Raw genomic sequence first — 45,086 nt, 5'->3', positions numbered from 1 at the left:
AACCGGCGCGCAAGCCCGAGCCGGAAATATTGGAACGCAAGACGCCGAACGCGCCGAAGGACGCGCCCGGCAAGCAGCACCAGCCGAGCGCGCGAGTGGAGCCGCCCACGCAGGAGATGAAGAACAAGCCGGTTCTGCCCGGCGTGACAATCGAGGGCGACCGCGGTCCCTTGCTTGCCCGGGAAGTGCCTGGCGGCGGCGGCCCGACCGGAACCGGCAAGGGGGGCGGCGGTGGCGGCGGCGGCGCATTCCACAAGCGTCTCGGCCCAGTCGATCTCTCGGCAAGCCTCACAGCCGGCCTTCGCGCGGTCAAGAAGAACCTCATTGCGGTGATGATCTTCACGATCGCGACCAACGTGCTGGTGCTTGCGATACCTGTCTACCTCTTCCAGATTTCGGATCGCGTGCTGACGAGCCGCTCGGTCGACACCCTGGTGATGCTGACGATCGTGATCGTCGGCGCAGTCATCCTGCAGTCGGTTTTTGACGCCATCCGGCGCTTCATCCTCATGCGCACAGCGGTCGAGGTCGCCGCCCAACTGGGCGGACCAATCCTCAGCGCAGCCGCCAGGGCTTCACTGCACAGCAACGGGCGCGAATATCAGACGCTGGGGGATCTTCAGCAGCTGCGTACGTTTCTGGTGTCCGGCACGTTGCTGTCTCTTCTCGATGCGCCGATGGCCCCGTTGTTCATGCTGGCGATATTCCTGATCCACCCCGACCTCGGCTTCATTGTCGTGGCGACGGCGCTGCTGCTGCTGGCCATCACGCTCGCCAACCAGCGCGCAACCGCCAAGCCGTTCGGCGAGGCCAACACAAGCCAAACCAAAGCCAACCTCCACGTCGATTCGATGTCGCGCAACTCGCAGATCATCAACGCGCTGGCGATGATCCCCGAAGCCGTGTGGATCTGGGGCAAGGATACCGGCAACTCGCTCAAATGGCAGGTCATAGCCCAGGACCGAAACATAGCCTTTGCTTCCCTTTCCAAGGGCGTCCGGCTGCTGACCCAAGTCATAATGCTCGGCTGGGGCGCCTATCTGGCCATCGAAGGCTCGGTCACGGGCGGCATGGTCATCGCCGCGTCGATCGTTGCCGGTCGCGCACTTGGCCCGATCGAGGGTGCGATTGAAGGGTGGAACCAGGTTGTGCAGTCACGCGCGGCCTTTGGCCGCATCAGTGCGCTGCTGAAGGAATCCCCGCTGAACTTCGAACGCCTGAAGCTGCCGCGTCCGGAAGGGCGCCTCGATGTCGAGCGGCTGCTGTTCGTGCCGCAAGGAACCAAACGTGTCGTGCTCAATGGCATCGGCTTTGGCCTGGAGGCCGGAGACTCGCTGGCGATCATCGGCAATTCGGGCGCCGGAAAAACGACCCTGGGCAAAATGCTCGTCGGCTCGATCCTTCCAACTTCGGGAAGCGTGCGGCTCGACCTGATGGACCTGCGGAACTGGGATCAGCGGCAATTTGGTGAAAGCATCGGCTACCTTCCCCAGGACGTGCAGCTTTTCCCGGGGTCGATCAAGGCGAACATCGCCAGAATGCGCGAAGACGTCGACGATGGCGCAATTTACGAAGCCGCCAAGCTGGCCGACGTTCACGAACTGATCGCCTCGCTCCCGCATGGCTACGAGACCTTTGTCGCCGCCGATGGCGCGCCGCTTTCTGGCGGGCAGAAGCAGCGTATCGCTCTGGCGCGCGCCTTTTTCGGCAGCCCGAAATTGGTGGTCCTCGACGAGCCGAATTCGAACCTCGACACCGCTGGCGAGTTGGCTTTGTCGCGCGCTCTACAGCAAGCCAAAGAGCAAAAGATCACGATGGTGACGATCACGCAGCGGCCTGCTTTGCTGCAGACCGTGGATAAGATCCTGGTGCTCGTCAACGGCACCGTGGCTCTTTTCGGGATGCGTCAGGACGTGCTCCAGGCTTTGGCGGCGCGCGGCATGAGCCTCGATGGCGGCCATTTTGCCAATATTCAGGTCAAATGAGAGAGAGCGGCCGTGAAGGAAATAGCCAAGATCGAAGACGTTCAATGGTATGGCGCCGTTCCGCGTTCCATTTGGAAGCAGACGACCGCTGGATTGCTGCTGATGGCCGTCACCTTCGGCGGATTTGGCACCTGGGCATTCACGGCACCGCTCGCAGCCGCGATCGTCGCGCAAGGAAGCTTCGTGGCCACTGGGCAGAACAAGATCATCCAGCACCTCGAAGGGGGTATCATCAAGCAGCTTCTGGTTAGCGAAGGCGACCATGTCGTAACCAATCAGCCTTTGGTGCTGCTCGACGAAACGGCCGCGCGGGCAAAGGAACGGCAGTTGTTCTTCCGCCAGGCGCGCCTTGAAGCGATCGTGGCGCGCTTGACCGCCGAGGTGCACGGGGCGGAGACTATACAGTTCCCGGCCACAATAACCGAAAATCGCGACGACCCGGAAATTGCTTCGATCGTGCATAGCCAGCGTCTCAACTTCGAGGGCTCGCGCACCAAAATGAGCAGCGAGATCCGATTGCTCGACCAGAACATCGGCGCCCTGAAGTTCCGGGCGGGCGGTTATGAGCAGTTGCTGAAAGCGGTCACGATACAGCTCGGTCTACTACGCGAGGAGTATACCGGCAAGAAGACCCTGCTCGACCAAGGATTGATCCGCGCGACCGAGATCAAGGCGATTCAGCGCGCCATAGCAGATGCCGAAGGGCAGATGGGGCGGCTCTCAGCCGAGATATCCGAGACCGGCGCCCAGGTCATCAAGCACGAACAGGAGATGCGGCAGACAGAAAACGCCTACCGCCAGGCGGCGCTCGACGAACTCGAGGGCGTTGAAACCGAACTGGACAGCATCCGCGAACAGTCCCGCGAGGCGCAAAACGTGCTGCGCCGAGCGACGATCAATGCGCCGGTTTCGGGCACTGTCGTGCGGTTATTCTACCACACCTCCGGCGGAGTGATCGAGAGCGGCAAGAGCATCATGGAGATCTTGCCGGCGAATGTGCCGCTTATCATAGAAGCGCAGGTGCCTCGCACCGAGATCGACAATGTGAAGGTCGGACAAAAGGCGACGGTACGGCTGGTCGCGCTCAACGCGCGCACGACGCCGGTTCTGAACGGTGAAGTCTACTACGTCTCGGCCGACTCGCTCCCCGACGCCTCCGGCCCGACCGAAAAGGAGGTTTATCTGGCGCGCGTCAACCTGCCAGTCAGTGAACTGGCTCGCGTGCCTGGATTTGTTCCGACGCCAGGCATGCCCGCCGAAATTCTCATCCAGACGGCGGAGCGGACCTTTTTCAGCTACCTGTCCAAGCCGATCAAGGACAGCATGGCCAGGGCATTTAATGAGCGCTGATCGTAGAGGCGGGGGGTAATATGCAGATCGACGTCTTGACACGCCCGGAAGAACTGAACGGGCTTCGCAACAACTGGGACGACCTCTACGCCAGGGATCCCGACGCGCATTTCTTCGTCTCGTGGGACTTTCTTTCCCACTATCTTCGACGCTTCGACGGTGAATGGTTCATTTTGGCGGCGCGCAAGGGGCCGCCGGGCACTCCCTATGTCGCGCTTCTGCCACTCCGGCTGCGCACCAGCATGAGGAAAAAAACCGGCGAAATCTACCATGAAGTGTATATGGGGGGAAACCTTGCAGCCGATTATACCGGCATCCTCTGCGCGCCGGAATACGCCTACCGGGCAATCGCGGTTTTCGCGAAGCATCTGAAGACGATGCATTGGGCCAGCCTGCATCTGGAAAACCTGCGGATGTCGGAGCGCAGGACAGGCTGGCTGATGGAGCAGCTTTCCGACAATCGGCTGACGATGCGTCGGATGCGGCGCGTCAACCAGGTTGACAATGTTGACAACTGCATATGCCCGGCGATCGACCTCCCGTCCTCATGGGAAGATTATCTTCTGCACAATCTCAGCGCCAACACCCGCCAGAAGATGCGGAGATTTCTCCGGAAGCTGGAGAACTCTGACGAGTTTCGCATAACGCATGCCGACGCCTCTACCATCGAGCGCGATATCGACATCCTGCTCGAGTTCTGGCGCATCAAGTGGACGCCGCGGAAGGGGAATCTGGTTTCCGGGCTGGTCAAGAGCAACCGACTGCTGTTCAGGCAAGCTTTCGAACGGGGCACGCTGTTCCTGCCTGTGCTTTGGCACGGCGACCGGCCCTTGAGCGCTTTCGCGATCTTCCTCGATCCGGTCAAGAAGAGCATGCTGTTCCACATGGTCGGCCGCGACGAGACGGCCGACATGCTGCCGTCGGGACTGGTCCTGCACGGTTATTGCATCCGCCGCGCGATCGAGAACGGTTTCCGGACATACGATTTCCTGCGCGGCAACGAACCTTACAAATATTCCTTCGGCACCCACGACACCGTCATCAACTGCACTCTTGTGCGAACCAAAACCGGCCGGAATCTTGGCGACCGGCTGGACAGGCGATCCTTGGTCGGCGCGTTGCAGGAGGCGGCCGGCCTCCACAAGAAGGGTTGGATCATCCAGGCTGAGAACGTCTATCGCCAGATCCTGAACACCGAGCCGAACCATGATCAGGCTCTGTACGGACTCGGTCACGTTCTGGGTGCGAAGGGCGATCACCGTCAGGCTGCGGAATGCTTCGGCGCGCTTGCAGCGATGTCGCCGCAAGCTGTAAACGCCTGGCTTTGTCTGGGCATTGCGCAGCAGTCGCTAAACGACCACTCCGCAGCCATCGAGTCGTTTGGGCGAGCCACGGACCTCAATCCAGGCCTCATCCTGGCGCGTTATGCCCTGGGCCGCAGCCATCTCGCCCTGCAGCGAACGGATGAGGCGGCCCAGGCTTTCACGCTGGTCCTAGAGAATGAATCGCCCGCGCCCGCGGAAACCGCCCTGCGCGCCAAAGCCCGGCGGCAATTGCAGCAGTTGAGGACAGCCAAGGCGCCCTACATTCTAAAGAAACCTGAGCGCGAGAAGCCCGTCATCCAGCCGTCATTGCCGCTGGGGCTGACCACTCTGCTCACGGTTGCGCGGCCGGCAGCCGCGAGCCGCTCCCCCTCTTCCGTTGCTTGACGAGGGCGTCGTTGCCTGCCTGCCGCTGCAAGTCGCTCAAACGACTCGTGCTGCCTCGTCATGAAACCGATTGAGGCCAGCGCTGTAGCGCAGCGCGGCCAACGTCGGTAAGCGCATAGACGCCGCGCTCGGCCCTGGCGAACCAGCCATAGACATTGTGAAGCAGGATATTGGCGGCGCGTGGCGAAATGGTTTTCAGATCGCGCGGGCGTTTTGGGCCGTCGACCATGGCAGCGGCGCAGGCCAGCGCGTCCTGCCGGTAAGCGGTCATGACCGGCGTACGCGAGCCGCCGCCGACTACAGGGTCGCCGCGCCGGCGCCGATGCTCGTCCACCAGGCGCGACCGTCGCCTCGGGTCTCGCCGGGGCGGCAAGGCGGCCGGACTGAGCAGCAATTCGACGTTGCCGGCGGAGCCAACCCCGAGAAGGCCGAAGCCGAGCCGCCGGCACAGCGCACGGAACCGGCGATCGTGCTCGCGGCCCTTGCCTCGACTTGACATCCTCGCCGCGAGCCAGACCTCATCGCATGACGCAGCACGGTCAACACCTTGAAGAATGAGTTCGAGGTTGAACTGCAGCTTCAATTCGCAGATGACGAGCACGGGCGGCTCGCCGTCACGCAGTCCAACGACGTCGCAGCCGCCAACCTCGCCTTTGACAGTGAAGTCCAGACTCTCAAGAAACCGCTTCACCGGCATGTAAAGAGACGTTTCCTGCATGCCGCAGGCATAGCCGATTCGTGGCTGGTTGGCACAGCATCACCGACAGGCGTTGCCACCGAGGGCAAGCTATGCATCAAGCAATTTGCTGGGACTTGCCCGCTCGGCGTCAAGCCCTCAGCCCCCTCGCCTCGCCTCCGCGCTTGCGCGGAACCATCATATCCCTGGTCAGCAGGCGGCTCACCCGGCAGAATGCCATGAACGCCCGGCAAGCCTCCTCGGTCTCGATCAGGTCGACGGTGGCGCCGAAGCAGGCGTTGAACGCAGCCTGATAGACTGGGCCCTGGCGGCGAACCGGCCAGCCTTGCAGGAAATCCAGCGCCTGTTCGACGCTGTATATTTCCTCGACTGGCAGGCCAGCCGCGGTCGTGATGCGCACCGGCACCTCGAATTGCAATCTGTCCATTCCTGTCTCGCCAGAACGCGGTCCCGCGGCAACGCCGCTCGTCGCAAAAAGTTGCTTTGACCGGCTTTCCGCTCAGGCCCACATCTTGTTCAGAAATATGTCGTCAGTGCGGACGAACGGCCCGGCATGGGGCCGGACACGCACAAGATGAAGCCGCAAAGCGTGAATATCGCCGGCTTGAGCCCAATCGCCGGCAGTTCGTCCTTGAACCTGGCGCCGTCCGGTGCCAAATCTGAGGGACTTTTCTCGCGGGCTCAACAGAGGCCCTTTCACCCGGCAAGACGGACACAATGGTCACCTATCTCGAAGCCGCCACGGCACCGCTCAGAAACACCGGCCAGATCCGCCTCTATGGCGAAGAAGGCTTTGCCGGCATGCGCAAGGCCTGCGATCTCACCGCGCGCTGCCTCGACGAACTGGTGTCGATCGTCGCGCCGGGCGTCACCACCGAAACCATCGACCGCTTCGTCTTCGAGTTTGGCATGGATCACGGCGCATTGCCGGCGACGCTCAACTATCGCGGCTACACCAAGTCGTCCTGCACCTCGATCAACCACGTCGTCTGCCATGGCATCCCCGACAGCAAGCCGTTGAAGGACGGCGACATCGTCAACATCGATGTCACTTACATCCTCGATGGCTGGCATGGCGATTCCTCGCGCATGTATCCGGTGGGCACGATCAAGCGCGCCGCCGAGCGCCTGCTCGAGGTCACGCATGAATGCCTGATGCGCGGCATCGCCGCGATCAGGCCCGGCGCCCGCACCGGCGCCATCGGCGCCGCCATCCAGACCTATGCCGAAGCCGAGCGCTGCTCGGTGGTGCGCGATTTCTGCGGCCACGGCGTCGGCCAGCTCTTTCACGATGCGCCGAACATCCTGCACTATGGCAGCGCCAGCGAGGGCGTCGAGATGCGGCCGGGCATGATCTTCACCGTCGAACCGATGATCAATCTCGGGCGGCCGCACGTAAAAGTGCTGTCGGATGGCTGGACGGCGGTGACACGCGACCGCTCGCTGTCGGCGCAGTACGAGCACACGATCGGCGTCACCGAGACCGGATGCGAGATTTTCACGCTGTCGCCAAAAAACCTCGACCGCCCCGGCCTGCCAGCATAGTGTTTGCGCGAGGGCCGGATCTTTCCGGTCAAGAAAATGCGGGCGGCCTATGGGAAAGACCAGCGACGATGACGAACGGATCTTCTTTCCCGAAACACCGATAAAACCGCTCGCGAAAGCCAATTCGGTCGATAAGTCGCCCGAAAAGCCGCACTATCTCGGCCATCGCGACCGCTTGCGCCAACGGTTTGCGGCCGGTTCCGACGCCCTCCCCGACTACGAATTGCTGGAGCTCTTGCTGTTTCGCCTGATCCCCCGCGCCGACACCAAGCCCGTCGCCAAGGCATTGCTGGCACGCTTCGGCACGCTGGCCGAGGTGCTTGGCGCGCCGGTCGCGCGGCTTGAGGAGGTCAGCGGTATCGGTCCGGCAGTGGCACTCGATCTGAAGATCGTTGCCGCGGCCGCCCAACGCGCGGCACGCAGCGAGATAAAAGGCCGCGAGGTCCTGTCGTCCTGGACGCAGGTTCTCGGATACTGCCGGTCGGTCATGGCTTTCGAGGAGCGCGAGCAGTTCCGCATTCTGTTTCTCGACAAGAAGAACGCGCTGATCGCCGACGAGGTGCAGCAGGTCGGCACCGTCGACCACACGCCGGTCTATCCGCGCGAAGTGGTCAAGCGCGCGCTCGAACTCTCCGCCACCGCGATCATTCTGGCGCACAACCATCCGTCAGGCGACCCGACGCCGTCGCGCGCCGACATCGAGATGACCAAGCTGGTCATCGAGACGGCCAAACCGCTCGGCATCGCCGTCCACGATCACATCATCATCGGCAAGAAGGGTCATGCCAGCATGAAGGGCCTGCTGCTGATCTGACGCCCTGTTTGGACAAGCATCGGCCCCAAAAGCGCCCTGTCTCGTGTCATGACACGCCAGGCAGCGACGGGCGTGCCGCGACAGCGCGACCTCCGACCGCGACGGCGAGCGCGACGACAATCAGTATTGCCGCGACCGCAAACGTGATCCGCATACCGGTGGCGACGGCGTCGGGCCGCGCCGTTGCGATGTCGATAGCCTCTGACGCGAATGCGAACACGGCGCCCATGACGGATGCGCCGGTGATGAGCCCGAGATTGCGCGACAAATTGAGCAAGCCGGAAATGACGCCCCGCTGGTCCGGGCGGATATCCGACATGACAGCGGTGTTGTTTGCCGTTTGAAACAGCGCATAGCCAGATGTGATGACGGCGATCGGGGCGATGTAGCCAGGGATGCCCGATATTGCCGGCATCACGGATAGAATGAAGCAACCGGCGGCTATCGCGATAAGCCCAATGACGGTCATGCGCCCAGCGCCAAAACAGTCGGCTATGCGACCAGCCGGCACACCTGTCAGCGCGGCGACAAGCGGACCGACCGACATGACGATGCCAACAACAGCGGCGTCGAGCCCGAGCGCACGAGACAGATAGAACGGCCCGACCACCAGTGTCGCCATCATCACCGTCGCCACGAGCGCGCTCGTGGCGAGGCTCGCGCTCAACGTCGTATTGCCGAAAGCGGCCAATCGGATCAAAGGCGACGCCACTCTCGCCTCGACAAGCACAAACAAACCGGCCGCGAAGACTGCAGCCACGAATAGAGCCAGGTTGAGCTGACCAAAACTGCCACGCCCGATCGTCATCGCGAGCGCATAGGCGCCAAGCGTCAGGGCAAGCAGCAGCGTGCCGACAACGTCGAAGCCGGCCCGATCTGTCTTCGGCTCCCGGCGATCAGCCGGCAGATAGCGGTAGGCGAGACAAAATGCCAGCAAGCCCAGTGGCACGTTGACGAGGAAGATCGCCCGCCAACCGGCTCCGGCAATCAGCAGACCGCCGAGCGAGGGACCGAGAGCGGTGCCGATCGCCGACATCGTTCCGAGCAGCCCCATCGCGCTGCCGGTCCTTGCCTTCGGCACCGTCTCACCGACAAAAGCCATGGTCAGGGTCATCATGATGGCCGCCGCCAAGCCCTGGGCCGCCCGGGCTGCAATCAGCAGCCAGAGCGTCGGCGCGACGCCACACAGGACCGAGGCCACCGTAAACAGGAACAGCCCGGCCAGCAACAGCCGCCGGCGACCGGTGATGTCACCTAGTCGCCCGACGCTGACGATCAGGGTGGTGATGGCGAGGAGGTAAGCCAGCACGATCCACTGGACCTCCTGGAACGAGGCGTCGAACGCCTGCGTCAACGTCGGCAAGGCGACATTGGCGATGCTGATGCCGAGCGAGGACAGCAACATCGATAGCGAAAGGCCGGCGAGCGCCCACCGAACCGCAGGTGCCCGTTCTGGATTTTCGGCGACTGCCCGTCCTGCATCGATTGGCTTCAACATGAACTCCGTTTTCTGGCGCGACTCCCGAAACGGAGCTGGCAGACAGGTAGTCCTTTGCTTGAGATGGCGGAAGGCGCATCATTTGCACGTAATCATTGCGTTTGACGCCATGTCAGATCGTGCCGGCCATGCTAAGATCATCATATGTCGCATCCCGACCTCAATCTGCTTGTCACGCTTGACGTGTTGTTGACGGAAGGCAGCGTGGCGCGCGCCGCCAGAAGGCTGCGGCTGAGCCCGTCGGCGATGAGCCGGGCGCTGGCGCGATTACGAGAGACGACGGGCGATCCGCTGCTGGTCAGGGCCGGACGCGGCCTCGTTCCGACGCCTCGGGCCCTCGAGCTCCGCGAGCGCGTCGGTTGGCTTGTGCAGGACGCCGAAGCCGTTTTGCGCCCTGTTGAGATGCTCGACCTGAAACGGCTTGTGCGGACCTTCACGCTCAGAAACCAGGACGGCTTTGTCGAGAATTTCGGGCCGGATCTCATTGCGCGCGTCGGCGAACAGGCACCGGGCGTGCGGCTGCGTTTTGTGCTGAAGCCGGACAAGGACAGCACGCCTCTGCGCGACGGCAGCGTAGACCTGGAGACCGGCGTTGTCGGAAAGGCCACGGGACCGGAGATTCGCGCGCAAGCGCTGTTCCGTGATCGTTTCGTTGGCGTCGTGCGAATGGGACATCCATTGTGCGAGGTGATGATGACCCCTGCCCGCTACGCAGCCGGACGGCACATCCTCATCTCCCGTCGCGGGCTCGACAGGGGACCGATCGACGATGCCCTTGCGCCGTTAGGGTTGAAACGGGAGGTCGTGACGGTCGTCGGCGGCTTTTCGGAAGCTCTGGCTCTGGCGCGTGCCTCAGACCTGATCGCCAGCGTTCCCGAACGCTATACGGGAAACCTGCGCGATGGAATGTTCTGTTTCCCTCTGCCGGTTCCCCTGCCGGAAATCTCGGTCTCACTTTTGTGGCACCCGCGGCTGGATGCCGATCAGGCGCACCGCTGGCTGCGCGGCTGCGTTCGAGACGTTTGCGCCGGAATAACCCGCTGGATCTCTTAAAGCGCAGCGGTCAAGGCGAGCGTTGCTGATCCGATCGCGGCAACTCGGCGTTGCAGCTGCGGCGATTCCGGCCGACCGCCTCGCTGAACCCGGTTAGGTCGAAATCGGCCTTGCCTCGCCCCGACAGCAGCCCGAACCGTCAGGACAGCAGGAGCCGGTCTGCTCAAAAACCAATCGCCTGATCCCGTCGGCACCATCCCGAACCAGCCTCAGCCCACGCGAGGGGGCGGCCTTTCACGATCCGGCAGAACGCCGTGTTGTTCGGTGGGCCAGCAGGTTTTTTCTTCGCCGCAGCCGTCTTCTTCTTGGGTTCTTCCACATCATCGCCATTGCGTTTTCGGCTGACGGGAAGACCGCACTAGAATTTCGACCGGAAATCGAGCTATGATGCATTTGGCATTTCCTGGGACGGCTTCGCGCCCTTGGAATGCCGGGAGGAACGGGATATGGCCATAGCGCTTGTACTCGTTTTGGTAGTTGTGGGCTCAGTGTTGTTCCACTTCCTGAGCCCATGGTGGTGGACGCCGATTGCCTCTAACTGGGACTATATCGACAACACCATCATCATCACCTTCTGGATCACCGGCGTCGTCTTCGCCGCCGTCGTCCTATTCATGGCTTATTGCGTCTTCCGCTTCCGTCATCGGGAAGGCAATCAGGCGGCATACGAACCCGAGAACAAGCGGCTCGAATGGTGGCTGACGATCGTCACCGCAATCGGCGTCACCGCCATGCTGGTTCCCGGCCTGTTCGTCTGGAACCAGTTCGTCAGCGTCCCAAGCGACGCAACAGTGGTCGAAGTCGTCGGCCAGCAATGGCAATGGAGTTTTCGCTTGCCCGGCAAGGACGGCAAGCTCGGCACGTCCGACACCCGCAACGTCAGCCCTGAAAATCCCCTCGGCGTGAACGCCAGTGACGCCAACGGCCAGGACGATGTCGTCGTCGAAGCCGCCGATCTGCATCTGCCGGTCGGCAAGCCGGTCAAGATGCTGCTCCGCTCGATCGACGTGCTGCACGATTTCTACGTGCCGGAATTCCGCGCCAAGATGGACATGATCCCCGGCTCGGTCACCTATTTCTGGTTCACCCCGACCAAGACCGGAACTTTCCAGGTCCTGTGTGCCGAACTTTGTGGCCAGGGGCACCCGTTGATGAATGGCGTGGTCATGGTCGACACGCCGGAAGACTATCTGGCGTGGCTCGGCGAACAGCAGACTTTTGCGCAATTGTCGGCCCCCCAGCAGGTGGGCTCGGCAGATTAGACGCCGGCAAAGACGGCGATTTGGATTGAAATTGCGGCAGGGCTCGAAACTGTCGAACCTGGCCGAAAAGGACACGGAGGTGTTCCTATATGGTCGATGTCACACCTGCAGATGCGGTACCGCCAGCCGAAGTCGCGGAGATGGAACTCTATCATCCGCACAGTTGGTGGACGAAATACGTCTTTTCGCAGGACGCCAAGGTCATCGCCATCCAGTATTCGGCGACGGCGACGGCAATCGGCATGGTGGCGCTGGTGCTGTCTTGGATGATGCGGCTGCAGCTCGGCTTCCCCGGCACGTTCGACTTCATCACCCCGGAAGCCTACTATCAGTTCATCACCATGCACGGCATGATCATGGTGATCTACCTGCTCACGGCGCTCTTCCTGGGCGGCTTCGGCAACTACCTGATCCCGCTGATGGTCGGCGCGCGCGACATGGTCTTTCCCTATGTCAACATGCTGAGCTACTGGATCTACCTGCTCGCCGTGCTGGTTTTGGTCTCGAGCTTCTTTGCGCCCGGCGGACCGACCGGCGCCGGCTGGACGCTCTACCCGCCGCAGGCGATCATGACCGGCACACCAGGCGGCCAGGACTGGGGCATCATCCTGATGCTCGTCTCGCTGATCCTGTTCATCATCGGCTTCACCATGGGCGGCTTGAACTACGTCGTGACGGTGCTGCAGGCCCGCACGCGCGGCATGACGCTGATGCGCCTGCCGCTGACCGTCTGGGGTATCTTCACCGCGACAGTCATGGCGCTGCTCGCCTTCCCGGCGCTGTTTGTCGCCTGCGTGATGATGCTGTTCGACCGTGCGCTCGGCACCAGCTTCTTCATGCCGGCCATCGTCGAGATGGGCGAACAACTGCAGCACGGCGGCGGCAGCCCGATCCTGTTCCAGCATCTGTTCTGGTTCTTCGGCCACCCCGAGGTCTACATCGTGGCGCTGCCGGCCTTCGGCATCGTGTCCGACCTGATCAGCACCCATGCGCGCAAGAACATCTTCGGCTACCGGATGATGGTCTGGGCCATCGTCGGCATCGGCGCGCTGAGCTTCGTGGTCTGGGCGCACCACATGTATGTCAGCGGCATGCATCCCTATTTCGGCTTCTTCTTCGCCACCACGACACTGATCATTGCCGTCCCGACCGCGATCAAGGTCTACAATTGGGTGCTGACACTGTGGCGCGGCGACATCCACCTCACCGTGCCGATGCTTTTTGCGCTGGCCTTCATCGTCACCTTCGTCAATGGCGGGCTGACCGGACTGTTTCTCGGCAACGTCGTCGTCGACGTTCCGCTGTCGGACACGATGTTCGTCGTTGCCCATTTCCATATGGTCATGGGCGTCGCCCCGATCCTGGTGATCTTCGGGGCGATCTATCACTGGTACCCGAAGGTCACTGGCCGGATGCTGAACGAGGCCATGGGCCAGTTCCATTTCTGGGTCACCTTCCTCGGTGCCTATCTGATTTTCTTTCCCATGCACTACATCGGCCTGATGGGCGTGCCGCGCCGCTACCACGAACTGACCAACACGGCGGTGATGACCGAGTCGGCCCACGATCTGAACGCGTTCATCAGCATCATGGCGTTCCTCGTCGGCTTTGCCCAAATCGTGTTCCTGTTCAATCTGATCTGGAGCATCCGCCACGGCCGCGAGGCCGGCGGCAATCCGTGGCGCGCCACGACGCTCGAATGGCAGACGTCGGAAACACCGCCCCCCCATGGCAATTTCGGCAAGGAACTGCCGATCGTCTATCGCTGGGCCTATGACTACAGCGTTCCGGGCGCCAAGGAGGATTTTATCCCGCAAAACGTGCCGGGCTCCTTCGGATCCTCCAGGGAGCCGGCATGAGCGTCATTCTGGTCTTCCTCCTCGTCATCGTCGGCTTTGCCGGATGGTGGCTTTCCCATCAGCGGCTGATGGCCAAGCCATGGCTCGAGCAAGGTGTGATCGGGGATATTATCGGCCCGGAAGGATCAGCGCTGCCGACCGCCAAGATCGGCCTCGGCGTCTTCCTTGCCGTCGTCGGCTGCCTGTTTGCGCTTTTCACCAGCGCCTACTTCATGCGCATGGCGCTGTCGGACTGGCAGGCGCTGCCGCTGCCGCGCGTGCTCTGGTTCAACACCGGCGTGCTGGTCCTGAGCAGCATCGCGCTTCAATGCGCCTCGGTCGCTGCGCGCCGGGGCGAGATCGACGCGGTCAGACTCGGCCTCGTCACGGCTGGGCTCACCGCGCTTGCCTTCCTGGTTGGACAGCTTGTGGCTTGGCGGGAACTGACCGCCGACGGCTACTTGCTAACCGCCAATCCGGCCAACAGTTTTTTCTACCTGATAACCGGGATGCATGGGCTGCACATACTGGGCGGGCTGGTGGGCCTGGGCAGAACAACTGCCGGCGCCTGGAACGGAGCACGGCCGGAGCGGCTTCGCCTCAGTGTCGAACTGTGCGCCATGTACTGGCATTTCCTGCTTTTCGTCTGGCTCGCCATTTTTGCACTTCTGGCCGGCTGGGCCGCGACTTTTATCGAGATTTGCCGACAGCTGCTGACCTAGGAGGGCCGGACGGATGGCAGACACGACAGTGACGCATACCGGCCAAGCACAGGCGCGGCCAGCTGGTTTGCAAGGCGTCGCCGCCGATTGGTCCTCGGATCAGCGCGCGTTCAAGAACGTGTCCTGGGGCAAGGCCATGATGTGGATCTTCCTGCTCAGTGACACCTTCGTCTTCGGCTGCTTCCTGCTCTCCTACATGACCGCGCGCATGTCCACCCGAGTGCCGTGGCCCAATCCGAGCGAGGTCTTTGCCCTTCATATCGGCGGCTCGAATATTCCACTGATCCTTATCGCGATCATGACCTTCGTGCTGATCTCGAGCAGCGGAACGATGGCCATGGCGGTGAATTTCGGCTACCGCCACGACCGCCGCAAGACGGCGATCCTGATGCTTCTGACCGCAGCACTCGGCGCGACCTTCGTCGGCATGCAGGCCTTCGAATGGACCAAGCTGATCTCCGAGGGGGTACGGCCCTGGGGCAATCCGTGGGGTGCGGCGCAGTTCGGGTCATCCTTCTTCATGATCACCGGCTTTCACGGCACCCATGTGACGTTCGGGGTGATCTTCCTGATCATCGTGGCGCGAAAGGTCTGGCGCGGAGATTACGAAACCGGGCGGCCCGGGTTCTTCACCAGTCGCAGGGGCAGCTACGAGCACGTCGAGATCATGGGGCTCTACTGGCATTTCGTCGACCTGGTCTGGGTGTTCATTTTCGCATTCTTCTATCTTTGGTGAGAGGCAGACATGGCTTTGGTGAGAGGCAGATATGGCTGAAGCAACCGCAAACGGTCTGGGGCAACATACGCTGCACGGAACCCAAGCGCATGATGCGGCAGCAGCAGCAGGCATCGCCCCTGCGGAGGTTCATCAGGAGCACCCGATCAAGCTCTATCTGGTGGTCTGGGTATGGCTGTTCATCCTCAGCGCCTGCTCCTATCTGGTCGATTATGTCGGCCTCCAGGGCTATCTCAGATGGTCGCTGATCCTGATCTTCATGATGCTCAAGGCCGGGCTGATCGTCGCGGTCTTCATGCACATGGCTTGGGAGCGGCTGGCGCTGACCTATGCGATCATATTGCCGCCGATCCTGGTGCTGGTGTTCGTGGCAATGATGGTCTTCGAATCGGAGTACACGCTTATCACCCGGACGCTGTTTTTTGGGACCGAGCCCTGACGCGCAATCCGGGTCGGGCAGCATTTCCCGTCGAGGACCGGAGGGGCTGTTCACGGCCCGCTCCGCCTTGCCTTGAAACGGTCGACTGCTGGCCCATTTTTGTCACCACCGGAAAACGACAGAAGGAGAACGATTTTCGTCGTTTCTCCGTCGCGAACTCCAGGAAGGGAGGCTCAAGATGACGATCGCAAACAGATTGAAGGACTTTATCGACGAGAAAGGAATTTCCTACGATACCGTCGAGCACCACCGCACGTCGACAAGCAGGCAGTCCGCCTTAGCGGCGCATGTGCCCGGCAGCATAATGGCCAAATCGGTGGTGGTTCACCACGACGGTGGCTATGCGCTGGCCGTGGTGCCCAGTACGCACAGGATCGAGCTCGGCACATTGCAGGACGTCATGCACCAGCGTATCGGGCTCGCCTCCGAGGACGAGGTGGTTTCGCTCTTCGAGGATTGCGACACCGGCGCCATCCCGCCGATCGGCGCGGCCTACGATGTGCCGGTGATTGTCGATGAAAGCCTCGGCAATGCCGGCGATATATATTTCGAGGGTGGCGACCACAGGACGCTCGTGCATGTCAGCGGCAAGGATTTCCGCAACCTGACCAGCGACGCACAGCAAGCCCGCTTTAGCTACCCGGCTTACTAAACGCTCTTGCCAACCTGCCGCAGCGGCCTCTCGCTGGTGCGGCAGGGCAGAATTCTTTCTTTCAGTCCGCCGGTCTGGTGGAGGCCGGCGATTCCACGACTTTCCGATAGACGTGCCAGGTGGCGTGACCGAGGATCGGCAGCACCACCGCCAGCCCGGCGAACACCGGCAGCGAGCCTATGATCAGGGCGACGGCGACGATCAGGCCCCAGACAGCCATCACGATCGGGTTCGCCAGGACCACCCGCACCGAGGTATGGATAGCTTCGTAGGCGCCGACGTCGCGGTCGAGCAACAACGGGAACGCGACGACCGTGGTGCACAACACGACCGCGGCGAAGACGAAGCCGATCGCGTGGCCAACGATAATCAGCGTCCAGCCGCGTCCGGTGGCGAATATTTCACTGATGAAGCTGGACAGTGATTCCGGCGGAGCCGAACCGAACACCTGCTGATAAAATATCTGCGCGGTCAACAGCCAGGCGATGAAGATCGCAAGCAGCATGATCCCGACCGCCGCGATGGCCGGCAGCGCTGGAGAGTTCCTGACCTCGAAAGCGTGGCTCCATGAGGCGTCGAGCCCGGCCTCTCTCCGCCGGCTGATTTCATATAGGCCGAGCGCCGCGAATGGACCGATCAGCGCAAAACCAGATACTAGCGGAAACAACAGCGGCAACGCGTTGTTGCCCGACGTCCAGACAGCGAGCACGACGCCGACAAGCGGATAAATCAGGCAGAGGAAAACGATGTGCGACGGTTTGACCATGAAATCATCGACGCCACGCTTGAGCGCGTCGAAAAGGTCGGAAACGCCTATCTTTCGAATTCTGGTGTGCTCCAGCGTCTCGCTGGCGCCTGCAATCACGTGAAAACTTGCCATGACCATTTCCTCCAGACCAGGTCCGGTAAAGGTCGCGATTTCACGGTGCTGTCGTTCAGCGTGACTGGCCACGCAAAACCGCGACCTGCACCATGATCAACATACGCTCTTGCATGGCATTTGTCGCCGCCCTTTGTCTGCGGGGACGGCTCCGGTGATCCCGCTAGCTCTAACGGCCTTTCTTCGCTAGTCTCAAAGCTGGGTTGAAGGGTGAAGGTCATGGATGGAAAGACCGTTCTTATACTCGGCCTTGGCATAGTTATTCTGCTGGTGCTGGGATTCTGCGCAGTGCCAACGTGAGGTTTGGGCAGGTTCGGGCGCACCTCGTTCAGCAATCGCCGATTTTCAACCCGGCAAACAATCCGAGAACATCAGGATTCAATGCAGCCACGAGGCAGGTCATGCCGTCAATTTCCGGCTGAGATGACGACACGCATTGCAACGGTATCGGCAAGCAGCACGGCAAAGATCGCGAAAAGATAGAATATCGAATAGGCAAATAGCGCCTTTGCGCGTTTCATCTCCCACCCTTCAGCCCACCTTTTGTCGACCAGAAGCTTCCAGGCATGCCAGATGAAACCCGCGCCCAATGCGGTCGAAACAATCCCGTACAATCCGCTCGCGAATCCGAAAGCCCAAGGGAGCACGCCGATTGGTGCCAGGATCAGCGAATAGACGAAGATTTGCTTTCTGGTCGAAGCCTGGCCGGCCACATTCGGCATCATGGGAATGCCGGCCGCGGCATAGTCGCCGATCTTGAACAGCGCGAGCGCCCAGAAATGCGGCGGCGTCCAGAGGAAAATGATCAGAAACAGGACGAGACTTTCAACCCCGACGGCGCCGGTGGCGGCCGCCCACCCGATGACCGGAGGAAGCGCACCCGCGGCGCCGCCTATGACGATGTTCTGCGGCGTCGAGCGTTTCAGCCACATCGTGTAGATGACGACGTAGAAGAAGATGGTGAAGGCCAGCAGCGATGCGGCGAGCCACCCCACCAGCACGCCGAGCGTCATGATCGCAAGTACGGAAAGCACCAGGCCGAAGCCGAGCGCTTCGCCTGGCGTGACCCGACCTGACGGGACCGGCCGCTTTGACGTGCGCGACATCAACGCGTCAATATCGGCATCGTACCACATGTTGAGTGCCCCGGCCGCTCCCGCTCCAACCGCAATTGCACCGATTGCAATCACGGCGATGACCGGATTCATCGCCCCGGGCGCCACCATCAGGCCGACGAAAGCGGTAAAAACAGCAAGCGCCATGACGCGTGGTTTCAGAAGCGCGAAGAAATCACTGACCGTCGCTTCAGAGATCTGGATACCGGTATCCTTGAAGCCGCTTTCCCTGGCCGACATTTCAGGCAACCACCGATGGGGGCAGGCAATTTGGCCGGCCCATCGGCCGGCGGAAGAACCGGGTTACTTCCTGGTGGAAGAACCGGGTCATTTGGAGAATTGCTTCAGGTAGGCGATGACGTTGGCGAGATCCTCGTCCTTCTTGAGACCGGGAAACGCCATCTTCCCACCTTTGATCATGGCCTTGGGATCGCGAAGATAATTCGTCAGCGTGGCGTCGTCCCATTTGACGCCGGATGCGCCCGCCTCGGTCATGGCTTTGGAATACTTGAACCCCGGATGCGTGCCGGCCGTCCGGCCGATCACGCCGCTCAACGACGGACCGATCTTGTTTTTGTCCTCGTCGACGACGTGGCAGGCCTTGCATTTGGCGAAGACCTTCTCACCCGCGGCGGCATCCTGTGCCTGAGATTGGTTTGTGATGAACGTCGCAACGGAAGCGACGGCGAAAAACGCGATTGCACGCATGGCATTCCTCCCCGATCGCCAAATCTGCCTTGGACGATCTGCGCCTGCCGACACTTCGCCAGCATGCGCCCCTTGCACGACAGAGCGGAATATCCGCGTCTCCCGCATGGAATTGCGGCATCTACTTACCACAGAATCCGGCCGGCAGATAGATTGCCCCGAAGCGATTAGGAAGCTCGATCGGCGTCGAGGGCGATCGGAACGCATACCGTGTAAAGGCGTTAGACCAGCTACGGTTCAGCGTCCACGAGATCAAAGATCAGAGAAGTGTCCATGAACGACAGGAGCGTCCTGGAGGTGCGCCACGGCACCCGCACGATCGATGGCGAGACGGTGTTTTACAGAGAAGCAGGTCCTGAAACCGCGCCGGTGTTGCTGCTTCCGCATGGCTATCCCTGCTCATCCTTCCAGTATCGCCGGCTGATGCCGGCGCTCGCCGATCGGTGGCGGACGGTCGCGCCGGATTTCCCCGGCTTTGGCTACAGTGGAACCCCCGATCCGGCACGGTTCGGTTTTGATTTCGACGCCTATGCAACTTTCCTGGAGCGGTTTACCGACGCGCTGGAGCTCGGCAGCTACGCCCTATGGCTGCACGATTACGGCTCGCAGATCGGCCTGCGCCACGCTATAGCGCACCCATCGCGGATCAGGGCCCTGATCATCCAGAATGGCGATATCTACGCGGATGCTCTTGGCCCGAAATACGAAACGATCCGGCGTTTCTGGCGGGATCCTTCACCAGCAAACCGTGCACCGCTCGAACAGGCGGTGAGCGAAGACGGCTTTCGCTCCGAGTTTGTAGGCGAAGTCGATGACGACGTCGCTCGACGTGTCCCGCCCGATATGTGGAAGTTGCATTGGCCGCTAATGAATACGGCTGTGCGCCGTGCGCTCTCAGTCGGACTGATGGAGAAGCTCAAGGCTAATCTCGACTGGTTCGCTCGTTACCAGGAATACCTGCGCGAGCAGCGGCCGCCGGCAATGATCCTTTGGGGGCCGAGGGACGAATACATGCCCGAGCCGGCGGCGCGCGCCTATCTGCGCGATCTCCCCGAGGCCGAGCTGCATTTGCTGAATGACGCAGGGCACTGGCTGCTGGAGACCCATTTCGAGGTCGCCCTGCCGTTGGTGCGACGGTTTCTTGGCAAGGTCCTGCATTAATCCCCGCGCAGAGGAGCATTTCATGACCGACAACGCCACAATTGCCCGGATCTGGCGGGGAAGGACACGCCGCGATCTGGCAGACGCCTACGAGCCATATCTGCGCCGCGAAGGCATTCCGCCGCTTCAGGAGAAGGCACTTGGCGTGCAGTCGTTTCGCGAAGATCGCGAAGAAGAAACAGAGTTCGTGACGATCTCGTACTGGCCTGACGTCGAAGCCATGGCGAGCTTCACCGGCGGCGACCCGCACAAGATCCACCACCTGCCGCGTGACGAAGAGTTTCTCATTGAACTACCCAAGCGAGTGACGGTGATGCGGATCCTCGTCAATCAATTGCCTCGCGACTAGGGCAGCGGCGGCCTTGCGACGTCGGCGGCAACGAAAAGGCCGCCCCGTGGGCGGCCTTTCACATCCAGCAGAATGCCGTGTTATTCGGCGTCCTTGGCAGCTTTCTTCTTCGGCGCGGCCTTCTTCTTGGGCTCGTCCGCATCGTCGGCCTTCTTGGCGTCGGCCGTTTTCGCAGCGGCTTTCTTCGCCGGCTTTGCCTTGGCCGTCTCGGTGTCCTCGTCGTCGGCCATCAACTCTTCCTTGCTGACCTTGACGTCGGTGACGGAGATCTGGCTGAGCAGATGGTCGACCACCTTCTCCTCGAACATCGGCGCGCGCAGCGTGTTTAATGCTTCGGGATTGCTGCGGTAGAATTCGAAGGCTTCCTGCTGCTGGTTGGCCGGATAGCGGCGCACCTGCTCGAGCAGACCGCGCTGCAGTTCCTCGTCCGAGACGGTGACGCCGGCCCTCTCGCCGATCTCGGCGAGAACCAGGCCGAGACGCACACGACGCTCGGCAAGCCGCATATACTCGGCGCGTGCCTCTTCTTCCGTCGTCTCCTCGTCGGCGAAGGTGCGGCCGGCGGCTTCCAGATCACGGTTGACCTGGTTCCAGATGTTGTTGAACTCGGCCTCGACGAGCTTCGACGGCGCCTCGAACGAGTAGGCGGCATCGAGCTGGTCGAGCAGCTGGCGCTTGATCTTCTGGCGCGTCATCGAACCGAACTGGTTCTCGATCTGGCCGCGCACCACTTCACGCAGGCGCTCCAGCGACTCCAGGCCGAGATTTTTGGCCATCTCGTCGTTGATTTCCAACGCACCGGGCTTGGATACTTCCTTGACGGTGACATCGAAGGTGGCTTCCTTGCCGGCCAGATGCGCCGCCTGGTAGTTTTCCGGGAACGTGACCGTGACCTGCGTCTCGTCACCGGCCTTGCTGCCGACGAGCTGGTCCTCGAAGCCGGGAATGAATTCCTTGGAGCCGAGCACCAGCGGCTGATCCGTGCCGGCGCCGCCGCTGAAGGCTTCGCCATCGATCTTGCCGACGTAGTCGATCGTCACGCGGTCGCCTTCGGCGGCCTCGCCGGCCTTCGGCTCGTAGGTGCGCGCCGATTCGGCGACACGCTGGACCTGCTCGTCGATTTCGGAATCCGGCACGTCGAACACCTGACGCGTCACCTTGATCTCGGAGAAATCCTTGATCTCGATCGGCGGAATGATCTCGTAGTTCAGGCGGAACTCGAAGTCGGCACCGCCGGCAAGGATCTTCTCGGCTTCCTTCTCGTCCTCGGTCATGATCACTTCGGGCTGCATGGCAGCCTTTTCGCCGCGCCCGGTAATGATCGAACGGGTCGAATCGTTGAGGATCTCGTTGACCACTTCGGCCATGAACGACTTGCCGTAGACCTTGCGCAGGTGCTGCACCGGCACCTTGCCGGGGCGGAAGCCGTTGATGCGGACCTTGTTCCTGGCATCGGAAAGCCGCGCCATCAGCTTGGCTTCCATATCACCGGCCGGCACGGTGATCTTGATCTCGCGCTTGAGACCGGAGTTGAGCGTTTCGGTGACCTGCATCATAGAACCTTTGTTTCCACCAATGAGCAGCCAAACGGCTCCTGCCGTTTACAGCCTGCCGGTATTATCTTGCCGGGAATGGCTTTTGGTGCGGGACTTGGCGATCTGTCCGCCCAATGCGGCTCAAATCCTTCAGAAATACGCTCCAAAATGTGAATAAGTCCTTGTTTTTCCTACTTCTTATCACATTCTGCAGAAGCGGATCGTCGCATCCCGTCACATTCGACACGCCTTTTGTCACAGGCCCGGCTAATTTTCAACCATCTTCGCATCTACAGCGCCGCGCGTCCTCTTGGACGCACAAAGGACGCTGTAGGACCTTCATTTTGGCGCGTGATCCTTTCCGAAAATCGCTTTTCCGATTTCGGGATCATGCGCCGGCGAACGGCCCTTATTTTGACCGCGACATTGACAGAATGATGACTACATGGGATTGCCGGGCGACGCGGATGTGGCGGAATTGGTAGACGCCCTGGATTTAGGTTCCAGTGCCGAAAGGCGTGGGGGTTCGAGTCCCTTCATCCGCACCAAGTTTTTCACCTGAAAGCCTGGAACGCTGGCGTCTCTAGGTGGCGCGTTGTTCGGCAGAGCATCAATTGGCCCTTCTGAAAGCAGACCTGCTCAAGATGGCTGCCGGGAACCAGCCTCGGCGAGCCACGTTGCTAGGTCATGGACCTTCACAAAAGGATCGTGCAATGGCGAAAGACCTACCCCGCGAGGAAGAGCAACGCGGCACCGGAAAGGTCCTCATGTGGGGCGCCGCGATCATCGCTATGCTTTTTGTCGCCCTAATGGCCGTGTTCATCCTCGGGCCGTTCTGGTCGTAGCCACCATTGGCATTGCGAAACTCCAGGCCGCCTACTCCTCGAAGACCTGGCAGGTGAACCATTCGGTCAAAGTCGCAAGTTCAGGTCCCAGCACGCGATCGTCGCCGACCGGCGGCACGATGCTTCTTATATCCGCGACGAACGACTGAAGCGCCGGAGGAGCCACGCGCTCGGTGACATGCAATGCCTGCGAGGCGATCACCGCCAGCATCGCCATCGCGGCATCGAGACAGCGGCCGGAGCGTGCTTCCTTCGTCCAGGCGAGGAACACCGTCGTGGCGACATCGTCCTGTCCGGCACCGGCCGATTCCGTTCCCGGGATGAAGGTGCGCTGCGCCGAAAGTTTCGCCTGCTCCAGATAACCCGTGATCGCCATCGGCACATAGCCGACATTGCCGTGGCCGTCGCTGTCGCTCCAGTCCCGCCCTGTCAAAAGCAGATCGGGCAGGAGCGAGACCTTGCCGTTCAAAAGCTTCGAGGCGTGGCGGTCGCACAAGAGGCAGATGTCGGCCCATATCGCCGCCAGATCGTCCAGGGCGGGTGTTGCCATGGCATTGTGATAGCCGCCCGTGCTGATGCAGCGCCCGAGCGGATACCCGTCGTCAGGCGGGATGTAGACCGGATTGTCCGATACCGAAGCGAGCGACACGGTGGCCGCCCGCTCCGCCGGTGCCAGCGCGCGATGCGCGTGCCCGAGGATGCGAGGGACGATGCGGTAGCTGACCGGTGCCTGGTAATTGCGGCGCCCGGTGCCGGCGCCGGCAAGGAACTCCCTCAATCCCCTCAGGGCCGCCGCTTCGTGTTCATCGCCCCAAAGCGCATCGAGCGCCGGGTCGTAATGTTCGAGCGGCGCGCGAAACGCCTCGATCGAAAGCGCAAAGACTTTTTCGGCAAGGCGAATGCGGCGGCGAGCCGCCAAGGCCGCGTCGGCCACGAGTGCGGCAGCGCAAGGCGAACCGTTGATCAGCGAGCCTCGTTCCTTGACTTCCAGGTCGAAGCGCGTCGAAAGCTCCGCAAACAGCGGATAGAGCGCGAGGATTTCACCGGCACCGCCCTGACCGGAGGATGGCACCATGGGCATGGGTCCGCCGTCCAGCATCGCGGCGACGGCGAGCGCCATGCGCGGTGTCGTCGCGGCATTTCCCTCGAGGAAATTCGCCAGCCGGGCGAGCACGATCGCCCGTACCACGCGGTCTGGCAAAGGCTCGCCGAATGATGTTGCGGCTGCGAACGCCTTGATGCGCGCATGGCGACCCCGCTCGCTAAGTTCGAGCCGCCTGCTTGCCAGTTCTCCCATAGCGGTGGTTACGCCATAGATGACCGGAACAGGGTCGGTTTCAATGAGACGCAGGAACGACGCGCGACACTCTGCGATGCGCTGCAAGGCCTTGCCGCTGATTTGTACCGTGTCTTTTTTCCAGGCGACGCGGAAAACGGAGCTGAGATTTATGTCTTCTCGTGTCGTCAGGATAGTTGTCATGTTTGATGCTGTCCGAGCGGCCACGCTTTCCCAATTCTAATCCGGGCCAATTCTAATAAAGTGGTTCCTCGAACAGCGTCTTGTCGCCGTCCATCAGCGCCTTGATCTGCGCGGCGCCATCGGCTGCGATTGCGACGCGGACGCCGAACGGCCGCACCCGCATGTCGTTCTGGATCGCCATCCCCTCGCCTTCCGGCAGGTAGAAGCGTTCGATGCCGTAATCCGGCGCGATGGTGGTGGCTGCGCTGAGATCCCACCCCACGGCCACATGCCCGACAATATCGGCTTCGTCGGATGCTGCCGGCGCCGGCGCTTGCCCGAACCAGGCCGTGGTCGCCTCCCAATAGCCGTCGGCGCCCTGCTTCAGCCTGACGACGATCGGCGTATCGTCGCTCGTCAGCTTACCGGTCGGAATGTTGGCGATCAGCTTCACCGGCAGGCGCGAAATATCATAGCTGAGTATAATGTAGTCGCCGCGCAGCAGATCGCGCGGATCGATCGGTTCGACCCTCAGCAGCACCTGCTTGCCGTCGCGCAGGATCGCCGCCCGGCCGGCGATGATCCACATCAGGAAGCCGATCTGGACGAGTGCCAGCACCAGCGCTGAAATGATCAGTTTTTTGCCGGTCATCATGCCGCTGCTCCTTCTGCGCTCGGGAGCCTCATGCGCTTCTCCACGCGGAGGATGACAAGGGCAAGCAGGCCAAGAAGCACAGCGGCTGCAAGGAAGAAGCCTGCCGTGTCGAGCATCGACTGCAGCATCACCACATGGATGATGGCGAGTTCGAAGGCGAAGCCGGCATAGGCAACCCAGCGCAAGCCCCTGCTCTCGCGGCCGCCCAGCACGATTGCCGCGACAATGCCGGCAAGCGCAATGGCCGAGGCAATGCCAAAGCCGCTGTTATTGCTTTCACTGGCCAGTTCGAACTGGATCATCGCCAGGCCGGTGAGAAACCCGATCAGCGCGTGCAAGGGCAGACGGCCGCCAAGCTGCAATATCCGGTCGACGGGCTCGGCAGCGAAGATCGCAGCCGCGAAAAGCAGCGCCGACACGACAATGAGCGGGACGGCGACCTGCAGCGTTTCGTATTCCGTAAACAACAGCACGAGATAGAAGATGACCGACAGGATGATCAGATGCCGCGCCGCCTGGCTGCGGGTCCAGAACGAAATGGCGAACAACATGATCGCCATGGCGACGAAGAGGTGCGGAAATTCCGTGCGCCTGAAATAATCGAACCCTCTCAGGAACAGCCACGCGTCGGCAATGCCGACAGAAGCGACGGTCAGCGGGTTCGAGCGCAGCGCAACTGCCGCCAGGGCGGTGCCCGCGCCCCAGGTGATCAAGGCCGACGCTTCATCGCCGGACAAATGGTACATCTGGCCGACCAGCGCGATCGATCCGCCAAATGCCGCTGCGGCGACGATCCAGAATGCCTCGCCGATTGCAGCATGGTCGCGTGTCTTCAGCACGGCGCCGCCGACATAGCCGGCGAAGATGATGGCGAAGAGCGCTGCCACCCGCGCCAGCCGCGGAATGGCTTCCCAGTTGGCGGCGACGAAGATCAGGACGGCCGCACCAAAAAGCAACGCCGCCATCATCGCCAGAATCGAGCCGAAGCTCAGTGATTTGCGCTCATTGGCCTCGACGTCGCGCGTCAGCGCGTCGGCCGTCGAGGCGTCGATCAGTCCGGCCTGCAGCCATCGTGCGATATCGGCCGTGACTCGCGACGAATAGCTCGCCATGCCTTTTCTCCTCCAGCTTGGTCGTTTCTTCAGCCGACCCGGACAAACCGTTGACGCTACGGCATTTTCCGATTCGGGCCTATCTATGTCGAAGACGAGAATTGCCGGTGATTGTGCATTGCACAATTTGCATTGCTGCCATGCACCAATAGCGCTTTTAAATCGATATGACCCGACCTATCTTCTGGGCGTACACAAAGACGGAATGATCCGAAGAAAGACGAAACGAGAATACCATGAACCTGATCCGCAACTACCGCAACTGGCGCCGCTACCGGGACACCGTTTCCGAGCTGAGCCGCCTGAGCAACCGCGAACTGACCGACCTCGGCATCAGCCGCAGCGACATCCACTACGTCGCCCGCAAGGCGGTCTAATCCTCTTCGGACCGCAAATGGTCCGAACCAGTTTGACTTGAAAAGAGAACGACAATGAACCTGATCCGCAACTATCGCAACTGGCGCGTTTATCGCTCGACGGTTACCGAGCTGGGTCGCCTTTCGAACCGCCAGCTGCATGATCTCGGCATCGTCCGCGAAGAGATCAAGAGCATCGCCCGCAAGGCGATCTAGTCAGAATTTCGCCCGGGTCGACCTCCTCCCCGACCCTGACGGATACGGTCAGCCTTCACCTCCTCCCGAGGGTTGACCACAAAAACGGCGCCCGCCGCACCTCCTCCCGCGGCGGGCGCTGTTTCCCCCAGGGCGAAGCGATTTCGTCCAAAAGGGTTTCGCCCCCTTTCATCAGGCGAAAGGAATTTCGTCAAAGCCGACCTCCTCCCCGGCGATGGCGAATACGGTCGATCTTCACCTCCTCCCGAGGATCGACCAGCAAAACGACACCCGCCGGATCCTCCCCCGGCGGGTGTTGTTGTTTTTCAGGCTCGACGCACACTCTGAGAATCGTTCTGGGAATTCGTCCTGGCGGGGAAGTCCCTGTCGTTAGTCGAGCGCACCGCTTTCCAGCACACCCCTCTTCTTCCACTGGCTGAGCGGAAAAATGTCCGGTGCGCCGCCCATCGGCGCATACCAGGAATCCACCACCCACTCGGTGCCTCTGCGGTCGCTGATCACCGCCGTCCAATGGGGATAGCGCCCGTCGACAAACAAGCCTCGCGAGGCCTTGTCCTCAACCTTGTGGAACCTGAGCAATTTTCGCTCGGCAAGATAGACCAGCAGCGCATGGGTATTGGTCGATTCGTCGACACAATCCATCTGGCCCCTGATGCGCGATGCGCCGAATTCCGACTGCGGCAGATCGCGAATTCCGGTGGCCCGGAAAATGCGCTGCTCGAAATAGCTAATAGCCTTCGAAATGGCGGCTCGCTCGGCTTGGGGCGAACCGGCGCCGGCACGCAGGATAGAGCGGAAACGCGCGCCGTCACCGGGGCCAAGCGCCAGCATCGTGCGATAGTTGCAACTGTAGCCGTGGCAGATGGGGATCCGCTTGGAAGCCGTCGCAGCCAGTTCGCCGGCGGCCGCCGATCCGCCCACGGCGATCACGACTGTCAGAAATGTCGCTCTGGCAAAGATCCCAAGCACCCCGTCCATTCTCCTACAGTAGACGATTGCAGCGCTTGGCGGCAACAACGCGGCCGACACGGCCGGCTCGTGTAATTGCAATCGCAGCTACAAAGGATTATTTCGGCGCTCATGAACAAGAATCCCATTCACGTCATCGGCGGTGGCCTGGCCGGTTCTGAAGCCGCCTGGCAGGCGGCCGAAGCCGGCGTTCCCGTCGTGCTGCATGAAATGCGTCCCATCCGCGGCACCGATGCGCACAAGACGGATGGATTGGCCGAACTCGTCTGTTCCAATTCCTTCCGCTCCGACGATGCGCAGACCAACGCCGTCGGCCTGCTGCACGCCGAAATGCGGCTGGCCGGTTCGCTGATCATGAGCGCCGGCGACGCGCACCAGGTGCCGGCCGGCGGTGCGCTGGCTGTCGACCGCGACGGGTTTTCCGGAGCGGTGACAAAAAAGCTCGAAGCGCACCCGCTCATCACCATCCAGCGCGAGGAAGTGCCAGGCCTGCCGCCGGCGGATTGGGACCAGGCGATCATCGCCACCGGCCCGCTGACCGCACCTGGGCTCGCCCAATCGATCGCGGAAGTGACCGGGGCCGATGCGCTCGCCTTCTTCGACGCCATCGCGCCGATCGTCCATTTCGACACGATCAACATGGACATCTGCTGGTTCCAGTCGCGCTACGACAAGGTCGGACCTGGCGGCACCGGCAAGGATTACATCAACTGTCCGATGGACAAGGAGCAATATCTTGCCTTCGTGCAGGCGCTTGTCGACGGCCAAAAGACCGAATTCAAGCAATGGGAAGGCACGCCCTATTTCGACGGCTGCCTGCCGATCGAGATCATGGCCGAGCGCGGCGTCGAGACGCTGCGCCATGGGCCGATGAAGCCGATGGGGCTGACCAATGCGCACAATCCGTCGGTAAAGGCCTATGCCGTCGTGCAGCTTCGCCAGGACAATGCGCTGGGCACGCTCTACAACATGGTCGGCTTCCAGACCAAGCTGAAGCACGCCGAACAGGTGCGCGTGATCCGCACCATCCCGGGCCTCGAAAACGCTGAGTTTGCCCGCCTCGGCGGCCTGCACCGCAACACCTATATCAATTCGCCGACGTTGCTTGACCAATCGCTGCAGTTGAAATCACGGCCCGGCCTGCGCTTCGCCGGCCAGATCACCGGCTGCGAGGGCTATGTCGAAAGTGCCGCCATCGGCCTGCTTGCCGGGCGCTTTGCCGCCGCCGAGCGGTTGGGCCACGCGCCGGCGCTGCCGCCGATGACCACAGCCTTTGGCGCGCTGCTCAACCATATTACCGGCGGTCACATCGTTTCCGACGACGAGCCGGGAAAGCGCTCATTCCAGCCGATGAACATCAATTTCGGCTTGTTCCCTCCGGTGGAAGCGCCGCAAGCCGAGGGACAACGCCTGCGCGGCAAGGACAAGACCGTCGCCAAGCGGCGTGCCGTGACGTCGCGTGCGCTGGCCGCCTGCCGCGAATGGCTGGGGCTGCCTTCCCAGGCGGAAGCGGCGGAATAGGCCGCCTGTCTGTTCTTGTCGATCGGCCGGCAGGGAGTAGGATACTATCCTACCATCATAGGGAGCAATTCCGTGGAACCCGCCGAGAAACTGTCCGTCACCGTCACGCCCGCCATGGCGCGCATGATCCCCGAAAAAGTCGAGGATGGCACCTTTGGATCGGCGAGCGAGGTCATCCGTGCAGCCCTTCGCGCCTTCCAGCGCGAGGAGGAAGAGCATGCCGAGCGCATGGCCTCGATCAGGGCGCGCGTGAAGGCATCGATCGAGGATACAAGGCCGGGCTATTCAGGAGAAGAGGTTCGCGCTCACCTTCGGGGGTTCGTCGCCCGACTTTCGAGCCGTTCTGATGATTTAGCGGCTTGAAGTCGAGTATCGAGAAACCGCCAGGGATGATCTGGCCGACATTTTCAGGAACATCGTAGAGGCTGGCGGAAGTCCGGAAGTCGCGCTGCAATTCGTCTTGTGTATCGAAGACCGCTGCCAGAGCATCGGCAATGCGCCTCGGGGTGGCCGGTCGCGCGATGACATTGCGCCGGGATTGCGAACAGTGCCGTTCGAGCACTCTGCCATCATCGCTTACGTTGTAGATGTTGTCCGCATCGTCAACATCTTCTATGGCGGTCGCGACTATGAGGCGCTGATGCGCGATGGCGGATCGAGGACCCATCGTGACAGACGTCTACGGCTGCCGTGATAGTTCCGGCTTTCCGGATTCCTTCATGCTTGGCAGCCTTCAGGCGTCCGGCCAGCCTCGCGTCGCGCGGCGCAACAACAGAAAATGCCGGCGCCAGGCCGAGAGCCGCGCCACCTCGTTCAGAGGTGACTGACGAGAACTTTCCATCTTGCCGAGATAGGCGCGCGACAAGGCCAGCGGCAAAAATGCTGGTCTGAGCGAATCCGGCAACGACGATGCACCGCTTTCGAAAGCTGCAAGATGTTCTTGCGCCAGCGCGATCATTGCGGCGACGGCGCGTTGTGCTCCAGGCCCGTCATCGCTCGCAACGAACTCTTCGGACGACGATCCTGCCGCGGCCAGAATGTCGGCCGGGACAAAGCATTGCCCACGCTTGCGATGCAATGGCAGCAGCAGCAAAAGGCCGGTCATCGCTTGTGCGCAACCTGCCCTGCCCGCAAGTTCGGCGAAACGCGGCGCTTCGACGGGATCGAGCACCATCGCTGCAAGCTGGATGAGCGCCGCTGCTGTCTCGCCGCAATAGCCTTCCAGATCGGTGCGCGACGGCATGGGGTCGTCATAGAGATCGAAAATACGGGCTTCGAGCATGTTCTCGAAGGCGAGCTTCGGCAGGTGGTGGGCGGAAATCGTCGCCTTCAACGCGTCGGCGACGGGATGGCCGGTGTCTACCCCGGGGTCCTCGGCTGCGATGACATCGCGCCACCATTGCAGTCGCACCTCGCCGGGCAGTGCCTCGCGGATACGGTCGCGAATGCCTGATATCTCGGCATTGAAGGCATAGAGCGAAAACAACGCGTCACGCTTGTCCTCGGGCGCATAGAGCGCGCAAACATAGCGATCATGGTCGGCGGCGCGCACCGTTTCCATGACGATTTTGGCGTTTTCGCTCACGTCACTCGACGGCAATCAGCGCGGCGGCCACCGCACGGTTTTCCGCCAGGAGAACATTGTAGGTCCGCACGGCAGCACCAGTCGACATCGGATCGGCCGCAATGCCCGCCGCCTTCAACACAGCACGCAGCGCCGCCGGCAACGGCCTGAGATCCTTGCCGGCGCCGACCAGCAGGATCTCGACCTGGTCAGCCTCGTTGAGCAACTTGGCGAAATCCGCCGCCGTCAGCGCCAGGGGATCAGCCGGCTCCCAGCCATAGATGCCCGACGGCAGGCACAGGAGCGAGCCGCGATGCGACATGTCGGCGAACCGAAACCCGCCATTGCCGTAGGCCTCGATCGGCGCACGGCCGGGGAAATGCGCCTCACGGATGACAATGCCTTTGGTCATCCCGTTGGCCGCCCGTCAGGTTGCTATGGCTTTGCCGCCGCTCACCGGCTTCTCCACATCGGCCGTCGCGGTTTCCGGCCGCAGCTTGAACAGGATGAGCAATGGCGCGGCGATGAAAATCGACGAATAGGTTCCGAAGACGACGCCGAACAGCATCGCCAGCGTGAACGAGCGGATCACCTCGCCGCCGAACAGCACAAGCGCCAGCAGCGCGAGCATCGTCGTCACCGAGGTCAGCGTCGTTCGCGACAGCGTCTCGTTGATGGCGTTGTTCAACAATTGTGGCAACGGCATCCTCTTGTATTTTCGCAAGTCTTCGCGAACACGGTCATAGACGACGATCGTGTCATTGAGCGAATAGCCGATGATGGTGAGTATCGCCGCAAGCGACGATTGGTTGAATTCGAGACCGGAGATGACAAAGAAGCCGATGGTCATGACCACATCGTGGACCGTGGCGATGATGGCGCCGACCGCGAACTGCCATTCGAAGCGGAACCAGACATAGACCAGGATTCCGAGCAGCGCGATCAGCATGGCGATGGTGCCTTGCTTGGCAAGCTCGCCGGAAACCGTCGGTCCCACCACCTCGACGCGGCGGAAATCGTAATGGTCCTGCAACTCGCCACGCACCTTGTCGATGACGGTCTGTTCGGCGTTCTCGCCGCCCTCCTGCGTGCCGACGCGGATCAAGACGTCGTTCGGGTCGCCGAACTGCTGCACCTGCACTTCGCCGATGTTGAGTTCCGAAAGCCTGCCGCGGATGTCGGCAATATCGGCGGTGCCATCCTTGGCCTGGACCTCGATCAGCGACCCTCCCTTGAAGTCGATGCCGTAATTGATGTCGACGGTCATGAACAGCACGACCGCCAGGATCGACAGCACGCTGGACAGCGCGAATGTCCAGCGGCGGATGCCCATGAACGGAATTCGCGTGCCCGGCGGGACGAAGGTCACCGGCGCGCGCGGCAATTCCTTCGGGCGGGCGCGGCGAAGCCAGATCGACACCAGCAGGCGGGTGAAGGTGAAGGCGGTGAAGACGGTGGTCAGAATGCCGATGGCGAAGGTTACGGCAAAGCCCTTCACCGGGCCGGTCCCGAGCCAGAACAGCACCACGGTCGCGATCAGCGAGGTGACGTTCGAATCGACGATGGTCGCCAGCGCTTTGGAAAAGCCCGTGTCGATCGCCTGGATTACCGAGCGGCCGTTTCGCCGCTCCTCGCGGATGCGCTCGTAGATGAGAACGTTTGAATCGACCGCCATGCCGATGGTCAGCACGATGCCGGCGATGCCGGGCAATGTCAGTGTCGCGCCAAGCAATGACAACAACCCGATGATCATCGCGACATGCACCGCCAACGCGATGTTGGCAATGAAGCCGAGAAAGCCATAGGCCACGAACATGAACACGACGACGAGGATGGAGCCGATCACGCCGGCAACCTTGCCGGCGTGAATGGAATCTTCGCCGAGCCCAGGGCCTACCGTGCGCTCTTCGATCACCGTCAGCGTCGCCGGCAGCGCGCCGGCACGCAACAGCACGGCGAGATCGTTGGCGCTCTCGGCGGTGAAATTGCCTGAGATCTGGCCGCTGCCGCCAAGGATCGGTTCGCGGATCTGCGGCGCCGAAATCACCTGATTGTCGAGGATGATGGCAAACAGCTTGCCGACATTCTGCGAGGTGGCCTGGCCGAAACGCGCCGCCCCTTTGGAATCGAACGTGAACGAAACCACCGGCTCATTGGTCTGGGAATTGTACGTCGCCTGCGCATCGACGAGATTCTCGCCAGAAACGATGACGCGGTTCTCGATCAGATAGGGAACCGGCGGATCATCCTGCGAATACAACACCGAGGATCCGGCCGGTGGACGACCGTTGAGCGCGTCCTGCACCGGCATCGACTGGTCGACCATCTGGAAGGTCAGCTTGGCGGTCTGGCCTAGAATGTCCTTCAGCCGTTGCGGATCCTGCAGGCCCGGCACCTGCACCAGAATGCGGTCGTCGCCTTGGCGTTGCACGATCGGCTCGGTGGTGCCGAGTTCGTTGACGCGGCGCTCGACGACTTCGAGCGACTGCGCCAGCGCCGTCGACGTGCGATATTTGATGCCGGCATCGGTGAAGGCGAATTTGAGCAGACCGGACTCGGTATCATCCAGCGACATTTCCTGGACGGAGCCGCCGCTGAACAGGCCGGCGGCCACCGGATCGGTCAATGTCTTCAGCGCCGTCTTGGCGGCTTCGACCTGACCAGGATCGGTGATGCGGACCTGCACGGCCCGGCCTGATCCGGCAAGGCCGGTATAACCGATCTTGGCATCGCGCAGCCGCGTCCTGATTTCGTCGCGCGTCGTCTCCAGCCGATCCTTGATCAGATCGTTCGGATCCATCCTGAGCAGGATATGCGAGCCGCCCTGCAGATCGAGGCCGAGCGTCATCTGGCGCTTCGGCACCCAGTCGGGAAGCTTGGCGACCGTGCTTGCCGAAAAAAGATTGGGCGCAGCCAGGATCACTGTGGCGGCCACGGCCAGCCAGATCAGGATCATCTTGAAGCGCGAGAAATAGAGCATATAGCGTCGTCCGTCACGGCATTCGGGCGGATCGTTCCGCCTGGAATTGGGTTATTTATAGGCGCTCTGGTTCGCCACTGGCTCGCCGTGGTCCGCACAAAGGTTGATGTCAGCACAAGGCAGTTCACTTTGATGCTGCCATCGGGCTTTCTTCAACTATTGTCAATCTTGCCGGCATGGGACCAGCGCGCAATGGCATCACGAGATCGTTGGCGCCCCGTGATACCGGCGGCCAGCCAGATCAGGTTCATCCTGAAGCGCGAAAATACAGCAAATGGCGTTTGTCGGTCTGGGTGTATCCGCAGATCGTTCGCCGACAATCGGTTTATTTCTTGGCGTTCTGGTTCGCCACTGGCTCGCCCTTGACGCGCACATCGGCGATCGTCGAGCGCAGCGCCGTTACCTTGGTGCCACCGCCGAGATCGATCTCGAGCTCGTTGTCATCGATGACCTTGGTCACCTTGCCGACGAAACCGCCGCCAGTGACGACCGTATCGCCGCGGCGCACCGCCGCCAGCATCTCGCCGCGCTTCTTCAACTGCGTGCGCTGCGGCCGGATGATCAGAAAATACATGATCACGAAAATCAGGACAAACGGCAAAATGCTGATGAACATATCCGGGGAGGTGCCGACGCCTTGGGCATATGCCGGTGTCACGAACATCGAAGTACTCCTGAATTTTGAAAAACAGCCGCCAAACGGGTAATTTGGCGGCCCCGTGAAATTTGGCCGGAATATAGTCGGTAAAGTTGCCAATGCAACTGCGGCCGAGCATTTCAGCTGCTTTTCCGGCTGGTTGAGCCGTGTTAGAGCATGGTCCCGAATGATGGAGCGCGGTTCTCGAAAAAGATCGTGCCCTAACAAAAGGTTGGAGCCGGTTGCGAAGCCGCCGGAATCGACAGGTTCCGTTGCTTCCTGAATGCAAAAGACAAGAATGACCGACAGCACCATCGAAGCCCTGAACAGGAAGCTCGACCGCCTGATCGAGGCGGTCGCCCGCCTCGCCCCGCCCCCGGTGCCGGAAACCGATCTCGGCGCGGCCGACTGCTTCGTCTGGCAGGCTGATCCCGGCTATCTGGAGCCGGTGCGCAAGGTCAACCGCGTCGACATCGGTTTGATCCGCGGCGTCGACCGCGTCCGCGACATACTGGTCGACAACACCGAGCGTTTCGCGTCCGGTTACGCAGCCAACAACGTGCTGTTGTGGGGCGCACGCGGCATGGGAAAATCCTCGCTGGTCAAGGCCGTGCACGCGGCGGTCAACGCATCGGCAAAGCTGGACCTGCCACTCAAGCTCATCGAGATCCACCGCGAGGACATCGACACGCTGCCGAAGCTGATGGCGCTGCTGAAGGCAGCGCCTTACCGTTTTATCCTGTTTTGCGACGACCTCTCATTCGACCACGACGACACGTCCTACAAGTCGCTGAAGGCGGCGCTCGAAGGCGGAGTCGAGGGCCGCCCGGCCAATGTGATCTTCTACGCCACGTCGAACCGGCGCCACCTTTTGCCGCGCGACATGATCGACAATGAGCGCTCGACCGCCATCAACCCGTCGGAAGCGGTCGAGGAAAAAGTCTCGCTCTCCGACCGTTTCGGCCTTTGGCTCGGCTTCCACAAATGCTCGCAGGACGAGTATCTCGACATGATCGACGGATATGTCCGCCATCACGGACTTGCCATCGATCCCGAGACGCTGCGCGCCGAGGCGCTGGAATGGGCGACGACGCGCGGCAGCCGTTCGGGCCGCGTCGCCTGGCAGTATACCCAGGATCTGGCAGGCCGGCTCGGCAAGTCGCTCCAGGATTAGACCATGATCCCGAACCGAAGGTCAGCGTAGCAAAAAGTGGAGCCCGGTTTTCGGACAAGATCATGGTCCGGAAACGCCTCTGAAAAAGCCCGCCCCTTGCGGAGCGGGCTGAGCCGGCAGGCCGGACTGGAGGTCAGGCGGCCCGCAATCGCTTTTCTTGTTCTATTCAAGATAGGTCGAAGGACTTTCTTTATTCAAGATAGGTCGAAGGATCGACCGGCGCCGAATTCTTGCGCACTTCGAAATGCAGTTTCGGCGAGTCGGTGGTGCCGCTCATGCCGGACTGCGCGATTTCCTGGCCGCGCTTGACCTTCTGGCCGCGCTGGACCTCTATCGAACGGGCGTGACCATAGACTGTGACCAAACCGTTCTCGTGGCGCACCAGCACCGTATTGCCGAATTCCTTGAGGCCATCGCCGGCATAGATGACGACGCCGTTCTCGGCCGCCTTGACTGGCGTTCCTTCCGGCACGGCGATGTCGACACCGTCCTTGCCGCCGCCGAAACTGGAGATCACGCGGCCGCGCACCGGCCAGCGCATCTTGCCGATACCGGTGGCGTTCGGCGCGACCGCGTCGTCGTCCTCGGCCTGCTGGATGACCTTTTCCTTCTTCGGCGGCGTGTAGGCGGCGAGCGTTTCCGACGGCGTCGTCTTCGCCGCAGGCGGGGTGGTGGCAGTTGTTACCGGATCGACCTTTGCCTGCTTGGCGTTGGCAACTGTCGCGGTTCCGCCGGCCGGCACCTTCAATGTCTGGCCGATCTTGAGCAGACCGTCCTGCATGCCGTTCGCCTGCTTCAACGCAACCACGCCGACGCCGGTCTTCCTGGCGATGGCCGACAGCGTATCACCCTGCTGCACGGTGTAGGAGCCACCGGCACCAGCCGCCTTGGGTGCGGCGTCCTTTGGCTGGCTTGCCGCGGCCGATGCATCCACCTGCGCGGCGGACTTGCCCTCCTTGAGCTTGGGCTGCTGCGGCAGCACGGCGACCATCTCCGGCGCCTTGGCCGGCACATCGTGCTTGGTGTCGTTCGCAGGCTTGGCGTCGGCAAGCTTCGGCGCCGGTTTCTTGCCCGAATAGGCATAGGCCGGGATGACGATCTTCTGGCCGGTCTTCAGCCCGTTGGTCGCGCTTAGCCCATTGACCTTCATCAGCGCGTCGGCGGGCACGCCGTAGCGCCGCGACAGGCCGGAAATGGTCTCGCCGTCCTTGACGATGATCTCGGTGGCACGCGGCTCGCCGCCCGCCGTCGCCATGCGCGGAGCATCGGGCTGTGACTCTTTGAACGGCTTTGCCACGGTTCCGGTCGCAGTCCGGTCGACCCGGGGAGCGGCTGGCGCCGAAGCGGTGCGAGCCGGACTGGCGGCGGGCGCCGACGCGGTAGCCGGCTGCGCCTGGTCGACCGGCGGCAATTGCTGCGTCGTGACGGGTTCGAGGCTTGAACGGCTTACCGACTGGGTGTGGCTGCCGTCGAGCGGCGCGGCCGAAACCGCGGCGGCATCGCCGGGATAGGGCTGGGCGGCGTCCTGCTTGTCGATGATGGCGCGCTGGTTGTTTGTCGACGACGTGAAGACATCGTCGACGCTGTTGAACCGCGAGACCTGGGAACTGCATCCCGCCGTAGTGCCCGCAACCATCAGGACGGCGATACCCCGCGCCAGGTTGCGTCCGTTTGCCTTCAAAATACTGAATTGCATCGCATTTACCCGCAGATACCCGGTACAGACTGACCGTGATTAAAGCGCGTTAATGTTACCGGCCGGTTAAACCTCTAGAATCAGACGCAAATTTTCTTAAAATATTTAAAGCTGCATTGGACGGGAGTGATTGAGCTGAGGTAAGCCGGAGACGGACCAGACAGGTGAGTTGCGGGCATCACCTGAACATCGACAGATCCTAGATGACGGCGGCCACGCTGCGCAGGATCGGCTGCAGGCGTACGAGACCGATGTCCTCGCGTTCGAAGCGGCTGCCGACCTTGGTCAGCTTGGCCAGCACCTGCTCGCCCTCCTCGGGTCCGATCGGGGCGATGACGATGCCGCCGCTCGACAATTGATCGAGCAGGAAGCGCGGCAGGCTGTCGAAGGCCGCCCACGCGACGATACGGTCGAACGGCGCTTCATTGGCCAGTCCGTTGGAGCCGTCCGCCTGGCGCACGATGACATTGCCGATGCCGAGCGCCTCGAAGCGCTGTTTGGCCTGCTCGACCAGCGTCTTGTAGCGATCGATTGTGACGACGCGCGCGGCGAGCCGCGACATCACCGCCGCCGTGTAGCCCGACCCGGTGCCGATCTCGAGCACCCGGTTGCCCGGCTCGATGGCAAGTGCTGCGATCCCCGCAGCCTGCAGATCGGCGCCCTCGATCGCCTCGCCGCATTCGATCGGCAGCATGCGGTCCGACCAGGCGATCGGATGGAACTGTGCGGAAAGGAAGCCGCGCCGCGGCGTCGCCTCGAAGGCGGCGATCAGCGCCTTCGGCACCACGCCCCTGCCGCGCAGGCGGAGCAGGAAAGCGGCGAAGCCTTCGCGGTCATCGACCGTCGGACCATGGTTCAGGTTCATGCGAGCGCCTTGGTCAGTTGATCGCGAATTTCATGCGCTGTGAGATCGAGCTGCAGCGGCGTCACCGACACCAGCCGGTTGCGCATGGCATGGAGATCAGTGCCTTGCTTGCCCTCGACCGGCTCGCGGCCGAAGCGCAGCCAATAATAGGGAAGCCCGCGGCCGTCGCGGCGCTCGTCGACCCACAGGCTGTGGACGAGCTTGCCTTGCGAGGTGACCACCGTGCCGGCGATCTCTTCGGGAAGGCAATTCGGAAAATTGACGTTGAGCAGCACGCCATCCGGCAGCGGCATGGCGACCAGTTTTTTGAGCAGCGCCGGCGCCAGCGCCTCGGTGGTCTCGTAAGGGACGAGGCGATCCTCGCCGACATAGGAATAAGCCTGGCTGAGCGCGATCGAGCGCACACCGAGCAGCGCGCCTTCCATGGCGCCGGCAACGGTGCCCGAATAGGTGACGTCGTCGGCGATGTTGGCGCCGGAATTGACCCCGGACAGGATCAGGTCTGGTGCTGCGGGCAGGATTTTTTTTACGCCCATGATGACGCAGTCGGTCGGCGTACCGCGCACGGCAACGTGCTTTTCGCCGATCTTTCTCAGGCGCAGCGGCTCCGAGATCGACAGCGAATGCGCATAGCCGGACTGATCCTGCTCCGGCGCCACCACCCAGACATCGTCCGACAGCGTGCGGGCGATGCGTTCGAGCGATGCAAGGCCCTCGGCATGGATGCCGTCATCATTGGTCAGGAGGATGCGCATTATCTCGATTCGATCTTTTCCAGACCGCCCATGTAAGGCCGAAGCGCTTCAGGAATGGTTACGCTGCGATCCTCATTCTGGTAGTTTTCGATGACGGCAATAAGGGCGCGGCCGACGGCGGTGCCGGAACCGTTCAGCGTGTGGACGAAGCGGTTGCCCTTGCCGTCCTTGTCCTTGTAGCGGGCATCCATGCGCCGTGCCTGGAAATCGCCACAGACCGAGCAGGACGAAATCTCGCGATAGGCGTTCTGGCCCGGCAGCCAGACCTCGATGTCATAGGTCTTGCGCGCGCCAAAGCCCATGTCGCCGGTGCACAGCGTCACGGTGCGGAACGGCAGGCCGAGCCGCTTCAGCACTTCCTCAGCGCATTCGGTCATCCGCTCGTGCTCGGCAAGCGAGGTGTCCTGGTCGGTGATCGACACCAGTTCGACCTTGTAGAACTGGTGCTGGCGCAGCATGCCACGCGTGTCACGCCCGGCCGAGCCCGCTTCCGAGCGGAAGCACGAGGTCAGCGCGGTATAGCGCAGCGGCAGTCTTTCATGCGGCGTGATGTCTTCGCGCACGAGATTGGTCAGCGGCACTTCGGCGGTGGGAATGAGGCCAAGCCTGCCGTCCCCATGCGGGGCGAAGAACAGATCCTCCTCGAACTTCGGCAGTTGCCCGGTGCCGAAAAGCGCTTCGTCGCGCACCATCAGCGGCGGCTGGACCTCCTCGTAGCCATGCTCGGTCGTATGCAGGTCCAGCATGAACTGGCCGAGCGCGCGTTCCATCCGTGCCAGTCCGCCCTTGAGCACCGTGAACCGCGAACCGGACAGTTTCGCCGCCCGCTCAAAATCCATCATGCCGAGCGCTTCGCCGATCTCGAAATGCTCCTTCACCCAGTTCGGGCGGGCCGGCACCTTGCCGACGGTGCGCTTGACGACGTTGTCGTGCTCGTCTTTGCCGACCGGCACGTCGTCGAGCGGCACGTTGGGCAGCACCGCCAATGCGACGTTCAGCGCCTTGTCGAGCTCGCGTTCGCGCGCCTCGCCGTTCTGGATGAAGGCTTTGATCTCGCCGACCTCGGCCTTCAGTCTTTCGGCAAGGGCGGCGTCGCCCGAGCGCATGGCGTTGCCGATTTCTCTCGAGGCGGCGTTGCGGCGCTCCTGCCTGGTCTGCAGCTCGGTCAGATGTTCGCGCCGCGCCTCGTCCCTGGCGATCAGATCATCGACCGTGGACTCCGCCTCCGCAGCCGACCACGAGCGCTTCTGGAGCGCCTCGACAAGGGCCATCGGATGGTCGCGAATCCATTTGATGTCAAGCATGGTCTGTTCGTCCTCAAGTAGCTAGAGGGGGCGTAAACCGCATCCTTGACCGATGCAAGATGTGAAGATCGAGTTCCCTCGCGCCCCGCGCTGTCCCGCAAACCTCAAGATAACGGCGATGCCGCTAGGTCGACGACGCGTCCGCCGGCTTCTCGGCCGCCGCTTCCGCAGCCTCCCGCTTCTCGCGCGCCAGACGTTCCCGTTCCTTGCTGCGCTCGATCAGCCGGGCCGACCAGATCGAGACCTCGTAGAGAAGGATCGTGGGAACGGCCAGACCGATCTGGCTTATCGGGTCGGGTGGCGTCAGAATAGCCGCGACGACGAAGGCGATGACGATTGCCCATTTGCGCTTTTCGACCAGCGCCTCGGACGACAGCATGCCCACCCGCGTCATCAGGCTGGTCACCACCGGCAACTGAAACACCAGCCCGAAGGAGAAGATCAGCGTCATGATCAGGCTGAGATATTCCGACACTTTCGGCAGCAGCGAAATCTGCACCTGGTCGTCGGTGCCGGCCTGCTGCATGGCGAGGAAGAACCACATCACCATCGGCGTGAAGAAGAAATAGACCAGCGACGCGCCCATCAGGAACAGGATCGGCGAAGCGATCAGGAACGGCAGGAAGGCGTTGCGTTCATTCTTGTAGAGGCCGGGCGCGATGAATTTGTAGATCTGCGTGGCGATCAGCGGAAAGGCGATCACCATGCCGCCGAACATCGCCAGCTTGACCTGGGTGAAGAAGAATTCCTGCGGCGCCGTGTAGATCAGCTCGACCTTGTGCGGGTCGAGCCCTGCCCATTGCGTCGCCCATTTGAACGGGATGACCAGCAGGTTGAACAACTGCTTGGCGAAGAAGAAGCAGAACAGGAAGGCGACGAAGAACCCGCCGATCGACCACATCAGCCGCCGGCGCAACTCGATCAGATGCTCCATCAGCGGAGCCGCCGACTTGTCGATCTCGTCCTTTTCCGAAATGCTCACTTGGCGGCTCCCGCCGTCCTTTTGGCGGCTGCGGCCGGCTTCTTCACCGTTGCTGGTGCGGGCTTCGGCTCGGCCTTTTTAGCCGCGGTCTTTGTCACAGCAGGTTTTGCCGCTGGCTTCGCTGCGGCCTTGGAGGCCGGCATCGCTTTCGCTGGCGCGGCCTCCGTCTTCGCCGCCGAGGCCTTTGGCGATGCGGCCGGCGCCGCCGTCGCGACAGGCGGTGTCACCGAACCATCGGTCATCGCCGGAAAGGTCGGCGCCGCCGGCGCCGCTTCCGGGGCATCGACGCCCGGCAGCACCGTCGCGCCATTGTTCAGCTCGGTATCCTGCGGCGTCGAAGCAGCCGGCGCGACCGGGTCTGCGGCCGGCTTCGGCTTCATCACCGCGTCGACGCCTGAACGGACGTCGGCCGCCGCCTGCTCGAACGGGTTGAGCTGTTTCCTGATCTCGGCGGCCGGGTTGAGGCTTCTGAGTGAATCGACCGACTTCTTGACGTCGTCAAGCTCGGCCTCCTTCAGCGCATCGTTGAACTGTTTCTGGAAGTCGGCTGCCATGCCGCGCATCTTCGCCGTCGTGCGGCCAAAAGTGCGCAGCATCTTGGGCAAATCCTTGGGCCCGACGACCACGATCATGACGATCGCGATCACCAGCATCTCGGTCCAGCCGATGTCGAACATGGCGATACGTTCCGACTAAAGTTTTGGGCTCAGCTCTTGCTGGCCTTTTCCTTCGCTGCCGAAACGGTTTCGTCGGCACGGTGCTCGACGGTGCGCTTGTCCTCGGCAACCTCGTCGTCGGCGATGCCCTTCTTGAAGCTCTTGATACCCTTGGCCATGTCACCCATCAGCTCGGGAATCTTGCCGCGACCGAACACCAGCAGCACGATCACCAGCACGATCAGCCAATGCCAAATCGAAAATGAACCCATAACAATCTCTCTCGAAAGTTTTCTCTGACGATGATCTATGCGCTTTCGCGCCGGGATTCAAACACAACCGCGACAGAGTTTATAAATGAGTGGCCGAAGTCACGCAGTTTCGGCGCCTCAGCCCGCTACCAATCGGCGCAGCCGTTAAATACCATCGCTTTCGGCACGTCGTTGCGGTCAATCTTCCTCGACACGCGGCGTCAACAGGCCGAGTTCCTCAAGGTCGATGTCGGTCAGCGGATCCTCGTCATCGGTCAGCACGTCCGGGTCGGCCGGCGGCGTCGGAATGGAAAAATTCGACGGCATGCGGCCCGAAAGCAGCCCGGCACCCTTCAATTCCTCTATACCTGGGAGATCGCGGATCTCCTCCAACGCGAAATGGTCGAGGAAGATGTCGGTGGTGCCGTAGGTGACGGGACGGCCGGGCGTGCGGCGCCGGCCGCGCATCTTCACCCATTCGGTCTCCATCAGCGTGTCCAGCGTGCCCTTCGAGGTCTCGACGCCTCTGACATCCTCGATCTCGGCGCGCGTCACCGGCTGGTGGTAGGCGATGATCGCCAGCACTTCGAGCGCCGCACGGGAAAGCTTCTTCTGCTGCACCGTGTCGCGGCTCATCAGGAAAGCGAGATCGCCGGCGGTGCGGAACGCCCAGGCATCGCCAACGCGCACCAGATTGACGCCGCGCCGCGCATAAATCTGCTGCAGTTCAGCCATCGCCGCGGCAATATTGATGCCGTCGGGCAGGCGCCCGGCAAGCTGCTTTTCGCTGACCGGCTCGGCGCTGGCGAACACGATTGCCTCGGCCATGCGCACGGCCTCTGCCATATGCAGCCGCTCGCCAGGATTCTGGGACAAGTTCTGGGCCTGACTTTCTGCCAGCATCTCGGCGAGCACGCCGTCTTCGGTCTCGTCGTCGACCTTGAACGGAATGACCGAAGCGTTGGTGCGCTCGCTCATGATGCCACCTCAACTGCCCTGATGCCTTGCGCACGACCGCGCAGATAGAGCGGCGCGAACACGTCGTCCTGCCGCATTTCCATTTTGCCTTCGCGCACCAGTTCCAGCGTCGCCGCAAACGAACTGGCAATCGCGGTACGCCGCTCGTCCGGGTCGGTCAGATATTCGACCAGGAAACGGTCCAGCGCCGTCCAGTCGGCAAGCGTGCCGATCAGCCTGTTCAGGATGTCGCGCGCATCCTTGAGCGACCACACACCGCGCCTGGCGATCGTCACATTGGTGATCGCCTGCTTCTGGCGTTGCGCCGCATAGGCGGTCAGCAGATCGTAGAGCGAGGCCGAATAGGCGTTGCGTTTCTCGACGATGACCATTTCCGGCATGCCGCGGGCGAACACGTCGCGCCCGAGCCGATTGCGATTGACCAGGCGTGCCGCCGCGTCACGCATCGCTTCCAGTCGCTTCAACCGGAATTGCAGCACCGCCGCCAGTTCCTCGCCGCTTTCACCGTCGTCGCCGGGTTGCTTGGGGATCAAAAGCTTCGACTTGAGAAACGCCAGCCACGCCGCCATCACCAGATAGTCGGCGGCAAGCTCCAGCCTGAGCGCCCTCACCTTTTCGACGAAGGCCAGATATTGCTCGGCCAGCGCCAGGATCGAGATGCGCGACAGATCGACCTTCTGGTTGCGGGCAAGATGCAGCAGAAGATCGAGCGGGCCCTCGAAACCGTCGACATCGACGACCAGCGCGGGATCGCCGGTCAGCCGCGAATCGTCGTTCTCGGCCCAAAGACGGTCCATCGGTGCGGCCTTGCCGGCCTTGCTGTCCAATGTTTCCGCCACTTCCTGTCGCTTCCTTTGCTTCTAACTTCGTGTTTGACCGTGATCTGTTCCGAAAAACCGGCTCCCACCGTTCGGGATCATGGTCTAGGCCACCGCATCGAAATAGGTGGCGAATTCGGCGCGTATCTCGGTTTCATCAGCCCGATCGCGGTTCTTGATATAGGTCAGCGCCCGTTGCGCGCGTTGCAGCGACGTGCCTTCAAGCCCCGTTGTGCGCGACGCAATGCCGACCATCTCCTCGAAAACGCCGTTGCAGTGAAGGACCAGATCACAGCCCGCCGCAAGGATCGCCGCCGCCTTTGTCGGGAAATCCCCAGAAAGTGCCTTCATCGAGGTGTCGTCGCTCATCAGCAGCCCGTCGAAACCGATTTCGCCGCGGATGATCTCGTCGATGACCTTGCCGGAGGTGGTGGCCGGGTTCTTCGGGTCGATCGCGCTGTAGACGACATGCGCCGTCATCGCCATCGGCAAATGATTGAGCTCCCTGAACGGGGCGAAATCATGCCGCTGCAAGTCGCTCATCGAGGCATCGACGGTCGGCAGTTCGAAATGCGTGTCGGCAAAGGCCCGTCCATGCCCGGGAATATGCTTCATCACCGGCAGCACGCCTCCCGACATCAGGCCCTCCGCCGCGGCGCGGCCCAGTTCGATGACGGCACGAGGCTCCTTGCCATAGGCGCGCGCGCCGATGACGTCGCTGGCGCCCTCGATCGGCACGTCGAGCACCGGCAGGCAATCAGCCGTGATGCCGTAGCGCAGCAGGTCGAAAGCATGCAGCCGCGCCATCAGCCATGCTGCGCGGTTGCCGGCATCGTGGTCGTTGCGCCACAAGGCGCCGAGCGCGCCACCGGCCGGATAATTCGGTGCCAGCGGCGGCCGCAGGCGCTGCACACGGCCGCCTTCCTGGTCGATGAACACCGGGGCGTCCGGGCGCTCGACACAATCGCGCATCGCGGCGACCAGATCGCGGATCTGCTCGGCCTCGCCGATGTTGCGGGCAAACAGGATGAATCCCCACGGGCATTCGCTGCGATAGAAACTGATTTCGTCGCGTGTGAGCGATTTCCCGGCGCAGCCAAGGATCATGGATTTTGATTCGGTCATGGGCGGGAGTTTAGAGCTTCCCGCAGACAAAGGGAATCGCATCGAGCCACATCGCTCGAGCCGGAATCCCTTCCACACAAGGAACTCCTTCCACCATAGAAAACCGGCGCGGTCTGTGAC

45 protein-coding genes, 1 tRNA gene and 1 pseudogene are annotated in these 45,086 nt (G+C 62.0%); 22 read left to right on the top strand and 25 right to left on the bottom strand.

Annotated elements, in window-relative coordinates:
- The 3 genes from AC0L3D_RS27330 to AC0L3D_RS27320 form a co-directional block, all read left to right on the top strand.
- The coding region (locus AC0L3D_RS27330) for a type I secretion system permease/ATPase (RefSeq protein WP_473646384.1) at window positions 1–1,985 on the top strand (1,985 nt) is incomplete at its 5' end.
- A 12-nt stretch (window positions 1,986–1,997) separates the two neighbouring features.
- Window positions 1,998–3,335 carry an HlyD family type I secretion periplasmic adaptor subunit gene (locus AC0L3D_RS27325; protein WP_473628886.1) on the top strand — a complete coding sequence of 446 codons (1,338 nt, stop codon included), beginning with the start codon at window positions 1,998–2,000 and terminating at the stop codon, window positions 3,333–3,335.
- 20 nt (window positions 3,336–3,355) lie between these two features.
- On the top strand, window positions 3,356–5,044 hold the full coding sequence (locus AC0L3D_RS27320; RefSeq protein WP_473628887.1) for a GNAT family N-acetyltransferase: 1,689 nt from the start codon (window positions 3,356–3,358) through the stop codon (window positions 5,042–5,044).
- Window positions 5,045–5,102: 58 nt separating this feature from the next.
- On the opposite strand, the gene AC0L3D_RS27315 is transcribed toward AC0L3D_RS27320, so the two are convergent.
- Both AC0L3D_RS27315 and AC0L3D_RS27310 read right to left on the bottom strand, forming a co-directional pair.
- Window positions 5,103–5,762, bottom strand: a complete 660-nt coding sequence (locus tag AC0L3D_RS27315) for a DUF2161 domain-containing phosphodiesterase (protein ID WP_287248844.1) — start codon at window positions 5,760–5,762, stop codon at window positions 5,103–5,105.
- A gap of 109 nt (window positions 5,763–5,871) precedes the next feature.
- Complete coding sequence (locus AC0L3D_RS27310; RefSeq protein ID WP_128169947.1) at window positions 5,872–6,168, bottom strand: DUF982 domain-containing protein; 297 nt, start codon at window positions 6,166–6,168, stop codon at window positions 5,872–5,874.
- 290 nt (window positions 6,169–6,458) lie between these two features.
- On the opposite strand from AC0L3D_RS27310, the gene map reads away from it, so the two are divergent.
- Together map and radC are read left to right on the top strand one after the other, a co-directional pair.
- Window positions 6,459–7,286 carry a type I methionyl aminopeptidase gene (map, locus tag AC0L3D_RS27305; RefSeq protein WP_027156242.1) on the top strand — a complete coding sequence of 276 codons (828 nt, stop codon included), beginning with the start codon at window positions 6,459–6,461 and terminating at the stop codon, window positions 7,284–7,286.
- Between the two features lie 49 nt (window positions 7,287–7,335).
- Window positions 7,336–8,100: a RadC family protein gene (gene radC / locus AC0L3D_RS27300; protein ID WP_023802539.1), complete on the top strand. Its 765-nt coding sequence runs from the start codon at window positions 7,336–7,338 to the stop codon at window positions 8,098–8,100.
- A 46-nt stretch (window positions 8,101–8,146) separates the two neighbouring features.
- Here radC and AC0L3D_RS27295 read toward each other — a convergent pair whose 3' ends face one another.
- Window positions 8,147–9,595 carry an MFS transporter gene (locus AC0L3D_RS27295; protein ID WP_473628940.1) on the bottom strand — a complete coding sequence of 483 codons (1,449 nt, stop codon included), beginning with the start codon at window positions 9,593–9,595 and terminating at the stop codon, window positions 8,147–8,149.
- Window positions 9,596–9,742: 147 nt separating this feature from the next.
- Here AC0L3D_RS27295 and AC0L3D_RS27290 point away from each other — a divergent pair, with 147 nt between their 5' ends.
- The 7 genes from AC0L3D_RS27290 to AC0L3D_RS27260 all read left to right on the top strand — a co-directional run bounded on the left by AC0L3D_RS27290 (window position 9,743) and on the right by AC0L3D_RS27260 (window position 16,300).
- The gene (locus AC0L3D_RS27290) at window positions 9,743–10,651 is read left to right on the top strand and encodes a LysR family transcriptional regulator (RefSeq protein WP_287229341.1); all 909 of its coding nucleotides are present in this window, start codon (window positions 9,743–9,745) and stop codon (window positions 10,649–10,651) included.
- A gap of 446 nt (window positions 10,652–11,097) precedes the next feature.
- Window positions 11,098–11,913, top strand: coding sequence for a cytochrome c oxidase subunit II (coxB, locus tag AC0L3D_RS27285; protein ID WP_128169951.1), 816 nt, complete (start codon window positions 11,098–11,100; stop codon window positions 11,911–11,913).
- Window positions 11,914–12,002: 89 nt separating this feature from the next.
- Window positions 12,003–13,772, top strand: coding sequence for a cytochrome c oxidase subunit I (gene ctaD / locus AC0L3D_RS27280; RefSeq protein ID WP_128169952.1), 1,770 nt, complete (start codon window positions 12,003–12,005; stop codon window positions 13,770–13,772).
- The gene (locus AC0L3D_RS27275; protein WP_128169953.1) at window positions 13,769–14,473 is read left to right on the top strand and encodes a cytochrome c oxidase subunit 3; all 705 of its coding nucleotides are present in this window, start codon (window positions 13,769–13,771) and stop codon (window positions 14,471–14,473) included. Before ctaD ends, AC0L3D_RS27275 begins: the two co-directional genes overlap by 4 nt.
- Window positions 14,474–14,486: 13 nt before the next feature.
- Window positions 14,487–15,209 carry a heme-copper oxidase subunit III family protein gene (locus AC0L3D_RS27270; protein ID WP_128169954.1) on the top strand — a complete coding sequence of 241 codons (723 nt, stop codon included), beginning with the start codon at window positions 14,487–14,489 and terminating at the stop codon, window positions 15,207–15,209.
- A 31-nt stretch (window positions 15,210–15,240) separates the two neighbouring features.
- Window positions 15,241–15,648: a cytochrome C oxidase subunit IV family protein gene (locus AC0L3D_RS27265; protein ID WP_128169955.1), complete on the top strand. Its 408-nt coding sequence runs from the start codon at window positions 15,241–15,243 to the stop codon at window positions 15,646–15,648.
- 178 nt (window positions 15,649–15,826) lie between these two features.
- Window positions 15,827–16,300 (top strand): aminoacyl-tRNA deacylase, encoded by a 474-nt coding sequence (locus tag AC0L3D_RS27260; protein ID WP_023802548.1) that lies wholly within the window; start codon window positions 15,827–15,829, stop codon window positions 16,298–16,300.
- Between the two features lie 61 nt (window positions 16,301–16,361).
- Here AC0L3D_RS27260 and AC0L3D_RS27255 read toward each other — a convergent pair whose 3' ends face one another.
- From AC0L3D_RS27255 to AC0L3D_RS27245, 3 genes are all read right to left on the bottom strand, one after another.
- Window positions 16,362–17,180, bottom strand: a complete 819-nt coding sequence (locus AC0L3D_RS27255) for a DUF2189 domain-containing protein (RefSeq protein WP_077381723.1) — start codon at window positions 17,178–17,180, stop codon at window positions 16,362–16,364.
- Between the two features lie 407 nt (window positions 17,181–17,587).
- Complete coding sequence (locus AC0L3D_RS27250; RefSeq protein WP_128169957.1) at window positions 17,588–18,535, bottom strand: heme o synthase; 948 nt, start codon at window positions 18,533–18,535, stop codon at window positions 17,588–17,590.
- An 87-nt stretch (window positions 18,536–18,622) separates the two neighbouring features.
- Entirely contained in the window at window positions 18,623–19,003 is a 381-nt protein-coding gene (locus AC0L3D_RS27245; protein ID WP_128169958.1) for a c-type cytochrome, read from the bottom strand.
- A gap of 273 nt (window positions 19,004–19,276) precedes the next feature.
- Between AC0L3D_RS27245 and AC0L3D_RS27240 the strand changes: the two genes are divergently transcribed.
- Window positions 19,277–20,164: an alpha/beta fold hydrolase gene (locus tag AC0L3D_RS27240; protein WP_128169959.1), complete on the top strand. Its 888-nt coding sequence runs from the start codon at window positions 19,277–19,279 to the stop codon at window positions 20,162–20,164.
- Between the two features lie 22 nt (window positions 20,165–20,186).
- Window positions 20,187–20,513, top strand: a complete 327-nt coding sequence (locus tag AC0L3D_RS27235) for an antibiotic biosynthesis monooxygenase family protein (protein WP_128176536.1) — start codon at window positions 20,187–20,189, stop codon at window positions 20,511–20,513.
- A gap of 80 nt (window positions 20,514–20,593) precedes the next feature.
- On the opposite strand, the gene tig is transcribed toward AC0L3D_RS27235, so the two are convergent.
- Window positions 20,594–22,066, bottom strand: a complete 1,473-nt coding sequence (gene tig / locus AC0L3D_RS27230) for a trigger factor (protein WP_128169982.1) — start codon at window positions 22,064–22,066, stop codon at window positions 20,594–20,596.
- 445 nt (window positions 22,067–22,511) lie between these two features.
- Between tig and AC0L3D_RS27225 the strand changes: the two genes are divergently transcribed.
- A tRNA-Leu gene (locus AC0L3D_RS27225) sits at window positions 22,512–22,596 on the top strand.
- A 165-nt stretch (window positions 22,597–22,761) separates the two neighbouring features.
- Window positions 22,762–22,893, top strand: a complete 132-nt coding sequence (locus tag AC0L3D_RS27220; protein ID WP_287176100.1) for a hypothetical protein — start codon at window positions 22,762–22,764, stop codon at window positions 22,891–22,893.
- Between the two features lie 31 nt (window positions 22,894–22,924).
- Here the strand turns inward: AC0L3D_RS27220 and AC0L3D_RS27215 are convergent, their stop codons facing one another.
- The 3 genes from AC0L3D_RS27215 to AC0L3D_RS27205 are packed head-to-tail and all read right to left on the bottom strand — an operon-like array spanning window position 22,925 to window position 26,119.
- A complete protein-coding gene (locus AC0L3D_RS27215; RefSeq protein WP_128176534.1) occupies window positions 22,925–24,373 on the bottom strand; it encodes an aromatic amino acid lyase in 1,449 nt (482 codons plus the stop codon).
- 52 nt (window positions 24,374–24,425) lie between these two features.
- Window positions 24,426–25,007: a GDYXXLXY domain-containing protein gene (locus tag AC0L3D_RS27210; RefSeq protein ID WP_473646383.1), complete on the bottom strand. Its 582-nt coding sequence runs from the start codon at window positions 25,005–25,007 to the stop codon at window positions 24,426–24,428.
- Complete coding sequence (locus AC0L3D_RS27205) at window positions 25,004–26,119, bottom strand: DUF2157 domain-containing protein (RefSeq protein ID WP_473646381.1); 1,116 nt, start codon at window positions 26,117–26,119, stop codon at window positions 25,004–25,006. The genes AC0L3D_RS27210 and AC0L3D_RS27205 overlap by 4 nt, the downstream gene beginning before the upstream one ends.
- Window positions 26,120–26,355: 236 nt before the next feature.
- Between AC0L3D_RS27205 and AC0L3D_RS27200 the strand changes: the two genes are divergently transcribed.
- Window positions 26,356–26,496 (top strand): DUF1127 domain-containing protein, encoded by a 141-nt coding sequence (locus AC0L3D_RS27200; protein WP_006335194.1) that lies wholly within the window; start codon window positions 26,356–26,358, stop codon window positions 26,494–26,496.
- Window positions 26,497–26,550: 54 nt separating this feature from the next.
- Complete coding sequence (locus AC0L3D_RS27195; RefSeq protein WP_023802557.1) at window positions 26,551–26,691, top strand: DUF1127 domain-containing protein; 141 nt, start codon at window positions 26,551–26,553, stop codon at window positions 26,689–26,691.
- 369 nt (window positions 26,692–27,060) lie between these two features.
- Here the strand turns inward: AC0L3D_RS27195 and AC0L3D_RS27190 are convergent, their stop codons facing one another.
- Window positions 27,061–27,669, bottom strand: a complete 609-nt coding sequence (locus AC0L3D_RS27190) for a hypothetical protein (protein ID WP_473646380.1) — start codon at window positions 27,667–27,669, stop codon at window positions 27,061–27,063.
- A gap of 102 nt (window positions 27,670–27,771) precedes the next feature.
- On the opposite strand from AC0L3D_RS27190, the gene trmFO reads away from it, so the two are divergent.
- From trmFO to AC0L3D_RS27175, 3 genes and pseudogenes are all read left to right on the top strand, one after another.
- Window positions 27,772–29,181, top strand: coding sequence for a methylenetetrahydrofolate--tRNA-(uracil(54)-C(5))-methyltransferase (FADH(2)-oxidizing) TrmFO (gene trmFO / locus AC0L3D_RS27185; protein WP_473646378.1), 1,410 nt, complete (start codon window positions 27,772–27,774; stop codon window positions 29,179–29,181).
- Between the two features lie 72 nt (window positions 29,182–29,253).
- Window positions 29,254–29,544, top strand: coding sequence for a type II toxin-antitoxin system ParD family antitoxin (locus tag AC0L3D_RS27180; RefSeq protein ID WP_473646376.1), 291 nt, complete (start codon window positions 29,254–29,256; stop codon window positions 29,542–29,544).
- Window positions 29,537–29,875, top strand: a pseudogene (locus AC0L3D_RS27175) (type II toxin-antitoxin system RelE/ParE family toxin); the annotation flags it as partial. The gene AC0L3D_RS27180 and the pseudogene AC0L3D_RS27175, both read left to right, overlap by 8 nt.
- A 39-nt stretch (window positions 29,876–29,914) precedes the next feature.
- Here the strand turns inward: AC0L3D_RS27175 and AC0L3D_RS27170 are convergent.
- The 4 genes from AC0L3D_RS27170 to yajC form a co-directional block, all read right to left on the bottom strand.
- Entirely contained in the window at window positions 29,915–30,766 is an 852-nt protein-coding gene (locus AC0L3D_RS27170) for a phytoene/squalene synthase family protein (protein ID WP_473646375.1), read from the bottom strand.
- 1 nt (window position 30,767) lies between these two features.
- The gene (locus AC0L3D_RS27165) at window positions 30,768–31,157 is read right to left on the bottom strand and encodes an Mth938-like domain-containing protein (protein WP_023802563.1); all 390 of its coding nucleotides are present in this window, start codon (window positions 31,155–31,157) and stop codon (window positions 30,768–30,770) included.
- Between the two features lie 15 nt (window positions 31,158–31,172).
- Complete coding sequence (gene secDF, locus AC0L3D_RS27160; RefSeq protein ID WP_473646374.1) at window positions 31,173–33,725, bottom strand: protein translocase subunit SecDF; 2,553 nt, start codon at window positions 33,723–33,725, stop codon at window positions 31,173–31,175.
- A gap of 325 nt (window positions 33,726–34,050) precedes the next feature.
- Window positions 34,051–34,389 (bottom strand): preprotein translocase subunit YajC, encoded by a 339-nt coding sequence (yajC, locus tag AC0L3D_RS27155; RefSeq protein ID WP_023802565.1) that lies wholly within the window; start codon window positions 34,387–34,389, stop codon window positions 34,051–34,053.
- Between the two features lie 271 nt (window positions 34,390–34,660).
- Here yajC and AC0L3D_RS27150 point away from each other — a divergent pair, with 271 nt between their 5' ends.
- Window positions 34,661–35,536: an ATP-binding protein gene (locus tag AC0L3D_RS27150; RefSeq protein ID WP_473646372.1), complete on the top strand. Its 876-nt coding sequence runs from the start codon at window positions 34,661–34,663 to the stop codon at window positions 35,534–35,536.
- Window positions 35,537–35,726: 190 nt separating this feature from the next.
- On the opposite strand, the gene AC0L3D_RS27145 is transcribed toward AC0L3D_RS27150, so the two are convergent.
- The 10 genes from AC0L3D_RS27145 to nagZ all read right to left on the bottom strand — a co-directional run bounded on the left by AC0L3D_RS27145 (window position 35,727) and on the right by nagZ (window position 44,966).
- Window positions 35,727–37,232, bottom strand: coding sequence for a peptidoglycan DD-metalloendopeptidase family protein (locus AC0L3D_RS27145; RefSeq protein ID WP_473646370.1), 1,506 nt, complete (start codon window positions 37,230–37,232; stop codon window positions 35,727–35,729).
- A 199-nt stretch (window positions 37,233–37,431) separates the two neighbouring features.
- Window positions 37,432–38,097 (bottom strand): protein-L-isoaspartate(D-aspartate) O-methyltransferase, encoded by a 666-nt coding sequence (locus AC0L3D_RS27140; protein WP_473646369.1) that lies wholly within the window; start codon window positions 38,095–38,097, stop codon window positions 37,432–37,434.
- Window positions 38,094–38,852, bottom strand: coding sequence for a 5'/3'-nucleotidase SurE (surE, locus tag AC0L3D_RS27135; protein ID WP_473646367.1), 759 nt, complete (start codon window positions 38,850–38,852; stop codon window positions 38,094–38,096). Before surE ends, AC0L3D_RS27140 begins: the two co-directional genes overlap by 4 nt.
- Window positions 38,852–40,156: a serine--tRNA ligase gene (gene serS, locus AC0L3D_RS27130; protein WP_473646365.1), complete on the bottom strand. Its 1,305-nt coding sequence runs from the start codon at window positions 40,154–40,156 to the stop codon at window positions 38,852–38,854. The genes surE and serS overlap by 1 nt, the downstream gene beginning before the upstream one ends.
- 124 nt (window positions 40,157–40,280) lie before the next feature.
- Entirely contained in the window at window positions 40,281–41,090 is an 810-nt protein-coding gene (gene tatC / locus AC0L3D_RS27125) for a twin-arginine translocase subunit TatC (protein WP_051407946.1), read from the bottom strand.
- A 44-nt stretch (window positions 41,091–41,134) separates the two neighbouring features.
- Entirely contained in the window at window positions 41,135–41,815 is a 681-nt protein-coding gene (gene tatB / locus AC0L3D_RS27120; RefSeq protein WP_473646364.1) for a Sec-independent protein translocase protein TatB, read from the bottom strand.
- A gap of 29 nt (window positions 41,816–41,844) precedes the next feature.
- A complete protein-coding gene (locus AC0L3D_RS27115; protein WP_023802572.1) occupies window positions 41,845–42,066 on the bottom strand; it encodes a twin-arginine translocase TatA/TatE family subunit in 222 nt (73 codons plus the stop codon).
- A gap of 177 nt (window positions 42,067–42,243) precedes the next feature.
- The gene (gene scpB, locus AC0L3D_RS27110) at window positions 42,244–43,023 is read right to left on the bottom strand and encodes an SMC-Scp complex subunit ScpB (protein ID WP_128246782.1); all 780 of its coding nucleotides are present in this window, start codon (window positions 43,021–43,023) and stop codon (window positions 42,244–42,246) included.
- Window positions 43,020–43,820, bottom strand: coding sequence for a segregation and condensation protein A (locus AC0L3D_RS27105; RefSeq protein ID WP_023802574.1), 801 nt, complete (start codon window positions 43,818–43,820; stop codon window positions 43,020–43,022). Before AC0L3D_RS27105 ends, scpB begins: the two co-directional genes overlap by 4 nt.
- Before the next feature lie 126 nt (window positions 43,821–43,946).
- On the bottom strand, window positions 43,947–44,966 hold the full coding sequence (nagZ, locus tag AC0L3D_RS27100) for a beta-N-acetylhexosaminidase (RefSeq protein ID WP_023802575.1): 1,020 nt from the start codon (window positions 44,964–44,966) through the stop codon (window positions 43,947–43,949).
- Between the last annotated feature and the right edge of the window lie 120 nt (window positions 44,967–45,086).

This window comes from Mesorhizobium sp. WSM4837, assembly GCF_055811435.1.
This window is presented reverse-complemented; position numbering and strand designations above follow the sequence as displayed.

Bases quoted from the DNA above. Each gene is read 5' to 3' on its own strand.
- AC0L3D_RS27320 (WP_473628887.1), top strand. From the start codon at position 3,356: ATGCAGATCGACGTCTTGACACGCCCGGAAGAACTGAACGGGCTTCGC.
- AC0L3D_RS27315 (WP_287248844.1), bottom strand. From the start codon at position 5,762: ATGCAGGAAACGTCTCTTTACATGCCGGTGAAGCGGTTTCTTGAGAGT.
- AC0L3D_RS27310 (WP_128169947.1), bottom strand. From the start codon at position 6,168: ATGGACAGATTGCAATTCGAGGTGCCGGTGCGCATCACGACCGCGGCT.
- map (WP_027156242.1), top strand. From the start codon at position 6,459: ATGGTCACCTATCTCGAAGCCGCCACGGCACCGCTCAGAAACACCGGC.
- radC (WP_023802539.1), top strand. From the start codon at position 7,336: ATGGGAAAGACCAGCGACGATGACGAACGGATCTTCTTTCCCGAAACA.
- AC0L3D_RS27290 (WP_287229341.1), top strand. From the start codon at position 9,743: ATGTCGCATCCCGACCTCAATCTGCTTGTCACGCTTGACGTGTTGTTG.
- coxB (WP_128169951.1), top strand. From the start codon at position 11,098: ATGGCCATAGCGCTTGTACTCGTTTTGGTAGTTGTGGGCTCAGTGTTG.
- ctaD (WP_128169952.1), top strand. From the start codon at position 12,003: ATGGTCGATGTCACACCTGCAGATGCGGTACCGCCAGCCGAAGTCGCG.
- AC0L3D_RS27275 (WP_128169953.1), top strand. From the start codon at position 13,769: ATGAGCGTCATTCTGGTCTTCCTCCTCGTCATCGTCGGCTTTGCCGGA.
- AC0L3D_RS27270 (WP_128169954.1), top strand. From the start codon at position 14,487: ATGGCAGACACGACAGTGACGCATACCGGCCAAGCACAGGCGCGGCCA.
- AC0L3D_RS27265 (WP_128169955.1), top strand. From the start codon at position 15,241: ATGGCTGAAGCAACCGCAAACGGTCTGGGGCAACATACGCTGCACGGA.
- AC0L3D_RS27260 (WP_023802548.1), top strand. From the start codon at position 15,827: ATGACGATCGCAAACAGATTGAAGGACTTTATCGACGAGAAAGGAATT.
- AC0L3D_RS27255 (WP_077381723.1), bottom strand. From the start codon at position 17,180: ATGGCAAGTTTTCACGTGATTGCAGGCGCCAGCGAGACGCTGGAGCAC.
- AC0L3D_RS27250 (WP_128169957.1), bottom strand. From the start codon at position 18,535: ATGTCGGCCAGGGAAAGCGGCTTCAAGGATACCGGTATCCAGATCTCT.
- AC0L3D_RS27245 (WP_128169958.1), bottom strand. From the start codon at position 19,003: ATGCGTGCAATCGCGTTTTTCGCCGTCGCTTCCGTTGCGACGTTCATC.
- AC0L3D_RS27240 (WP_128169959.1), top strand. From the start codon at position 19,277: ATGAACGACAGGAGCGTCCTGGAGGTGCGCCACGGCACCCGCACGATC.
- AC0L3D_RS27235 (WP_128176536.1), top strand. From the start codon at position 20,187: ATGACCGACAACGCCACAATTGCCCGGATCTGGCGGGGAAGGACACGC.
- tig (WP_128169982.1), bottom strand. From the start codon at position 22,066: ATGCAGGTCACCGAAACGCTCAACTCCGGTCTCAAGCGCGAGATCAAG.
- AC0L3D_RS27220 (WP_287176100.1), top strand. From the start codon at position 22,762: ATGGCGAAAGACCTACCCCGCGAGGAAGAGCAACGCGGCACCGGAAAG.
- AC0L3D_RS27215 (WP_128176534.1), bottom strand. From the start codon at position 24,373: ATGACAACTATCCTGACGACACGAGAAGACATAAATCTCAGCTCCGTT.
- AC0L3D_RS27210 (WP_473646383.1), bottom strand. From the start codon at position 25,007: ATGATGACCGGCAAAAAACTGATCATTTCAGCGCTGGTGCTGGCACTC.
- AC0L3D_RS27205 (WP_473646381.1), bottom strand. From the start codon at position 26,119: ATGGCGAGCTATTCGTCGCGAGTCACGGCCGATATCGCACGATGGCTG.
- AC0L3D_RS27200 (WP_006335194.1), top strand. From the start codon at position 26,356: ATGAACCTGATCCGCAACTACCGCAACTGGCGCCGCTACCGGGACACC.
- AC0L3D_RS27195 (WP_023802557.1), top strand. From the start codon at position 26,551: ATGAACCTGATCCGCAACTATCGCAACTGGCGCGTTTATCGCTCGACG.
- AC0L3D_RS27190 (WP_473646380.1), bottom strand. From the start codon at position 27,669: ATGGACGGGGTGCTTGGGATCTTTGCCAGAGCGACATTTCTGACAGTC.
- trmFO (WP_473646378.1), top strand. From the start codon at position 27,772: ATGAACAAGAATCCCATTCACGTCATCGGCGGTGGCCTGGCCGGTTCT.
- AC0L3D_RS27165 (WP_023802563.1), bottom strand. From the start codon at position 31,157: ATGACCAAAGGCATTGTCATCCGTGAGGCGCATTTCCCCGGCCGTGCG.
- secDF (WP_473646374.1), bottom strand. From the start codon at position 33,725: ATGCTCTATTTCTCGCGCTTCAAGATGATCCTGATCTGGCTGGCCGTG.
- yajC (WP_023802565.1), bottom strand. From the start codon at position 34,389: ATGTTCGTGACACCGGCATATGCCCAAGGCGTCGGCACCTCCCCGGAT.
- AC0L3D_RS27150 (WP_473646372.1), top strand. From the start codon at position 34,661: ATGACCGACAGCACCATCGAAGCCCTGAACAGGAAGCTCGACCGCCTG.
- AC0L3D_RS27145 (WP_473646370.1), bottom strand. From the start codon at position 37,232: ATGCAATTCAGTATTTTGAAGGCAAACGGACGCAACCTGGCGCGGGGT.
- AC0L3D_RS27140 (WP_473646369.1), bottom strand. From the start codon at position 38,097: ATGAACCTGAACCATGGTCCGACGGTCGATGACCGCGAAGGCTTCGCC.
- surE (WP_473646367.1), bottom strand. From the start codon at position 38,852: ATGCGCATCCTCCTGACCAATGATGACGGCATCCATGCCGAGGGCCTT.
- serS (WP_473646365.1), bottom strand. From the start codon at position 40,156: ATGCTTGACATCAAATGGATTCGCGACCATCCGATGGCCCTTGTCGAG.
- tatC (WP_051407946.1), bottom strand. From the start codon at position 41,090: ATGGAGCATCTGATCGAGTTGCGCCGGCGGCTGATGTGGTCGATCGGC.
- tatB (WP_473646364.1), bottom strand. From the start codon at position 41,815: ATGTTCGACATCGGCTGGACCGAGATGCTGGTGATCGCGATCGTCATG.
- AC0L3D_RS27115 (WP_023802572.1), bottom strand. From the start codon at position 42,066: ATGGGTTCATTTTCGATTTGGCATTGGCTGATCGTGCTGGTGATCGTG.
- scpB (WP_128246782.1), bottom strand. From the start codon at position 43,023: ATGAGCGAGCGCACCAACGCTTCGGTCATTCCGTTCAAGGTCGACGAC.
- AC0L3D_RS27105 (WP_023802574.1), bottom strand. From the start codon at position 43,820: ATGGACCGTCTTTGGGCCGAGAACGACGATTCGCGGCTGACCGGCGAT.
- nagZ (WP_023802575.1), bottom strand. From the start codon at position 44,966: ATGACCGAATCAAAATCCATGATCCTTGGCTGCGCCGGGAAATCGCTC.